The 52710-nt window shown below is 41.8% G+C and carries 52 protein-coding genes and 1 pseudogene (1 of these 53 running past the window's edge); 25 read left to right on the forward strand and 28 right to left on the reverse strand.

Annotated elements, in window-relative coordinates; translation table 11 throughout:
* A protein-coding gene (locus tag L2737_RS10160; protein WP_248955642.1) for a copper chaperone PCu(A)C crosses the window boundary here: on the reverse strand, positions 1-92 show its start. The gene continues 394 nt to the left of window position 1, outside the view; the window shows 92 of its 486 coding nt (coding positions 1-92); the start codon lies at positions 90-92; the stop codon falls past the left edge of the window.
* Positions 93-127: 35 nt separating this feature from the next.
* Between L2737_RS10160 and L2737_RS10165 the strand changes: the two genes are divergently transcribed.
* Positions 128-865 carry an enoyl-CoA hydratase gene (locus L2737_RS10165; protein ID WP_229371107.1) on the forward strand — a complete coding sequence of 246 codons (738 nt, stop codon included), beginning with the start codon at positions 128-130 and terminating at the stop codon, positions 863-865.
* A gap of 6 nt (positions 866-871) precedes the next feature.
* Positions 872-1045 (forward strand): hypothetical protein, encoded by a 174-nt coding sequence (locus L2737_RS10170; RefSeq protein WP_248955643.1) that lies wholly within the window; start codon positions 872-874, stop codon positions 1043-1045.
* Between the two features lie 35 nt (positions 1046-1080).
* On the opposite strand, the gene L2737_RS10175 is transcribed toward L2737_RS10170, so the two are convergent.
* The 5 genes from L2737_RS10175 to L2737_RS10195 form a co-directional block, all read right to left on the reverse strand.
* The gene (locus L2737_RS10175) at positions 1081-1287 is read right to left on the reverse strand and encodes a PspC domain-containing protein (RefSeq protein ID WP_102527993.1); all 207 of its coding nucleotides are present in this window, start codon (positions 1285-1287) and stop codon (positions 1081-1083) included.
* A complete protein-coding gene (locus tag L2737_RS10180; protein ID WP_229371105.1) occupies positions 1284-1463 on the reverse strand; it encodes a hypothetical protein in 180 nt (59 codons plus the stop codon). The genes L2737_RS10175 and L2737_RS10180 overlap by 4 nt, the downstream gene beginning before the upstream one ends.
* Positions 1464-1466: 3 nt before the next feature.
* Positions 1467-1826 (reverse strand): hypothetical protein, encoded by a 360-nt coding sequence (locus tag L2737_RS10185; RefSeq protein WP_102527995.1) that lies wholly within the window; start codon positions 1824-1826, stop codon positions 1467-1469.
* A gap of 285 nt (positions 1827-2111) precedes the next feature.
* Positions 2112-3119 (reverse strand): tRNA dihydrouridine(20/20a) synthase DusA, encoded by a 1008-nt coding sequence (gene dusA / locus L2737_RS10190; RefSeq protein ID WP_248955644.1) that lies wholly within the window; start codon positions 3117-3119, stop codon positions 2112-2114.
* 468 nt (positions 3120-3587) lie between these two features.
* Positions 3588-4502, reverse strand: coding sequence for a LysR family transcriptional regulator (locus L2737_RS10195; protein ID WP_248955645.1), 915 nt, complete (start codon positions 4500-4502; stop codon positions 3588-3590).
* A gap of 117 nt (positions 4503-4619) precedes the next feature.
* Here L2737_RS10195 and L2737_RS10200 point away from each other — a divergent pair, with 117 nt between their 5' ends.
* The 6 genes from L2737_RS10200 (at position 4620) to L2737_RS10225 (ending at position 16033) form a co-directional block, all read left to right on the forward strand.
* Positions 4620-5777 carry a hypothetical protein gene (locus L2737_RS10200; protein WP_248955646.1) on the forward strand — a complete coding sequence of 386 codons (1158 nt, stop codon included), beginning with the start codon at positions 4620-4622 and terminating at the stop codon, positions 5775-5777.
* Between the two features lie 478 nt (positions 5778-6255).
* Positions 6256-9072, forward strand: coding sequence for a cadherin-like domain-containing protein (locus tag L2737_RS10205; protein WP_248955647.1), 2817 nt, complete (start codon positions 6256-6258; stop codon positions 9070-9072).
* Positions 9073-9083: 11 nt separating this feature from the next.
* A complete protein-coding gene (locus L2737_RS10210; RefSeq protein WP_248955648.1) occupies positions 9084-11846 on the forward strand; it encodes a TonB-dependent receptor plug domain-containing protein in 2763 nt (920 codons plus the stop codon).
* Between the two features lie 243 nt (positions 11847-12089).
* Positions 12090-14912, forward strand: coding sequence for a M16 family metallopeptidase (locus L2737_RS10215; protein ID WP_248955649.1), 2823 nt, complete (start codon positions 12090-12092; stop codon positions 14910-14912).
* Between the two features lie 82 nt (positions 14913-14994).
* Complete coding sequence (locus tag L2737_RS10220) at positions 14995-15462, forward strand: DUF4920 domain-containing protein (protein WP_248955650.1); 468 nt, start codon at positions 14995-14997, stop codon at positions 15460-15462.
* Positions 15455-16033, forward strand: coding sequence for a PepSY-associated TM helix domain-containing protein (locus tag L2737_RS10225; RefSeq protein WP_248955651.1), 579 nt, complete (start codon positions 15455-15457; stop codon positions 16031-16033). The genes L2737_RS10220 and L2737_RS10225 overlap by 8 nt, the downstream gene beginning before the upstream one ends.
* 145 nt (positions 16034-16178) lie before the next feature.
* Here L2737_RS10225 and L2737_RS10230 read toward each other — a convergent pair whose 3' ends face one another.
* The 3 genes from L2737_RS10230 to dnaB form a co-directional block, all read right to left on the reverse strand.
* Positions 16179-17501 (reverse strand): BamA/TamA family outer membrane protein, encoded by a 1323-nt coding sequence (locus L2737_RS10230; RefSeq protein ID WP_248955652.1) that lies wholly within the window; start codon positions 17499-17501, stop codon positions 16179-16181.
* A 72-nt stretch (positions 17502-17573) separates the two neighbouring features.
* Entirely contained in the window at positions 17574-18653 is a 1080-nt protein-coding gene (gene alr / locus L2737_RS10235; protein WP_102528001.1) for an alanine racemase, read from the reverse strand.
* Between the two features lie 134 nt (positions 18654-18787).
* Positions 18788-20197, reverse strand: a complete 1410-nt coding sequence (gene dnaB, locus L2737_RS10240; RefSeq protein ID WP_102528049.1) for a replicative DNA helicase — start codon at positions 20195-20197, stop codon at positions 18788-18790.
* Between the two features lie 130 nt (positions 20198-20327).
* Here dnaB and L2737_RS10245 point away from each other — a divergent pair, with 130 nt between their 5' ends.
* On the forward strand, positions 20328-22526 hold the full coding sequence (locus L2737_RS10245; protein ID WP_248955653.1) for a S46 family peptidase: 2199 nt from the start codon (positions 20328-20330) through the stop codon (positions 22524-22526).
* Positions 22527-22760: 234 nt separating this feature from the next.
* Here the strand turns inward: L2737_RS10245 and rplI are convergent, their stop codons facing one another.
* Genes rplI through rpsF form a run of 4 tightly spaced genes read right to left on the reverse strand, consistent with a single transcriptional unit; the run spans position 22761 to position 24196 of the window.
* Positions 22761-23213: a 50S ribosomal protein L9 gene (gene rplI, locus L2737_RS10250; protein WP_102528003.1), complete on the reverse strand. Its 453-nt coding sequence runs from the start codon at positions 23211-23213 to the stop codon at positions 22761-22763.
* Positions 23214-23241: 28 nt separating this feature from the next.
* Positions 23242-23469 (reverse strand): 30S ribosomal protein S18, encoded by a 228-nt coding sequence (gene rpsR, locus L2737_RS10255; protein WP_055023454.1) that lies wholly within the window; start codon positions 23467-23469, stop codon positions 23242-23244.
* 12 nt (positions 23470-23481) lie between these two features.
* On the reverse strand, positions 23482-23784 hold the full coding sequence (priB, locus tag L2737_RS10260; RefSeq protein ID WP_102528004.1) for a primosomal replication protein N: 303 nt from the start codon (positions 23782-23784) through the stop codon (positions 23482-23484).
* 7 nt (positions 23785-23791) lie between these two features.
* Complete coding sequence (rpsF, locus tag L2737_RS10265) at positions 23792-24196, reverse strand: 30S ribosomal protein S6 (protein WP_055023456.1); 405 nt, start codon at positions 24194-24196, stop codon at positions 23792-23794.
* A 339-nt stretch (positions 24197-24535) separates the two neighbouring features.
* Here rpsF and L2737_RS10270 point away from each other — a divergent pair, with 339 nt between their 5' ends.
* Positions 24536-25279 (forward strand): DUF481 domain-containing protein, encoded by a 744-nt coding sequence (locus tag L2737_RS10270; RefSeq protein ID WP_102528005.1) that lies wholly within the window; start codon positions 24536-24538, stop codon positions 25277-25279.
* Between the two features lie 71 nt (positions 25280-25350).
* On the opposite strand, the gene rlmB is transcribed toward L2737_RS10270, so the two are convergent.
* From rlmB to zapE, 8 genes are all read right to left on the reverse strand, one after another.
* A complete protein-coding gene (gene rlmB, locus L2737_RS10275) occupies positions 25351-26091 on the reverse strand; it encodes a 23S rRNA (guanosine(2251)-2'-O)-methyltransferase RlmB (RefSeq protein ID WP_229371098.1) in 741 nt (246 codons plus the stop codon).
* Between the two features lie 4 nt (positions 26092-26095).
* A complete protein-coding gene (gene rnr / locus L2737_RS10280; protein WP_248955654.1) occupies positions 26096-28576 on the reverse strand; it encodes a ribonuclease R in 2481 nt (826 codons plus the stop codon).
* A gap of 42 nt (positions 28577-28618) precedes the next feature.
* Positions 28619-29230: a tetratricopeptide repeat protein gene (locus L2737_RS10285; protein ID WP_102528008.1), complete on the reverse strand. Its 612-nt coding sequence runs from the start codon at positions 29228-29230 to the stop codon at positions 28619-28621.
* A gap of 239 nt (positions 29231-29469) precedes the next feature.
* Positions 29470-30765: an adenylosuccinate synthase gene (locus L2737_RS10290; RefSeq protein WP_102528009.1), complete on the reverse strand. Its 1296-nt coding sequence runs from the start codon at positions 30763-30765 to the stop codon at positions 29470-29472.
* 67 nt (positions 30766-30832) lie between these two features.
* Entirely contained in the window at positions 30833-31021 is a 189-nt protein-coding gene (locus L2737_RS10295) for a DUF2065 domain-containing protein (RefSeq protein ID WP_102528010.1), read from the reverse strand.
* A gap of 157 nt (positions 31022-31178) precedes the next feature.
* Complete coding sequence (rpsI, locus tag L2737_RS10300; RefSeq protein ID WP_102528011.1) at positions 31179-31571, reverse strand: 30S ribosomal protein S9; 393 nt, start codon at positions 31569-31571, stop codon at positions 31179-31181.
* A 15-nt stretch (positions 31572-31586) separates the two neighbouring features.
* Positions 31587-32018 carry a 50S ribosomal protein L13 gene (rplM, locus tag L2737_RS10305; RefSeq protein WP_102528012.1) on the reverse strand — a complete coding sequence of 144 codons (432 nt, stop codon included), beginning with the start codon at positions 32016-32018 and terminating at the stop codon, positions 31587-31589.
* 356 nt (positions 32019-32374) lie between these two features.
* The gene (gene zapE / locus L2737_RS10310) at positions 32375-33487 is read right to left on the reverse strand and encodes a cell division protein ZapE (RefSeq protein ID WP_102528013.1); all 1113 of its coding nucleotides are present in this window, start codon (positions 33485-33487) and stop codon (positions 32375-32377) included.
* Between the two features lie 237 nt (positions 33488-33724).
* Here zapE and L2737_RS10315 point away from each other — a divergent pair, with 237 nt between their 5' ends.
* Both L2737_RS10315 and degS read left to right on the forward strand, forming a co-directional pair.
* Positions 33725-35077: a DegQ family serine endoprotease gene (locus L2737_RS10315; RefSeq protein ID WP_248955655.1), complete on the forward strand. Its 1353-nt coding sequence runs from the start codon at positions 33725-33727 to the stop codon at positions 35075-35077.
* Between the two features lie 117 nt (positions 35078-35194).
* Entirely contained in the window at positions 35195-36277 is a 1083-nt protein-coding gene (degS, locus tag L2737_RS10320; RefSeq protein ID WP_102528015.1) for an outer membrane-stress sensor serine endopeptidase DegS, read from the forward strand.
* 133 nt (positions 36278-36410) lie between these two features.
* On the opposite strand, the gene murA is transcribed toward degS, so the two are convergent.
* From murA to mlaF, 7 genes are all read right to left on the reverse strand, one after another.
* On the reverse strand, positions 36411-37670 hold the full coding sequence (gene murA, locus L2737_RS10325; protein WP_248955656.1) for a UDP-N-acetylglucosamine 1-carboxyvinyltransferase: 1260 nt from the start codon (positions 37668-37670) through the stop codon (positions 36411-36413).
* 15 nt (positions 37671-37685) lie between these two features.
* The gene (locus tag L2737_RS10330; RefSeq protein ID WP_102528017.1) at positions 37686-37937 is read right to left on the reverse strand and encodes a BolA family protein; all 252 of its coding nucleotides are present in this window, start codon (positions 37935-37937) and stop codon (positions 37686-37688) included.
* Between the two features lie 25 nt (positions 37938-37962).
* Complete coding sequence (locus tag L2737_RS10335) at positions 37963-38259, reverse strand: STAS domain-containing protein (protein ID WP_248955657.1); 297 nt, start codon at positions 38257-38259, stop codon at positions 37963-37965.
* Positions 38256-38864 (reverse strand): MlaC/ttg2D family ABC transporter substrate-binding protein, encoded by a 609-nt coding sequence (locus tag L2737_RS10340; protein WP_371996515.1) that lies wholly within the window; start codon positions 38862-38864, stop codon positions 38256-38258. Before L2737_RS10340 ends, L2737_RS10335 begins: the two co-directional genes overlap by 4 nt.
* Before the next feature lie 78 nt (positions 38865-38942).
* The gene (gene mlaD, locus L2737_RS10345; protein WP_102528020.1) at positions 38943-39416 is read right to left on the reverse strand and encodes an outer membrane lipid asymmetry maintenance protein MlaD; all 474 of its coding nucleotides are present in this window, start codon (positions 39414-39416) and stop codon (positions 38943-38945) included.
* A 36-nt stretch (positions 39417-39452) separates the two neighbouring features.
* Positions 39453-40238: a lipid asymmetry maintenance ABC transporter permease subunit MlaE gene (gene mlaE, locus L2737_RS10350; protein WP_102528021.1), complete on the reverse strand. Its 786-nt coding sequence runs from the start codon at positions 40236-40238 to the stop codon at positions 39453-39455.
* Positions 40225-41052, reverse strand: coding sequence for a phospholipid ABC transporter ATP-binding protein MlaF (gene mlaF, locus L2737_RS10355; RefSeq protein WP_229371080.1), 828 nt, complete (start codon positions 41050-41052; stop codon positions 40225-40227). Before mlaF ends, mlaE begins: the two co-directional genes overlap by 14 nt.
* A gap of 177 nt (positions 41053-41229) precedes the next feature.
* On the opposite strand from mlaF, the gene L2737_RS10360 reads away from it, so the two are divergent.
* From L2737_RS10360 to L2737_RS10420, 13 genes and pseudogenes are all read left to right on the forward strand, one after another.
* Complete coding sequence (locus tag L2737_RS10360) at positions 41230-42192, forward strand: calcium/sodium antiporter (protein ID WP_102528023.1); 963 nt, start codon at positions 41230-41232, stop codon at positions 42190-42192.
* A gap of 68 nt (positions 42193-42260) precedes the next feature.
* Entirely contained in the window at positions 42261-43238 is a 978-nt protein-coding gene (locus L2737_RS10365; protein WP_102528024.1) for a KpsF/GutQ family sugar-phosphate isomerase, read from the forward strand.
* 1 nt (position 43239) lies between these two features.
* Positions 43240-43803, forward strand: coding sequence for a 3-deoxy-manno-octulosonate-8-phosphatase KdsC (kdsC, locus tag L2737_RS10370; protein ID WP_102528025.1), 564 nt, complete (start codon positions 43240-43242; stop codon positions 43801-43803).
* Positions 43800-44360, forward strand: coding sequence for an LPS export ABC transporter periplasmic protein LptC (gene lptC, locus L2737_RS10375; RefSeq protein WP_102528026.1), 561 nt, complete (start codon positions 43800-43802; stop codon positions 44358-44360). The genes kdsC and lptC overlap by 4 nt, the downstream gene beginning before the upstream one ends.
* A gap of 64 nt (positions 44361-44424) precedes the next feature.
* Positions 44425-44877: pseudogene (lptA, locus tag L2737_RS10380) on the forward strand (lipopolysaccharide transport periplasmic protein LptA); the annotation flags it as partial.
* 272 nt (positions 44878-45149) lie between these two features.
* The gene (gene lptB / locus L2737_RS10385) at positions 45150-45881 is read left to right on the forward strand and encodes an LPS export ABC transporter ATP-binding protein (RefSeq protein ID WP_102528028.1); all 732 of its coding nucleotides are present in this window, start codon (positions 45150-45152) and stop codon (positions 45879-45881) included.
* Positions 45882-46062: 181 nt separating this feature from the next.
* A complete protein-coding gene (locus L2737_RS10390) occupies positions 46063-47547 on the forward strand; it encodes an RNA polymerase factor sigma-54 (protein WP_248955658.1) in 1485 nt (494 codons plus the stop codon).
* A 24-nt stretch (positions 47548-47571) separates the two neighbouring features.
* Positions 47572-47859, forward strand: a complete 288-nt coding sequence (gene hpf, locus L2737_RS10395; RefSeq protein WP_102528030.1) for a ribosome hibernation promoting factor — start codon at positions 47572-47574, stop codon at positions 47857-47859.
* Positions 47860-47861: 2 nt separating this feature from the next.
* A complete protein-coding gene (gene ptsN / locus L2737_RS10400; protein ID WP_153915576.1) occupies positions 47862-48305 on the forward strand; it encodes a PTS IIA-like nitrogen regulatory protein PtsN in 444 nt (147 codons plus the stop codon).
* Positions 48302-49147, forward strand: coding sequence for an RNase adapter RapZ (rapZ, locus tag L2737_RS10405; protein WP_248955659.1), 846 nt, complete (start codon positions 48302-48304; stop codon positions 49145-49147). The genes ptsN and rapZ overlap by 4 nt, the downstream gene beginning before the upstream one ends.
* Before the next feature lie 8 nt (positions 49148-49155).
* Positions 49156-49428, forward strand: coding sequence for an HPr family phosphocarrier protein (locus tag L2737_RS10410; protein WP_102528050.1), 273 nt, complete (start codon positions 49156-49158; stop codon positions 49426-49428).
* A gap of 277 nt (positions 49429-49705) precedes the next feature.
* On the forward strand, positions 49706-51067 hold the full coding sequence (gene mgtE / locus L2737_RS10415; RefSeq protein WP_102528033.1) for a magnesium transporter: 1362 nt from the start codon (positions 49706-49708) through the stop codon (positions 51065-51067).
* Between the two features lie 827 nt (positions 51068-51894).
* Positions 51895-52170 carry a transposase gene (locus tag L2737_RS10420; RefSeq protein WP_102528034.1) on the forward strand — a complete coding sequence of 92 codons (276 nt, stop codon included), beginning with the start codon at positions 51895-51897 and terminating at the stop codon, positions 52168-52170.
* Positions 52171-52710: the final 540 nt, after the last annotated feature.

The raw sequence follows: 52710 nt of genomic DNA on the forward strand, positions 1-52710 counted from the left end.
ATTATCCCTGCTGATGCTGAAAAAGAAAATACGGTTAACGCTAAAAAACTAAACAGTTGTTTGAATATTGCTTTCAATGTCATAAACTCCATTTACACCCTACTCGTGTCCATAAGGAAAACAACGAATGAGTCAGATTCAGGTTAAGGATGATCAAGGCGTACGTATTATCAGTTTCAATCGCCCTGAGAAACGTAATGCATTTAATCTTAAAATGTACCAACAGCTTACAGAATACCTGATCCAAGGTGAGAGCGACAACGACATTCGTACCTTTATGTTACGCGGTGAAGGGAACTGCTTCACCTCAGGTAATGATATTGCTGATTTCCTCGCCAGTGGCGAACTTAACGAGTCTCATCCGACAGTACAATTCTTACATTGTCTGCTTAATCTTAAAAAGCCCATCGTAGCAGCAGTATCTGGTGCAGCTGTAGGCATCGGCACAACAATGCTACTCCATTGCGACCTAGTTTATGCTGACAACAGCGCCAAGTTTCAATTACCTTTCGTAAATCTAGCCCTGGTGCCTGAAGCAGCTTCAAGTTTATTGTTACCACTTATTGTTGGCCAACAAAAAGCAGCTGAATTAATTCTATTAGGCGAAAGCTTTACGGCAGAAACGGCTTGCGAACTAAATATTATCAATCGGGTGATTGAGTCATCAGAATTAAACGATTTTGTTTTTGAACAAGCCAAAAAACTCGCGAATCAACCGCCATTATCACTGCAAGCATCTAAAAAGCTTCTGCGCTATAACCAAGCTGACGTTAAGCAGCAAATGCTAGCTGAGTTAGAAGTATTTAGCGAAAGACTAAAAAGTGATGAAGCAAAAGCACGCTTCCAAGCTTTCTTAAAAAGATAGAGTTAAGTGTCACTCGCTAATGAGCCAAACAGCTATTTGCTAACGTTAGTTGAATACTTTTATAAGACTCGTAAGCGCTGTTTGAAAATGGTGACTGCGGCACTTGGAAGGAATAAAGAACACTTTTATCGTGATGGTACGATAGTGATAAAACGACCTCTTCCTGTGCTGCGTGACTAGCGAAAATTGATGTTAGGGTAAATTCATCCCTAACATTAATATTTTGTTTTTTGCTGGCTTACGACAATAGCGGTAACAAAGTAAGCAATCAGTCCCATCGTCGGGCTTAAAAATATAGCAATCAATGTTAACACACGAGACCACATTACAGACCAACCAAACTGCTTTGAAAGCGAGTTTACTGCACCGCATATAATGCTTTTATCTGACTTTAAAAACGTTTCTACATCGGACATGTTCATTTTGTTTCTCCAGCAAATTCTAAATTGATTATTTCTTCAGAAATTGCATCGACACTTTTAAATTGATACCACTGCAACCCACATATCAGTAACGAACAAATAATAAAACTAATCACGGGAAGCAGAAGTAATGAAATTAATGGATCTGCTAAATGAAAAATCATCATTAAATCCATGAATTAATCCTCATTGCTCGCTAATACAGAATCTGTAGTTGTTTCTGATACTGTATCCGATGCTGTTTCAGCTAATTCTAGTGAACTGTTTAACTCAAATGCTTGCTCTGCAATTTGACTATGAAGCGAAAGTACGATTTCTTGTTTTGCTGATTGCAACATTTCAGAAGCCGTTTCACTTAAACGCGTTTCTAACACATCAATCATATCTTGACTGTTTAAATCGTTAGCCTGAGCGCTCATACTTGCAGTTGCAATTAACGCGACTAAAGCGACTTTTTTCAATACACTTTTTGCTGATGAGTTTGCGTTAGTATTAGTTGTAGAGATTAAACCATTTGTATTAGTAGTTGAGTTAAACATGATGTCTTCCTTTTCAATTGTTGGGTACACCATGGTTATTACAAGCTACGTGCCAAGTTTTAAATTATTTTTTAACAACTGAATTTAAAGTGTTTTTTATCAATTCAAGATTTTCAACAACAAAACCTCATTGAGCATTTTTTAAACTATTAGTATTTTTAACCACTAAAATAGTGAAATTAGCTAAAACTTAATTAGCCAAATAACGCCCACAAAAAAAGCGCCAATGATTGGCGCTTTAAATCTCGTTTAAGGTTCCTCTTAAACAATTATCTTGCGATGCTTTTACACATTATTAGGGTAAAAAGTCACATCCGCTGGCGGGCGACTCTGCTCCATTCTTGCTACGGCATCCCATATAACTGAAACACCCGCGCCTGCTTTATGGGCGTTCTCACTTAAATGTCTGCGCCAGCCTCTTGAACCAGGTAACCCCTGGAATAAGCCAATCATGTGACGAGTAATATGGTTTAACCTGCCACCGTCTTTTAAATGCTGCTCAATGTAAGGCATCATTTGCTCAATCACTTGTTCACGGGTGATAACCGGCTTTTCTTCGCCGTATATCAACTGATCCACTTTAGCCAATAAATACGGGTTCTGATAAGCCTCACGACCGATCATCACACCATCAAGTTGTTGTAAATGGCTCAGTGAGTCCTCTAAGGATTTAACACCGCCATTAATACTAATGTTCAAATCAGCATAATCACGCTTTAACTGATAAACGCGCTCATAGTTAAGTTCAGGTATTTCGCGGTTTTCTTTCGGGCTTAAGCCCTGTAGCCATGCCTTACGGGCATGCACAATGAACGTATCGCAACCAACAGCCTTAACGGTATCAACAAAATCAGTCAAAAACTCGTAGCTGTCTTGCTCATCAATACCGATTCGCGTTTTAACTGTCACGGGAATATCGGCCACTTGTTTCATCGCATCAACACATTCAGCTACTAACGCAGGCTCACCCATTAAACAGGCACCAAAACGCCCATTCTGTACTCGATCAGACGGACAACCGACATTAAGGTTAATCTCATCATAGCCACGCTCAAATGCCAATTTGGCACACGTCGCTAAATCTTTTGGATTCGAGCCACCTAACTGCAATGCAACAGGATGTTCTTCTTGGTTATAGGCTAAGTAATCACCTTGACCATGAATAATCGCACCAGTCGTCACCATCTCGGTATACAGCACAGTATGTGCCGACATCAGTCTAGCAAAATATCGATAATGCCTATCAGTCCAATCAAGCATTGGGGCGACTGAAAAACGGGATGATGTGTGCATATCAAGAACCTCTTTTAAATTCATAAACATAGCGCACATTCTGCCGCTTTGCGTTGTTCTACATTCAGTCCAAATTCAGCCGCGTTGGCATTTAGGAACAAGTTGGGGGATCAATTGGGGGACGAGTCACCACTCAAATTGACAAGGCGACGGATTATACAGAGCAACCTCGTTTGCTTCAATGAGGGAAAACAAGCCAAATCATCAACCCACTTCAAATCCACTTCAAATCCACTTATTAATCAGTCATTGCGAAGGCTATGCCATTGATAAAGTAATCGACAAGATATAAAGCACTGTTGCCCCTTTATAATCAACATGTGACAATCGATAAGATTAGGAAGAACAGCACTAACGCTGACCTGATTTCGATAATCTATTAACCTATAACACGATGTGCCTTTTAAGGGGCGCTAGTTGTCATATGTGAACAAATGGTTTTTATTAAAAAGATAGGTAGTCTTGCAACTAAAACGAACCAATAGATGCTTCTTTGACCTTATCGATTAGCCAAACTATCGAAGGGTCAATGCTTCTCGATTTCGACCAGAATATCGAAGCTTCGACTTTTTGTTCGAGAAAATCATTTTCCAATATTTTTAAGTTAAAAACATCAATATTCGCAACCGCCATTTTACGCGTAAAAATAGCTAAACTATCACTATCTTTGACCGAAGATAATAACCCCCAATAACTTGCGACTTGCCGTTTCACTTTTCGTTTCTTTAGCATGTCTAAACAGGTGATAGAAAAGCGCTCGAAAAAGCTATTGTTCTCAGAAAGGCTTGAGAGAGTGATATGTTGATTATTTAAAAACTCCTCCTCTAAAATAGTCCCTTTCGAAAACAATGGATGCTTCTTACCGCAAACCACTACCAATTCATCATCGTAAAATGTTTGAGACTTAATAAAAGACTGAGTTTTAACGCTCCCTTCAATAGCAATATCAATACTGCCTTGTCTTAACATGTCTTTAGTCACTTTAGTGCTGTGATTCTCGACCAGAAGTGTTACATCTGGCGCTTCTTTCTCAACTATCCTAAAAATAGTGGGAATTAAAGTGTGCTCAAAAAGACTTATTGTAGAAATTCTAAATACACGCTTGCTCGAGTTAGGGTCAAATTTAATCCTTTTAGCAGATAGTGCGTCTAACCTTGAAATCGCATCTGCAATATCAGGATATATCTCTAACGCAAATGCTGTAGGCCTAACACCTAGTTTTTCCCTAATGAAGAGTGGGTCGTTATAGATATTTCTTAGCTTCGACACACTTTGACTGACTGACGGCTGAGTAATACCTAATCTTTTAGCTACCTTCGTATACTTTCCTTCCTCTACTACTGCTGCAAAAACAGCCAACAAATGATATTCACTTGACTTCATGCCTATATCTTACCGTTTAGATATAAAAAAAATTATATCTAATAGTATCAGTTTTTTATCTAGAAAAATTAGACTTATCCAACACGAATAGAGCAATACACGAAGGACGTACGAATAATGAAAAGAATGAACTGCTTAGCAGCTGCGATTACTGTAGCTTTGGTCGGTTGTGGCGGGAGCGATGACTCTTCATCACACACCATTGATGACGCATTTATTCAAGAAAGTGTAACCGCAACTCAAGGAATGACTCGCGCACTTTTGTCTAAGTATTTTAGCAACATGTTTGAGTATGGCACGGACGGAACAATTTACCCGATTAGCACGGATGGTTCGTATTGCGGTGGTGGCGCTTGCCTCGATGGTCAGAACATGAGCAATGAAGAATACGATGCGGCATGGGCAGCGCTTTCTGCACTAAACATTCAAGAAGGTAAAACCCTAAGATACCGTACTGAATCTGAGGTGAATGGCGTTTCATTAAGGGAGCCCGTTAGTGATGACGGTTATAGCCGCTTGGTCACTGTTTTTATCAATGATAATGAGCATTTGACACCTGCGCGTCGCGCCCTAATTTTGGACGCGGTTGAGACAATCGAGACGCAAGTTGGCGTAAAAATATTCAACGATGAAATCTTGGACGTAAACTTGGCACAGTTTGATGCTGATTTTTATCTAAATGAAGAGCGCAAACTTAAAGACTCGATTGAATCAGGTGGCGAGCGATACGAGACTGCAAAACAGTATCGCAACCTGTGGAAAGGTCACACGTACAACAGTGACGCAAGCCGTAACTACGATGCAGACACCGCGACTCACACAGATCTAGATCACCCTCAGTATGGAAACGTCATTGAAACCGACAGCTATGAAGATATTTCAGAGCACTATGGTGTTCGTGGTGCGATCACAATCTCCTACGGCACTACTCACGCATTGCTTGATTCATCACAGTGCAGTAATTACAAAGCAAACCACAGTACATTCCCGTTTTATGGTGGTGACACTGGCTTCAAGGTTGATGACAAAGCCTACTTCACGAACAGCAACTGGCACATGGTTAACCTAGGTAGCCATAACAGTATTTGTAAGAACATGGATACCATCACTAAAGACATTATCATTCATGAGTTAGGTCATGCGTTAGGTCTTGGAGCTCACTTTAATGGTTTCGGTATGGACGGCATTTGGGATGAGCGAGCAATCGCAGTTTTGAAAGCCATCTACCACAACCCAATTGCAACACCGATCAGCGAGCTAACCGTAGTTGAGTAATAACCTCACATAAGTCAAAACAAAACGATGCCACTTGGCATCGTTTTGTTAGGCAATACTCTTTTGGTCAATTTGCACCCTTGTTTAACATAAAGGAGTAAAGCCAACACTCTATCAGTAGCATAGTAAATTTTATCTCTAAACCAAAGTAAGCAACCAACTCACAACATTTACACAAGGCTTAAACTCGATTGTTCGCTCTGCAAGTTAATTAAACGAACTCAAAATTTAAACTTAATACTCTAATAATAAATAATCCTTAAAAATCAGATAAATAATATTTACCCTTTTAAAGAAAAAGTTTATTTTTGAGCGCTACAATTAATTTACATTGTCAAACGCAAAATTTACAAACAGTTGCGATCTTGGTCATAAAACCACAAACATGTATCAAATGGTTATGAGAATGATTTGCATTTGTAATAACGCGGTATCAGAATGCCACCGGAAATAAGTTAATAATAAATAGGACTTTCTGATGGCGAAGCATACATTCCCGATCGCACCTTTAGCTCTTGCTGTAGTTTCAGTATTACTTACAGCATGTGGTGGAGGCTCTTCTGACTCAAACTCTGCACCCGTTTTTGATACAAGCTCACTGGCCGTTACACTAGAAGAAGACACTAGTTTTGATGGTAATTTAGCCGCTACAGATACAGATGGCGATCAAGTCAGCTTTTCCATTACCCAAACACCTGAAAACGGCTCACTTTCATTAAGTGCTGATGGTAGTTATAGCTACACACCAGAGGTTGATTTTTTTGGTACAGACACTGCGACAGTAGAAGCCAGTGATGGTACGGCTGCTACCTCTGCCAATCTGGTATTCACTGTTACCAATGTCAATGACGCCCCCGTAATCGTGAGTAGCAGTGTCGCTGTGAATGCAAACGGTGTGACCGAAGGTCAAATTGTAGCAACGGATGCAGACGAAGATGCCTTGAGCTACTCGATTGAAGTCGCCCCTGAATCAGGCTCATTAGCACTTGATGCAACAACGGGCTCATTCACTTACACCGCAGATCCATTATCGTTTGCCAAATCCTTCACGGTTGGTGTGAACGATGGAAATTCGGACATGGTCACAGCCGTTATTGAACTTAAACCTAGCTACGAAACCAACCAACAAAAGCAAGACTATTACTACGCATCAGAATTATCACACCTTAAGCAGTCTCAAGCATTAATCAAAAACCTTGAGCAAGACAACTTAGCAGATCCTGCGTACCACGCGTTGGCCCAAGGTTATGCCAATGCAGGCTTAACTGACGAAAGTAGCCGTATTGTCAATGAAGACATTATCAATCAGGACAACAAAGCCAGAGCATTAAGAGATATTGCGGCAGACTACAATGATAATGGTTTATTTGATGAAGGTGATGTACTGCGTGATGAGGCATTAAAAGTCTACAATATTTACGTGGCGGATAAAGGCTTTAGCAGCTTCAATACCACCGATGGTCGGTTTTATTTGTCTTTATTAGGTGATTACCAAGACAGTGGTAATGAGCTTGGTGCTGAAAACGTATTAGCAATGCTTGGCTTGATAAAAGAAGCATTACAATCTGATGAATATACGACGAGTTATGGCTACTTGCTTACCAGTAACCGTAATTATGTCGAGGAATTGCAAACCCAATATTTAACGGATAAAACGGAAGATAATCGACTTAAGTTTGTTGCTGCCGTTGATAATTTTGTCGAGTATATTGAAGATATCGGCTATGAGTATTTACCGTCTTCTAAAGCCAACGCGGGAAGTTCTGACTACTACAAACGCGCGTTTTATTACGGTTGGGCACTTGAATACTATGTTCGTGCTGGCGAAGAGGATAAAAGCAAAGAGCTTATTGCGCGAATAATTTCACTTCACGGTGAGGTCACTTACGATGAAGAGTATAATCGTCCAGCTAATGAATACGCTGAATACACTAAAGAAAACGGTGTCGCTTATGCTTTACAACTCGCAGCAGGCGCACTAGAGCTGCTTTACCCTAATCTATCTCCAAACCCTGCATTAGCTATTGTCACTGGATCAGAGTTTTTAAATCGTTATGAATCAACGGTTCAAGCTGAGATTGATGACTACCATGGATTATCAATTATATTAGAAGGTGGCAGTGTTGAAACGGCAACCGACTATTTAATTGGTCTATCGCCAGATGCTTACCGAACACAGTTCAGAGATGTTGCAGAGCAAACAATTACGAGTCCAGGACTTGCAGCACATCTCATCAATTATGGTATGTATGATGAAGCGAAACAAGCAATTGAAATTGCTAAGGGCATACTTACCAGTGCAGAAATGATTGAAGAAAGGCTGACGTCTCCAGCAAACATTGTTGGCGCCTCTGGTTGTGGTAAGTTGATCGAATTGCTTCAACGAATGGACGCTCAAGATGAGGCCGTAGCATTATTCCCAACTTGTCAGCAACTTTTAACGGATAACTATCCACTTGACGCTGAAGACCTAACAACTGCTAACCTGTTAACTGCACGACAAGAGTTGATGAGCGTTGCAGGAGAGTTCGGAGAGTCAGAAGTCGCAGCAGCTATCACCATTGAAGCACTAACCTTAATTGATAAAGTCAGTGATTTTGAAGACCGTATTGAATGGCGTTATGAATTTTCCCAAAGTGCAGCACTTAACGGTTTATTAATCAGTCCAGCTGAGCAAGCAACAACAATTGTTGATGAGTATCTAACGGGTTATGAAACATACGTTGCCGATCAAGATGGTGATGAAGAAGCAGGGTTAGAGATAGGTATTGAGATCCTTGAGCAGCTTGCTAGTCCTGATGATTACAATACATCAACTGATGCATATTCTGTGGTGACACAAATGCGCTACCACGCTGCAGCAGATGACTATGCGACTAGCTTAGCCAGTGTACAAGCTGATATTGCAAGGCTAATTAGTTTCATTGATACCAAAGTGCAAACACAAACTGCGACGATTCAAGCCAACATCTATGAGGATTGGGTTGCACTGCTAGCAGGCGCACGTAACTACGATTTTGCAAAAGCAATCATAGCTCGTGATTCAAATGCTGAAGCAGCCCAATTAGAATTGACTGCTGTATTAGCTGAAGAAATCGCCTTACAAGAAGATTTCCCAGCCACTGCTGCTGCTAACGTCGATACAGATCAAGACGGTAAGCCTAATTTCTTCATCAGTGTAGCAACTGAAGAACAAATCACGGCCTCAGGCTTAACTGCTGACGATGATACTGACGGTGACGGTATTCTTGATAGTGAAGATGTTAACCCACTATTGCCTGATAGCGCTCAGTAACGGTTAACACTATGAAGTTAACTCTTAGCCCTGTATACGTCAGCATGATGCTGGCGTTGAACCTAACAGTAACCTTTTCCGCTTTTGCGGAAAAGGTTAGTCCCTTTAAACAACAGCAACAAACAATACTAACCAGTACAGAAAAGACTGCAGAATTATGGCAGAGCTGTGCTCGCAACTTACGTTTTCCCGAAGCAGAGTTATTGAATGAAGAGCAAGCCAAATTAATGAAAGGCTGCCTTAACAATGATGGAACGCCAGTTGAAGTGATAGAAGTGACGGGTCGCTACTTTGGTCCTGAAGTACTTGAAGCTCAAGGTAGAATTTTCCTATCGCAGGATTTTATTGAAAATGCACCTATTGGCAATGGTGATATAACCGAACTATTAAAAGGTCTTCCGGGCATTCAATCTAGTGAAGCAGACAATAGCTTGTCGAGCCTAACAGATATTCGTTCCCGTGAAGTGTCAATTTCTGGCGGTAAAGCTTACCAAAATGGCTTTTTCATCGATGGAATGAACGTCAATAGTCGTATCGATCCTGGCAGTTCTTCAGTCGCCACAAGTAGCCAAAACTCTGTCGCGGGTCATACGAACGAGTTCTTTTTAAACAAAGACTTAGTAGAAAGTATTACCGTTTATGACTCCAATATTCCGGTAGAATATGGCGAGTTTGTAGGTGGCGTGGTGGAATCTCAAAGTAAAGATGCCTGGGATTTACCTTCTGTCAAACTTGGGTATCGAGGTACCAGTTCTGACTGGGTGGAATTCCATGATATCTATGGTGACAATGCTGAACCATCTGAATCAACCTTTGAGAAGCCGGTATATGACAAACATCAATACAAGCTTCAGCTAGCTAAGAAACTGGAAAATGGTCGAGGCATTGGCCTAAATGTCAATCACACTCAGTCAACACAAAGTATCGAATCCCTTGGCGTATTAGAAGATACCGATAGTACCAACTCAAACTTCATGTTGAAGTACGACTCAGAATTAGATTGGTTTGATCACCTCAGCGTGTCAGCGCTATATGCTCCATTTGAGGATCACGATATTCTCAATGATACCTTGAATAGTGATTACACCACCAAAGGCGGTGGATACGCGCTAAATGCGGTCGGCCATCGTAATCTTGGTTGGGCTGACTGGAAAATTACCGCTAACACTCGTTACAGTGAAAATAGTCGCACAGCCCCTCAAGATCATTTCTCTTGGGCTAACGTCCCCGGTAAAGATTGGGCAGAACCTTGGGCGACCGTATCCAAAGAAGGCGCTTATGGCGATCTCGATACACAACAAATTACCTACTCGCTAAATAACAAACTTGATTTTGACGCCAATTTTTGGGAATTAGATCATCAGTTTAGTATGGGGCTACAATTAGAAAGCCAGCAAATATTGCGTGACCGAAATCAGCAAGCTGTGACCTACTCTAATGCTAGAATTAATAGCCAAGTAGATTGTAATGGCAACAATTATGATTGTATTGAGCAATCCAATAATATCTCTATTGAAGATCTAGAAGCCATATTAGGTGAGCCGTTTAATCCAATTAATCCTGAACACCTTGCGCTTTATGAACAATCAGTAGCTATCACAGGACAGTTTTTTCAGCGACGAGTTATTTACCAAGAAGAACATATAGATGTCACTGTGCGTAAAGCATCAATGTACATCCAAGATGTTGTCGAGTGGGATAACTTAAAGCTAAATTTAGGTTTGCGTTATGACACTGAAGATTTCTTCAGTAACCATAATATCGCACCACGAATTTCCGGTGGCTACGATCTTTTTGGCGACAATCAAACCTTAATAACTTTCGGCGCTAGTCGCTATTACGATGCCAATTTAACAACATATGCTATTCGTGAGCAGCAGTTACCTTATATCACTCAGTATCGTGACTCATTCAATAATGTCGTCGGTGATTGGATTGATGATAGCGATCAAGACTTAACGCGTTATCGATACGATGGCGTAAGAACCCCCTACTCGGATGAATTAACATTGGGCTGGAAACAAGAAATGCTCGGTGGATTCTTGTCGTTACGTGGGGTTTGGCGTCAAAACAAGGATGAAATTGGTCAGGGTGACTCCGTACGTGAAGGTGGCTATACCTACCTCTATCAAGTCAATAAAGGTGAAAGCGAGCAAAAACGTATTTCCCTTTCTTGGAACGGCCAATGGCGCGATCATAGTTTCTGGGCCAATACTTCTTGGTCTGAAACCTCTACCAGCCAAGAAAGCTATGACGACAATATCGACGATACACCAGCTGAAGATATTGTTGCTTATGAAACCACAATCGTTGATGAAAATGGTAAAGAAGAAACAGTTTATACCGCAGTATCTCTAGCCGATCTTGATAGGCTTGCATCAAATTATGCGCGTCCTTGGATAGTCAATATGGGCTGGACTGCAAAGTGGACTGACGATTTACAAACCACTTTAACTGCGACATATACCCAAGGCTACACCTCTGTGTCTTCAACGTCTGAAGTGCATGAGTTTGAAGATATTGTTGAAACAACACCTTCTGGTGAGTTACTCCCCCTAGAAGCGACGATTTATCGAGAGTTTGAATACGATGATGCCATTTTATTTAATGCATCGTTACGTTACCGACTACCTGACTTCAATAAGCATGGCCTAGCGTTGAGCTTTGATGTCAGTAATTTACTAGACAGCCGAACATATTCCGTACTCCCCGGTGAGTCAGGGGTTGAGGTTGGTCGTAGCTTCTGGTTGGGCATTAACTATACCTATGACTAATAACTGATTATAAGTCGCAAAACATCCGAGTAGCGCATTAGCAAACTTTTTAGTTTACCAAAGCGCTGAACTCCTTTTATTAAAACGGCGTTATTAAGCTTAATTAGCCTAATTACTATTTTGTGTTCCAGATTTAATTGATAGCAATCACTGCAAATAAGATGCAAACCCTATCAACAATATTTCTGGTTCTTTTTTAACTCGTTCGTAAACCGAACATAACTTTCTCCTAATGTGCACTCAATGAATGAATACAGAAAAATGCTGACGAGCTGTGCTCGTCTTATCGCTTGTATTGTTGTCTTCGTAAGCGTGACTTGTTCAGCCCAATACCAATGGGATCCTGCTTTAACAACTGGAAAATTAGACAATGGTCTGCAATACGTTATCTACAACAGTGATAAAAATACTGATCCTTTTAATATACGCTTAATTGTTAATGCTGGCTCCGTAGACGAAAACCAACGTGCTGGTGTTGCACATATGCTTGAGCATATGGTGTTTCACAAAACGCAGGCTCATCCAGAAGGCATTCACAACTATCTCGAAAAACTGGGCTGGAAAACCGGTTTGCAAGTTAATGCAATGACTCGTCAAACTGAAACCCAATATATGATCCGTACTCGGCCAAATGATGCCTTAGATATGCAAGGTTCACTCTCATTAATGGCACAACTTGCAGGCCATGCCACCTTAGATGAGGCTGACTGGCAGCGAGAGCGTGGGGTAATTGTGGAAGAATGGCGCCAAGGAAATGGACTCGCTGGCGAAGTCAACCAGCTGAAAAAAGCCGTTGTTCGCAATAACTCTCGTTATGTAGATCGCCCTACCATTGGTACTTATAAATCCATTAAAAAAGCAGATATCAGTGAGTTAAGAGATTTTTACAACACCTTTTATGTCGCTAGTAACATGCAACTAGTGATCTCAGGTTATCTCGATACCGAGAAAACCGAACGTGCGATTGAAAGCGCCTTCGGTACTTTACCTTCTAAACCAAAGCCTAAGCGCGACTATGTTGCTTTGCCTTTATCCCCTAAGCTATATATCGATAAAGTACAGCACCCAAAAGGCAGCACTTCCATGGTAGTTTATGGACTGCGGATACCAATGCCTGATCGCATTACAGAGCAAGGACAGTATGCGTACCTACAAAACTACTTTTTACGTAAAATGATGCGAAATCAGATTAGACGTAATCAAACGCTAGTAGAATCAGATGACATTGAAAGCCTCAGCTTAACTGTCAAAGAGCCAACAAACAATCGCCTGATTGTTGCTATCGCCTCACGTACTCATGACCATGACTTAGGCCTTAACGTTGTCGCGACTGAACTGGCTCGGTTATATCGTGATGGTCTAGATGAGCAAGAGTTTACGCAAATGCGTGACAAAGCATACGAGATTACTAAACGTAATATCGAAGCCGCAAAGCATCGTGATTTTGCCGCTTGGGAAGATAAAATTACTGAAGCGTTTATACAAGGCAGCTTGCTTGAATCTCCGCTAACGCGTAGCGAACGCACTCAACAATGGTTAGATAAAATAACCTTTGAGGAGCTTAATAAACGCATGCGTGAAATACTCGATGCTGATGATAATTTTCTATATTTTCAAGCAGCTGGCGACCAACAAATCACCTTACCAACAGCAGCAGAGGTACGTCAGTTACAAGCCGATATTCAGACAAATATCAACATGCTTGAAAAAAGCGTTTTGCTAGCCGATGTCAAACCAAAAACAGAACAGAGTTTAAATACAGACTCTGAGGTAACAATACCTGAACTGCCAAAGGTGACGACAAAACCAGGTAGCTGGTACCCGCTTGAGTCTGAGCAGTGGCAGTATCAACAGCAGACATTAACCTTAAAAAAATACCAGCTAAGCAATGGTGATCAACTGCTATGGCTTAACAAGTCCACCCCAGATAATAAACTGTACATCAAGGCGTTAACTCAAGTCGGCTTTCAAAATGACGCGATGCCAGTATGGCTTGCACAAACCAGTATACAATTATGGGAGCAAAGCGGTTTACCCCAATGGTCTGAAGCTGAGTGGCAACAATGGCAGCAAGACAAACCTCGTTGGCAATGGGAGTTTAAAGCTAATGAGCTGGATTTAGCTGCCGTGATAGCACCAGAGCAATTTGCAAACTTAATGCAGTTATATCACTTACGCATGAATGCAGGTATTGATAACAATGCCTGGGATTCAGTTAAAGACGCAATTGTTGAACAGGCAAATCGAGTTCAACCAAAATCGCAATTTATAAACCAACAACGTTTTGGTGAATCAATGCTTGATGGGGTAAACCAAACAGAAGTTGATGCCTTAAGCCAAGCAAAGATTGAAGAACAAGCTAAAGCTATCATTAATCAACCTGTTACTTTCTATATTATCGGCGAGCTATCGCAAACGGATTTAGAGCAGCAAATGAGTCAATCATTGGCAAATATCACTCGCAAAGCAAGTATTGATAACCACACCAATAAGCAACTTGCAGCTAAGCGTGTTGAGTATATTCAAGCCCATGATCTGCAAAAAGCTGAGATTAGCCAATACGGATACTTACCGATGCAATGGACGCCTGAAAATGCATTCTTAGTATCTACACTGACACCGATTGCGAAAAAAATGCTCAAGAAAAAACTAAGACAAGAACTTGGCGGTATTTATTCGATTAAGTTTGAAATGCGCTTAGACCCGCAGCACAACAGAGTCGAAACAGAAGTGCACTACACTTGCGCCCCTGAAAGAGCTGATGAGTTACTTAAAGCTACTAATGAAGTACTTAACGACCTTTCATCAGCGATTGCGAAGCAAGATTTACAGCGCATTGTCGATGATATCTACTTCGCTGAAAAAAACCGCAACAACAATGCCAACACATGGTTAAGAAGGCTTATCTTATCTGACAAACGTTATAAGAACGCTAGCTATATCCAACGTTCAGGGCAATTACATAAGCAAGTCACCCTTGAAGGGTTGCAAGTACTGGCAAAGCAGATTTTTCCATTACCGCATCGATTGACCTTTATCGATATGCCCGGAGGAAAGAAATTATAAATGATGTTTCGGCCATCCAATGTTGAGGTGGTCGAACGATTGATTTGAACTACTGACTCAAACATAATTTTAAGGACAATACATGAAAACGAAACAATTTATCGCCGCGGCAATTTTACTTGGTTCTTTAGTAGGCACTAGCCAGGCAGCAACAGACTTTGGTGAAGGCGTGAACCGAGACTATCTAGTTCCAGTATCAATTTTGATGGCTTCGCCAGAAGATTACCTTGAAAATGCCGTCACTATTGAAGGCACCATTGTCGGAGTCTGTGAGCACCGAGGTTGCTGGATGACCATTGCCTCAGACAAGCGATTTCAAACATTGCGAATAAAAGTCAAAGACGGCGAAATGGTATTTCCACTGACCGCTCGTGGTAAAAAAGCCTTAGCAACGGGTCAACTTCAAGCACTAAGGTACGACCTTGAGCAAACACGTGAAATTAAGGCCCACTATGCCAAAGAAGCTGGAGAAGCATTCGATGCTGCATCAGTAACCGAACCGATGACCATGTACCAACTGGTACCGACAGGAGTCAGTATCCTTGATTAAATGGTTTAAAAGCATTAACTGGTATCGCCTTAATCGCAACTTACACCGTGATATTGGATACTTTTGCATTGGATTTTCAATCATTTTCGCGGTATCTGGGATTGCGGTTAATCATATTGCAGACTGGAACCCTAATTACGCTGTAGAAAGGCAGACTAAGCAGGTTGACGACAGTGACTGGTTAACACTGGATGATCAGCAGATTATCCAGCGTATGCAAAGTAGCTTTGACTTAACGCAGGCAGTAAAGTCGAGCTTTTGGCAAAACAAGAACCAGTTTGAAGTTTTTCTAGATGACGGTGACACGTTATTTTGGGATAGACGACAACATCAGGTGAGCTATCAAGATATTGAGCCGAGAGTGATTCTTCAAGCTTTGAACAAGTTGCATTTGAATGAAACACGCAATGCTTGGGTGTATTTTTCTGACTTGTTTGCTGGGATGCTGATATTTCTGGCGTTGTCAGCCTTGTTTATGGTCAAAGGAAAACATGGACCAGCCAAGCCGAAATCAATTGTGCTGATGAGTTTAGGCGTATTCATCCCCGCCTTTTTCTTATTTTTATCCTGACACATGCTTTATAAAAAATGTTTATTGGGCTCTTACTTAAAGAGCTCAATAGGTATTAACATTAAGAAAAAATTGAATTAACCAGATAAACACAGCTATAAAAATATATGTAAGGTCGGCTAAGTAAAAAACGTATTATATTGAATTAAAAAGGCTGATTAACCATTACCCAAAACTGGCTTTCATCACCACCAGTGACAAAATCACTTCTGATAACAATATCTTCAACTTCAAAACGGACACTCACACCATAAGAGGTTTTCATGTCTTTGTGTAAGTCATCAAGGCTAAACTCGTCGGTCACATTTCCTGCTTCAATCAATAATGCCCACTGCCACCAAGGCACATCATATAAATTAAACACTGGTAAATTTTGTAGTGGCTGCCAACGAGGAGTCATACGATATTCAAGCGCATAATTGACCGCGCTTCTTCCAGTAAACTGCTTCGAGTCATAACCTCTTAACCTATCAAACCCACCGAGTGAAACGCCTGCAAAGGTTGGGGGGCGCTGGTAACTTTGGCTATCGCCATCAAAGCTATTCCAACTTGGTGTATCGGCAATATAGACGTTGGCGGCGAGTACTTGTTCTTCAAACCAGCCATTACTTCCCAGTGACATAAAAGCACTTTGTTCAAATTCCCACATAAACCAACTTGGGTTATCGCTTACTTCACTGCCAAGCGTTAATGTAAGATTGGTTTGTCCGCCCTCTGAACTGTTATTCATTGAGTCACGATTATCCCAATCTAAAGCCAGCTCTATGCCATTTGCTTCATCAGGTAAATAATCCAGCGTTTCAAGTTCGCGATACTTATTAAAGGGCGTCAAACTTATCGATGTGACACCTGACTCTAGTGGATTCCAGCTTATTGCATTTTTCTTTCTGGCTAGAGACGCTGCAGCGCCGTTTGCCCCGCCAGCCATCGGCAAAACATATTTAATATGTAATTTTGAAAAGCCTTCATCGCCTACACTGATTATGCGTTCAGTTTCAGTCTCGGTGTTTGCTTGCGGGAGATAGTATATGCCTTGCTCATAATGGCCACGAAATAACTCCGCGCTGAATAACCATTGATCGAGTTTGGGAATTTGATAATTGTAGAATCCAGCATAACTTAGCCAGCTGTCATTGGCTGAATATAAACCTATACCCAGTGCAACGGCTTGAGCTTGCCCAGCATGCTTTATGACACCTGCACCACCAATTGTTGTACTCAACGTTTCAGTTGAAAATATAATAGGCACAGCAACAAATTCAGCATCATAACTGTCGGCTGAATTCTTGGCTTGTTTATTCTTTTCTAACTCAACTGACGTTGATGTTGTTTGCTTATCGTCGCCCGCAATGTCAACAGATACAATAGTATCTTCTGACATAAGGCTTTGAATAGGCTGTGTTTGAGCAAAGGCCCAACCACTATAAATAACGCAGTAAGTCACTAGCGCGGCTTTATACAACTGCACTCAATCTTCCTTCTAATACAAGACACTGTTAAACGTGTGTAGCCTTGCAACATCTAGATGCCCCTAAGGGCTTTATTCTTGTAAATCGACAACCACTCGTGGGGTGAGTTTGGTCACGAGTTCGTAAGCGATGGTACCAATATGTTCAGCGACCTCTTCAACGGCTAGTGCTTGTCCCCATAACTGTACAAGATCACCAACTTGATCTGTCGCTTCTGCGCCTAAATCAACCGTTAGCATGTCCATCGATACGCGGCCAACAATCGGCACTCTTCGACCATTTAACCAAACAGGCGTTCCTTCAGGTGCATTACGGGGATAACCATCACCATAACCAATCGCGACCACACCTAATTTAGTGTCTTTATCGGCAGTCCAATGCGCACCATAACCCACACTTTGACCCGCTTTATGCTCACGAACAGCAATCAAATTAGATACTAACTCCATCGCAGGTTGTAAACCGTGATGGGTCCCCTTATCCCCAAATACAGGAGAAACCCCATATAAAGCAATACCAGGTCTTATCCAATCACATTGGCTTTGAGGCCAAAATAAGGTACCCGCTGAATTTGCTAAAGTGCGGTCCCCAGGAAGATCAGATATGAGTTGAGTAAAAGCATCCATTTGTTGCTGAGTGAGATTATTGTCAGGCTCATCAGCACAGGCAAAGTGTGTCATTAAATGAACCGGCTTTTTCACGTTGGGGCAATCAATTAAACGCTGGTATACATCATCGAACTGTTCTAAGCCAAAACCCAGTCGATGCATACCTGAATCCACTTTGAGCCACACGGTGATAGGAGCTGATAATGTCGAGTTCTCAAGCATCTCAAGCTGAGATTCATGATGAACTACGGTGTCGATTTGATGCTGTACTAATAACGGGAGATCTGTCTGACGAAAGCAACCTTCAAGTAATAGCAGTTTCGCTTTCACCCCACCTTCACGCAATTGCAGCGCCTCCTCAAGCCTTGCTAAACCAAATCCATCGGCATTATCTACACACTGTGCAACATTCAGTAAGCCATGACCGTAACCATTAGCTTTAACCACTGCCATGACTTTACTGTTAGGAGCAATCTCTCTCAGCCTGACAAGGTTATCCTGTAAAGCCTGACGACTAATTTCAGCACGGGGAAACGGTTTCAAATAATTAACCTTAAATGACGAATATATTCAGGTGTTCTTCACCATGAAAACAAAAAATTGAGCCTCTGTTTCATTAACAGAGGCTTGTTTGATAATAGCAATTTATAGACACAATACTGATTTATGAAACAGGATTAATCTTCATCAAATATTTGCGTTCCTGAGTAATTATCAAAGCGCGAGAACTGGCCTTGGAAGGTCAAAGGCACTCGACCAATCGGGCCGTTACGCTGTTTACCAATAATAATTTCTGCGACACCTTTTTGTTCAGAATCATCGTTATACACTTCATCACGATAAATAAACATGATCAAATCCGCATCTTGCTCAATCGAACCAGATTCACGTAAATCCGAGTTAACAGGTCGCTTATCAGCACGTTGCTCTAGCGAGCGGTTAAGCTGTGAAAGTGCAATAACTGGAATCTCGAGTTCTTTGGCCAGAGACTTCAGTGAGCGAGAAATTTCTGCAATTTCTAAGGTACGGTTATCTTTTAATGAAGGCACTTGCATTAACTGCAGGTAATCGATCATGATCATCGATAAACCGCCATACTCACGGGCAATCCGTCGAGCACGACTGCGTACTTCTGTTGGGGTTAAACCAGAGCCATCATCAATGTACATCTTGCCTTGCTCAAGCATGATACCCATGGTCGATGACACACGAGCCCAATCTTCATCATCGAGCTGACCGGTACGAATTTTAGTTTGATCCACTCTGCCTAAAGACGCCAACATACGCATCATAATTTGTTCTGACGGCATCTCTAAACTGAAAATAAGTACCGGCTTATCCTCATTCATCGCAGCTTGTTCACACAGGTTCATCGCAAAGGTAGTTTTACCCATCGATGGACGCGCTGCCACAATGACCAAATCGCCAGACTGAAAACCAGCGGTCATTTTATCTAGGTCACTAAAGCCACTCGAAACCCCAGTTACACCGTTATGTGGGTTATTGTATAGCTGCTCAATTTTATCGACAGTCTTTTCAAGAATCGATTTAATCCCTTCAGGGCCCTCATTGGCATTCGCTCGCGACTCTGCAATTTTAAAGACTTTAGTTTCAGCTAAATCGAGTAAGTCACCTGAATTACGTCCTTCTGGGTTATAACCTGCATCGGCAATCTCATGGGCGACACCAATCATGTCACGCACAACCGCGCGCTCACGTACGATATCGGCATACGATAAAATATTACCTGCACTCGGGGTGTTTTTAGCAATCTCACCTAAATAGGCAAAACCACCGGCATCTTCAAGTTGATCTTCAACTTCAAGTCGCTCAGATACCGTAATCAAATCGATAGGTTGGCCGGTTTCAACAAGACGGCTCATCGCCGCATAAATCATTCGGTGAGAGCGAGAGTAGAAATCATCTGCCACGATAGCCTCTGAGACTCTGTCCCAAGCTTCAGCATCGAGCATCAAGCCACCTAAAACAGACTGTTCAGCTTCAATAGAGTGAGGCGGTAATTTGAGCGCATCAACTTGTGCATCTCTTAACCTTTCTTTAGCCTTAAAAGGACCTTTTTGTGACATTAAAACTCCCAATTCCCAACCTGTTTGTAAAATATGGTATAACACCGAGGTCATGCAAACATGTTGCACCTTAAAATGTGCAACATTACCGCTCATGCGGACTAACAATAATAATATTTAAGGAAAGAACATGCGTATTGCACTCGTTGCAGCCCTTGTGCTGTCTTCCGGGCTAGCCCATGCCGATGAAGGCCAATGGCAACCCTATCAAATGCCTTCTATCGCAGATAAATTAGCACAACGTGGCATCGAAATTCCTGCAAAACAACTTGCAGATCTAACCCAATACCCAATGAATGCGGTTGTCGGCCTCGGCTATTGTACCGCCAGTTTCGTTTCGCCCCAAGGTCTAGTTGTTACCAATCATCATTGTGCCTACCGAGCAATACAATATAACAGTAAAACAGAACATAATTACTTGGCCGATGGCTTTCTTGCCAATACTAAAGCAGAAGAACCTTCAGCTGGTCCAAACGAGCGATTATACATTACTGAAGCCGTAACGGATGTCACTAAACAAGTAAATGCCGATTTAAGTAATGAGCCGCTTGCGCGATACGAAGATATTCAATCAAACCGCAAAGCACTCATTAAAGAATGTGAAACCGATGAAAACTACCGCTGTTCGGTTAGTAGTTTCCATAACGGTTTAGAATATTACTTGATTAAGCAGTTAATCATTCGTGATGTACGCCTTGTTTACGCACCACCTGAAAGTGTTGGCGCATTTGGCGGCGACATCGATAACTACGAATACCCTCGCCACTCTGGTGACTTTACCTTCTTACGTGCTTACGTAGGTAAAGATGGCAAACCTGCCGGTTATGCTGAAGATAACGTACCGTTTGAGCCTAAGAGCTTTTTAAAAATTAATGCTGACGGCGTTAAAGCAGGTGACGGAGTCTTTGCTGCTGGTTACCCAGGTTCTACCAGTCGTTATCGCCTAACCAGTGAACTAGAGTTTGCCAGTGATTGGATGTATCCAACTTACGCCAAGCGCTATCAGCTACAAATCGACACCATTAATCAAATGGCGGCAGATAATAATACTATCGCGATAAAATATGCTGGCAGCCTTGCGTCAATGGCTAACCGTATGAAGAAACTTAACGGCTTGTTAGATGGCTTTAAAGCCACTGATATTGTCGGCATCAAGCAAGATCGTGAGAATGATTTCTTAGCTTGGTTGAAAAAAGACACTCAAGCAAACCAGAACTTAATCACTGAATTAGAAGCGCTGCTTGCCAAGCAGCAAACTCAAGTTCAAACGGATTACTTTTTCAATAATGCGCAATCAAGTTCGTTATTGTCAGCAGCGAAAAAACTGTATCGTTTAGCGAAAGAAAAACAGCTCCCTGACGCAAAACGTGAACAAGGCTTTCAAGAGCGAGACATGAAAATGTTCGCCGCTAACTTAACACGCTTAGAACGCAGTTTTGATGTATCTGTTGATAAAACGCTATGGCTTCAAGATTTAAATGCATACATGGCACAAAGCCAGCGCGTGGCAATTTTAGATGATGCACTGAATAAAATCTCTGATGCAGAGGCACTATCAGCGAAGTTAGATGGCTACTACGCTTTAACAGGTCTTACTGATAAAGAGCAACGACTTGCTTGGATGGAACAAGATGCACAAGCATTTGAAACCAGCTCTGATCCATTTATCCGTTTAGCTGTTGCACTGCACGACACCAATATGGCGCAAGAGAAAGCAGAAAACACATTAAAAGGTGAGTTGTCTACTGCACGCCCAGAATATATGGAAGCCATTATTGCTTACTACAAAGCCAATGATTGGCCTGTGTATCCAGATGCAAACCGAACCTTACGTATCACATACGGCATGGTTGATGGTTACCAATCAAGAGATGCCCTTTACAAGCAGCCGTTTACACGCTTAGAAGGCATTGTAGGTAAGCACACTGGTGAAGCGCCTTATAACGCGCCGAAGAAGTTATTAGATGCAATCGCAACTAATGACTATGGCAGCCATACTGTTGCGTCTGTCTATCAAGATCCTCGCTCATGGATTTGCAGCTTGTTCTCGTGTCTTGATAAACCAGAAGAGTTTAACTCAGTACCGGTTAACTTCTTATCAAGTGTTGATACTACTGGCGGCAACTCAGGTTCGCCGGTATTCAACGGTAAAGGTGAGTTAGTTGGTTTGAACTTTGATTCAACTTACGAAGCAATTACTAAAGATTGGTTCTTCAATCCAACCATTACCCGCGCAGTCCATGTCGACTTCCGCTATATCCTTTGGATGATGGATAAGGTTGATAACGCACACAACTTAATGGATGAGTTAGAGTTAGTCAGAGACTAATTCTCTTGTTCATGAAACAAAAGGCACTTTTATCAAAGTGCCTTTTTTATGCGTCTTTTTCATGAACTTTTTGCCTGAACTTTTTGCCAGAGTAAGTCTAGATTACTTTCGTCAAAATTACTTTCATTGCATTATTTCAAGTCAAAGTATGCAGCCCATCTCATTGCAATTTACATATTCCAGGCATAAAAAAACACCGCCAATTGGCGGTGTTTTCTTTAAAGCAAATTGCTATTAGTCTTCTGCAACAACAGAAACTTTAACAACAGCTTTAACTTCAGTGTGAAGCTGAACTTCAACTTCGAAGTCACCTAAAGTGCGTAAAGCACCTAAAGGTAGACGTACTTCAGCTTTAGCAAGCTCAACGCCAGCAGCAGTAACTGCATCAGCGATGTCGCGAGTACCAACTGAACCGAATAGTTTACCTTCGTCACCAGCTTTAGAAGCGATAACAACTGCTTCTAATGCAGCAAGCTTTTCAGCTCGTGCAGCACAAACACCTAATTCAGCAGCTAATTTAGCTTCTAATTCAGCGCGACGTGCTTCGAAAACTTTAACGTTTTCGTCATTAGCAACAACAGCTTTGCCTTGTGGCAAAAGGAAGTTACGTGCGTAACCGGCTTTAACTGAAACTTGGTCACCTAGGTTTCCAAGGTTAGCGATTTTATCAAGCAGAATAACGTTCATTATCTAATTCCTCTGATTAATACTGCGATTACTGATGTAAATCAGTGTAAGGCAGTAGAGAAAGATAACGAGCACGCTTAATCGCGCGAGCTAGTTGGCGTTGATATTTAGCACTAGTACCAGTGATACGGCTAGGAACAATCTTACCGCTTTCTGTTACGTAGTTTTTTAAAGTAACGATATCTTTGTAATCAATTTCTGCAACACCTTCAGAGGTGAAACGACAGAACTTGCGACGACGGAAATAACGTGCCATGTTGACAGTCTCCTAAGTTTTCAATTCGACATTTTCGGCGTGCATAACCAATTTATTTTGGCCATTTCGTCCTTGCTGCATAGAGATAAACCCTTCAACTTGGACCTGCACGCCTGCTTTTAATTCTTCTGTAACGCTATTAAAACGTTGTCCACTTAATATGACTTGGATGAGGCAATAAACGTTTCTCAACATCTGGCCTTCATACCGCTGCGCTTTGTGCTCTAACGTGATTACCTTATGTGGAATCCCGCTTGGGCTATCAAACCGCTTAGAACGAGTTATCGTTCCTGACAATACTAAGTGATTAACCACAGATTAATTATTCAGCAGATTCTTCAGCGCTTGCTTCAACTTCTTTTTCAGCAGCTGGTGCAGCAGTAGGAGCACGACGTGAATCACGCTCATCTTTTGCTTTAGCCATTGGAGAAGCTTCAGTAACAGCAGTTTTAGTGCGCATTACCATGTTACGCAGAACAGCGTCATTGAAACGGAAAGCTGTTTCTAACTCTTCGATAGACTCTGCAGTTGCTTCTACGTTCATAAGAACATAGTGAGCTTTATGTAGGTCTTGAATTGGGTAAGCCAATTGACGACGACCCCAATCTTCTAGACGGCTGATAGTACCGTTAGCATCAGTAATTACACTGCTGTAACGCTCGATCATACCTGGGACTTGTTCACTTTGATCTGGGTGAACCATAAATACGATTTCATAATGACGCATTTATTGCTCCTTACGGTTAATTAGCCTCACGTGTGGCTCAGTCAGACCAAGTTGGAGGCAAGGAACGAAATTAAATGACTGATTTGAGCGCGACATAGTACATAAACACAACAGCAAACTCAAGTAATACTTTGCCATCAAGTCTATTCGTTTAGTCTCTACTAAAAGTGAGACTGTCATTTAACTTAACAACACATAAATACGATATAAAAATGAATAACTTAACCCTTCAAGACAGTGTTTAAGTAACGGATTGCTTTGCAGCCTACACGAATACAGGTATTATGACGCTTCATCCGTATTCCAGGCGTTCCTCATAACAACCCATAGATAAGCGTAATGAATAAAGTCATCATTTTTACTTCTACTTTGCTCGCCTCATCTTCTGCATGGGCATTAGTACCACCAGATTACAAAGAGCCACCAAGTGACTTTAACGCTGAAATTGAAGCGGGAATGCAACTAAACACCGGTAACAACCAGTCGCAAAACTTCAATGGCCGTACTTACTTAAATTACGACACTGAAAAAGCCCGACAAGAATTAACCTTAAAAGCCTATTATGCAGCTGATGATGAATCGACGACAGCTGAAAAATATGATCTTTACGCGCAATCTAGTTATAAACTGGATAGCGGTTATGTATTCGGACGCGGGGAATTCACTTGGGATGATTTTGGTAGTTATACCAAACTGTCAACGATATCTGCTGGTTACGGTTTCGATATTATTTCCAATTACCAAACCAAACTCAGTTTAGAAGTGGGTCCTGGTTATCGTTATGATTTGCCTAAAGCCACCGATTCCGATTTAAATCCAGAAGCCAACCAAGACATCATTTTACGTACTGCAGCAAAGTATTCGGTCAAGCTACAGGAATATACCAGTTTAAATGCCGATCTCACCTCAGAAGTCGGTGAAGACAACAATACCCTGACTTTAGATTTAAGTTATAAAAATACCTTTTTACAGGATTGGGCATTTAAAATTGGCGTTAATGTTAAGTACACCGCCGTTGTTCCTGAAGACAGTTTTAAAACCGATACCATTACCACGTTTAACCTGCTTTATACTTTCCAGTAGCATTCAAATTCAAAGCAAATAAAAACGGGCATAAGCCCGTTTTTTAATGCTGATAATTTATCTTAGCAAGATTAGCCTTTACGCTGGCGCACCGCTTCAAATAAACAAATACCCGTTGCAACAGATACATTTAAACTTGAAACACTACCCGCCATTGGGATAGATACGATTGAATCACAGCTTTCACGTGTTAGGCGACGCAAACCTTTATCTTCAGCGCCCATTGCGATAGCAAGTGGACCTTTTAAGTCGGCTTGGTACAATTCACAATCTGCTTCACCTGCAGCACCAATAATCCACACACCTTTTTGCTGAATATGGCGCATAGTGCGGGCAAGGTTAGTCACTTGAAACAAAGGAACAGTTTCAGCTGCGCCACATGCCACTTTACTCACGGTTGCAGTCAAACCAACTGAATTATCCTTTGGTACAATAATACCTTGAACCCCTGCAGCATCCGCATTTCGCAAACATGCACCAAGGTTATGAGGGTCGGTAACACCATCAAGAATAAGTAGAAATGGCTGCTCTGTTTTTTCAAGCAAGGCATCTAAATCATTTTCAGTGAGTATTTTGGCTGGTTTCACTCGTGCGACAATACCTTGATGTTGGCTACTTGCTGATTTGTCGTCAAGTACCTTACGTCCAGAGCGCTGCACAGAAACACCATATTGGTTTGCAGTGTTAATTAATGGCAGTACACGTTCATCTTCGCGTCCCTGTACTACCCATAATTCAATCACACGCTCTGGTGCATTTCGTAGCAAAGCTTCAACAGCATGTATGCCAAAAATGATATCTTGTTTTTTCATTTACTTATTTTCTCTTACGCTTTGCTTTAGATGGTTTTTTTGCAGCTGTTGTAGCTGAACTGTTTACTGGTTTTTTAGATGATTTTCCTGCACTTTTTTTCTTAGCGCTAGATTTAGAACGTGGCTTTTTAGTACTTGGACTACGTTTTGCCCCACTTTTCTCATCTTTAGCATCAGAACTATCTTTACCCGCTCCTGACTTGCTTGAACCAGATTTTCCAGCCCCCGCTTTAGCGCCTTCAAGGTTAGCGCGTTCACGTGCTGTTAACGGTTTACGATTAGCTTTTTTACGGCTTTTCCCATGATCGCCAAGCATGATAAGGTCTATTTGACGATCATCCAAGTTAACTGCGGCCACTTTTACATTCACTTCATCGCCCACTTGATATACGTTCTTGGTGTTTTCACCAATCAAACGTTGACGCATTGGATCAAATTGGTAGTAATCACTGACTAAACTTGAAATATGCACCAAGCCATCGATGTAGAGATCTTTCAGCCTCACAAATAAACCAAAGCTTGTTACCGATGCGATAACGGCTTCAAAATCATCACCAACATGATCTTGCATGTATTCGCATTTAAGCCAATCAGCTACATCACGCGTCGCTTCATCTGCACGGCGTTCAGTCGTTGAACATTCTTCGCCTAACTTATCCAACTCTTCAAGGTCATAATGATAACCCCCTTCAGGAGTCCATTTATCCTTAACATTGCCATCTTGTGCAGCTAATAAATAGCGGATCACACGGTGCAACACCAGATCTGGATAGCGTCGAATTGGCGAAGTGAAATGCGAGTATTCGGTTAATGCTAACCCAAAGTGACCATCATCATCAGGGCTATATACCGCTTGGCGCATTGAACGCAGTAACATGATCTGAATCAGTTCCGCATCCGGTCTACCAGCAATTTTCAGCATCACATCTTGATAATCAGATGGTGTAGGTTCATCACCACCATTCATTGATAATCCGCGTTCAGCTAAAAACTCTTTAAAGTTTGCTAGCTTAGTTTCAGATGGCGCTTCATGCACACGATATAGCACTTCACCTTTATGTTTCTTCACAAACTTAGCAGAAGCGACGTTTGCGAGGATCATGCACTCTTCAATAATCTTATGAGCTTGATTACGTCCACGGGGCACAATCGCTTCAATCTTACGTTGTTCATTAAAGATGAACTGGGTTTCAACGGTTTCAAATGCAATTGCACCGCGTTCAGCTCTACGCTCGTTCAAAGTTAAATACAGAGACTGTAAACATTGAAGATGCGGGAATAGTGCTTCATGCTCAGGCGCGATTTCGCCGCCTTCGAGCATTGCTGCGACTTGGGTATAAGTAAATCTTGCATGTGAATGCATCACTGCAGGATAAAACTTATAGCCAGATAACTTACCCGCCGCTGAAATTGTCATTTCTGCGACCATACATAAACGGTCAACATGCGGATTAAGCGAACATAAGCCGTTGGAAATTTTCTCTGGCAGCATTGGAATAACTTGCGATGGGAAGTACACCGAGTTACCACGGGCACGCGCCTCTTCATCTAATGCAGAATCAGTACGCACATAATGACTCACATCAGCAATCGCTACCCATAAACGCCAGCCACCGCTAGGTTTTGTCTCAGCATAAACTGCATCATCAAAATCACGGGCATCTTCACCATCAATCGTCACTAAAGGTAAGTGACGTAAATCGACTCGACCTTGCTTATCAGACTCTGGCACTTCATCAGGAATGCGCTTGAGCTTTTTCTCAATCACTGATGACCATTTATGGGGTAAATCATAATTGCGCAGTGCAATTTCAATTTCCATACCGGGGGCCATCGTTTTACCAAGTACTTCTGTGACTTTCGCAGCGGCTTTAACAAAGCGGCCAGGTCTGCGAGTTAACTCAACTACAACCACGTCGCCTGCGCGAGCGCCATTGCTGTCTTCTTTAGCAATTAAGATTTCTTGGGTAATACGTCTATCATCAGCAATAACAAATGCCATGCCAGCATCAACGTGATAGCGACCTACTAATGGTGCTGCCCGTTGCTGAACTAGACGTACAATACGTGCTTCACGACGTCCACGACGATCTGAGCCCGCTTTTTGTGCTAGGACTTTATCGCCATGAAAATACATCTGCATATCGCGGTTATTAATAAATAAGTCATCTCCGCCTTCATCAGATTTAAAAAATCCAAATCCATCTCGGTGACCAATCACGCTGCCTGAAAGTAAATCCATCTTTTCAGGTAAACCATAGCTATGTCCGCGGGTGTAAACCAGTTGTCCATCACGCTCCATTGCACGCAAACGTCTTCTTAACGCTTCAAGATGATCTTCATCGACCATGTTTAATGCTGCGGCAATGTGCTCTCTAGTCACAGGTGATTTCTGGGCGCGTAAATACTCTAAGATGTATTCACGGCTAGGGATTGGGTTTTCGTACTTGTCTTGCTCTCTCTCAAAATGAGGATCGTTGATCATTCAATTTCCAAATAATTTACTCCAATGTTGGAGTATTAGCGTTTAGTGCAGCTGCGGCTGCTGTGCTCGCGCGACTATACTCGCGGGCATCTTAGCGGCTAATGTCTGCAATAATGAAGACGCTTTTTTCTGTGTCGCTTCATCATTAAATACGCTGTTATATAACCAATGGTAACCTAACTTGTAATCTACAGGGCTACCATAACCTTCGCCAAAAAGGCGAACTAACATTAATCGTGCTGGCACATCGCCATTCGCAGCAGCAGGCATCACATACTGCACTGCACGATTTTTATCTTTGACTACCATTTTACCGTGATAGTAATACTCGGCCAGTTTTAGCATCGCCTCTGCGCTACCTTGCTCTGCAGCAATTTGTAATTGTTTCATGCCTCTGGATGCATGCTGCGGCACACAAACACCATGATTAAGCATCTCACCCCATAAGAATTGATACATGGGCTGCTTTAGCACTTCGGCTCTCGCTTCGATGTCTTGTACTAGCTGGCAATCATCGGCTTTAACTTGCTGTAAATATTGATTCGTTCGGATCAATTTAAGTAATTGCTCATCATTATAAATATCCACTGAAGCCATTTCGGCAACGGTAATATATGGAATAAAACACAACAACAATAAACTTAAACGCAGCATAACGATTCTCAATGACACTTTAGTTACTCAATGCATCGGCATTATAGCTCAATTCTTGAGTATTAACTGCACAAACCGCAATTATTCAACACAATAGAAAACTGAATCGCTTGTATTAGATAGGAGAAAATGACGAAGGTAACTGGAGGATAACAGTGAATGTTCGATGTAAATTTTCAATCAATAAAACTAGGTCAACTACACAATAAAAAGGCCGCTAATTAGCGGCCTTCAATGTGTTAGTTAAATGGATTAACTAATACGATTGTTTCGTTTCTGTCAGGACCCGTTGATACGATATCAACTGGCGCTTCAAGTAACTCTTCGATACGCGCAATATAATTAAGTGCTGCTTGTGGCAGTTGCTCAATTGATGTCGCACCGAAAGTGGTTTCGCTCCAGCCAGGCATAGTTTCGAAAACAGGTGTTACCTGCTCGTAACCTTCAGCAGCTAAAGGAGTCACTGTTTCAACAGTTCCATCTGGATACTGGTAACCAACACAAATCTTAACTTCTTCTAGGCCATCTAGAACGTCAAGTTTGGTTAGACAGAAGCCGCTTACACTGTTGATTTGAACTGCACGGCGCATTGCCACAGCATCTAACCAACCTGGACGACGTTTACGACCAGTTGTAGCACCGAACTCTTGACCTTTATGGCCTAAGTAGTCACCAATCTCATTCTCAAGCTCTGTTGGGAATGGACCAGCACCTACACGAGTGGTGTAAGCTTTCATGATACCTAATACATAATCTAAGTGACGAGGACCAAAACCAGAACCAGTAGCTACGCCACCTGCTGTAGTGTTTGATGAAGTCACATATGGGTATGTACCATGGTCGATATCAAGTAATGTACCTTGTGCGCCTTCAAACAAGATTGGCTCACCCGCTTTACGGGCAGTATCTAGTAATTCAGTCACATCAGTACACATGCTTTTCAGATAATCAGCGATAGCTAATGCATCATCTAGCGTTGTTTGATAGTCAACAGCTTCACAATCATAGTATTCGGTTAGCATGAAGTTGTGATATTTCATCACTTCTTTTAGCTTAACAGCGAAAAGTTCAGCATTGAACAAATCACCTACGCGAAGACCACGACGAGAAATTTTATCTTCATAAGCTGGACCAATACCACGACCCGTTGTACCGATAGCTTGATTGCCGCGCGCTTTTTCGCGAGCCACATCAAGAGCACAATGGAAAGGTAGAATTAGTGGACATGCTTCTGAAATAAGAAGACGCTCTTCGACAGGAACACCACGCTCTTTAAGCATGTTGATCTCTTTCATCAAAGCATCGGGAGCGAGCACTACACCATTACCGATAATGCATTTCACATTGTCGCGTAAGATCCCTGACGGAATCAAATGAAGTACTGTTTTATCGCCGTCGATAACAAGAGTATGACCAGCATTGTGGCCGCCTTGGTAACGAACTACATATTTTGCCTGTTCTGTTAGAAGGTCGACAATCTTACCTTTTCCTTCGTCACCCCATTGAGTGCCGAGTACTACTACGTTTTTGCCCATCGTCTGCTGCAAGGTTGCGGTATAAAGGCGAATTTTAACAGATTTTTGGGGGTGTATTGCAAGTATTTTATGCGAAAATTATTAATAGTACTATGCCAGCAGACACCAATGATCCACCTAACCTCCTGAGAACATTCTTATTTTGGCTCGAAATCTCAGCTAAATATTTTTTCCATTGCTGCGGAAATAGTAACGGTCCAATCCCTTCTAAAACCAAAACTAAACCAATCGCAAACATCCACACTTGAAAATCCATCATTCATCCCACAATTTATTATTAACTCAACAACAGAACAGTGGCAACATCAAACAAATGAAACACCATTATCATTTTGTATCATAGCTGTATTTGATAAAAAAAAGGCAATAAAAAACCCAGCATATAGCTGGGCTTTTTGAATTCCAAAAACGAATTAACGTTTTGAGAATTGTGGCTTACGACGTGCTTTACGTAGACCAACTTTCTTACGCTCAACTTTACGAGCATCACGGGTAACGAAACCAGCGCCGCGTAAAGAAGGACGTAGAGCTTCGTCTAACTGAAGCAATGCACGAGTAATACCGTGACGAATTGCACCTGCTTGGCCAGTGGTTCCACCGCCTTTAACAGTTACATAGATGTCAAGTTTATCTGTCATTTCAACTAGCTCAAGTGGTTGACGAACAACCATACGAGCAGTTTCACGACCAAAATATACATCTAGTGGACGTTGGTTAACAACGATTTGGCCACTACCTGCTTTAGCGAATACGCGAGCAGTTGATGTTTTACGACGGCCAGTGCCGTAGTACTGAGTTGCAGACATTAGCTTACTCCCGGATTAGATATCAAGAACTTGTGGTTGTTGTGCAGCGTGGTTATGTTCAGCGCCAGAGTAAACTTTAAGTTTACGGAACATAGCGCGGCCCAAAGGACCTTTTGGTAACATACCCTTAACTGCTTTCTCGATAATCATCTCAGGCTTATGATCTTGCAGCTTTTCAAAAGTAATCTGCTTGATACCACCGATGAAACCTGAATGTGAGTAGTAAACTTTGCCTTTAGCTTTGTTACCAGTCACTGTAACTTTCTCAGCGTTAATAACGATGATGTAGTCACCAGTGTCAACATGAGGAGTATACTCTGGCTTATGCTTACCGCGTAAACGAGTAGCAATTTCAGTAGCGATACGACCTAAAGTTTTACCTTCAGCATCAACGACGAACCAGTCACGTGTGACTGTTTCTGGTGTAGCAGTAAATGTAGTCTTCATTTTACAAAAACCCAATGATTAAAATTCTGTCTCAATGCTGACTGCACATGCAATCAACACAATGACCATTTCAAAGCCCCTTCGAGCTGAAATTGGTTTAAATCTTCCACCCAAATTCGGTGGAGTAACGAGGGCAGGTGGCGGATTATAGACAAACTTGAGTTAAAAATCATCTAATTTTTTCATAATTATAAAAAAATCACCTATGAAGGTGATTTCTGGATTTTATGCTGAATATTCACTATCCCATCGACATGAGTTGTTCAATAAACACTCAACCCTATCAACTCAAATATAGCTAGCGAATAAGTTACCTATATAAGTAAACCTAAACAGCAATTTGATATATGCCCTATTTAAGGAAGATGCTCTAAAGTTAAATAGTCATGAGACTGCATTTCAATCAGTCTTGAACGGCAGCGCCTAAACTCAAAGCTTAATAAGCCATCGGTATAGATATCTTCTAATGAGACTTCTGCAGAAATAATCAGTTTTACATTACGTTCGTAAAATTCATCGACCATGGCCAAAAAGCGCCTCGCGATATCGTCACCTGTGGTTGAAGACCCCATTTGCTCGAGGCCACTCACTAAAACAGTGTGATACAGCCTCGCCACTTCCATATAGTCACGTTGCGAACGAGGACCATCACATAAGTCTCTAAAGTTAGCTAATAAGACACCTTGAGATTGTTGGCGAATAGCAATCTCACGGCCTTCAATTTCAATAGAACCTGTAAGCACTTCTGATTCTGGGGCGAGTTGACCAAAGTAAGTGATTAAATTGGTATCTGCTTGCTGATCTAATGGGAAATGATAAATCTCTGCTTGTTCAAGAGTACGTAAACGGTAATCAATTCCCGAATCGACATTTAATATTTCACAATGTTCATTAATCAGTTTAATTGCAGGTAAGAACCGTGCGCGTTGTAAACCGTTCTTATATAAGTCGTCAGGAATGATATTAGAGGTCGCCACTAAGGCAACACCTTCTTTGAAGAGATATTGGAATAAGGTGCCCAGTAACATCGCGTCGGTAATGTCTGAGACAAAAAATTCATCAAAGCAGATTATCTTATATTGCTGCGCCATTTTCTTAGCAATGCTAATGAGCGGATCTTGTACCCCTTCCATTTCACCGAGGTCATGATGCAACTGGTGCATAAAACGATGGAAATGTGCACGCAATTTTTTATCTGTAGGCAGTGCATCATAAAAGGTATCCATCAAGTAGGTTTTACCGCGCCCTACTCCACCCCATAAATACAGCCCTTGAATCGATGAGTCGGATTTTTTCAATCCTATCGCACTAAACAACTTGCCAATACCTGAAGGTTGGACATCGGCAGCAATGACTTCTTCATAAACCCGTTGTAGCGATTTTACCGCTTGCTCCTGTGCTATATCGTGAGAAAAACCATCACGGGTTAAATCTTGCTGGTAATGCTGCCAAGGGCTTAACTGCGACACAAGTACGACTCTCTTATACTGCTGAAAATTCGAAACAATCATAGCATGCAGCTACAATTGAGGTAACGTTTATAACTACAAAAAATTAACCTTTGTTAATATAGGCTGAACTTATTGAAACAGCGTAGACTCCGAGGTTATATATACCATGTACGATTATCAGATTAAATTTGATCAAAGGCGATAACTGTAAACTTTTACCGAGCCATGATTTAATTTTTCAAGGAGCAATAATTAATGAAGCCAAAATTAACTTTACTCTCAGCAGCAATTTTATCAGCCTCGCTATCTTTAATGCCGGCCTTATCACAAGCGGCAATTCCCCAAGCTGTTGATGGTCAAGCATTACCAAGCCTAGCGCCCATGCTTGAAAGAACAACACCTGCTGTTGTATCGGTTGCGGTAAGTGGTACCCAAACATCGAAACAACAAATCCCAGATGTATTTAAGTATTTCTTTGGCCCTAATGCGCCGCAAGAACAAGTCCAAGAGCGACCATTCAGAGGCTTAGGTTCAGGGGTTATTATTGATGCCAAAGAAGGCTATATCGTCACCAATAATCACGTCATTAACGGCGCAGATGAAATCAAAATTGGCCTACATGATGGACGAGAAATTGATGCTAAATTAATAGGCGCTGATCCTGAATCTGATATTGCGCTACTGCAAATTGAAGCAAAAAACCTAACGGCAATTAAACAGACTAACTCAGATGATATTCGAGTGGGTGACTTTGCTGTGGCTATTGGTAACCCATTTGGCCTTGGACAAACCGTAACTTCAGGGATTGTTAGTGCTCTAGGGCGTAGTGGCCTTGGCATTGAAATGCTTGAGAACTTTATTCAAACCGACGCCGCGATTAACAGCGGTAATTCTGGCGGCGCACTCGTTAATTTAAATGGTGAGCTTATCGGTATCAATACAGCAATCGTTGCACCAAGTGGCGGTAACGTCGGGATTGGTTTTGCAATTCCCGCCAATATGGTGAACAACCTCATTAATCAAATTATTGAGCACGGTGAAGTGAAGCGTGGCGTACTTGGTGTCACGGGGCGCGATTTAGATAACGAGCTAGCAAAAGCGTTTGGCCTTGAAACCCAACATGGCGGGTTTATCAGTGAAGTCATGCCTGATAGCGCCGCTGATAAAGCAGGCATAGAAGCTGGCGACATTATTGTTAGCGTTAATGGTAAAAAGATTAAAAATTTCCAAGAGCTTAGAGCCAAAGTAGCCACAATGGGCGCTGGTGCAAAAGTTGAAATTGGCATTATTCGTGATGGCGATGAAGAAACCGCGAACGTAGTTCTAGGTGAATCAACCTCGAGTTCAGGTTCTGCCGATGATGCCCTCCACCCAATGTTAGAAGGGGCAGAACTGAGTAATAGCCGTAAAGGTATCGAAATTACGAGTATTGCACAGGGCTCTCCAGCAGCACGAAATGGCCTTCAAGAAGGTGACTTAATTGTCGGCTTAAATCGCAGTAAGGTCAAAAACCTGAACGCGTTAAAAGAAGAGCTAAAGAATCCACAAGGTGCTGTTGCGTTAAAGGTGCTCCGCGATAACAAATTAATGTACTTAGTACTGAGATAAAGCCTTAAATTAAATCTTATTATCAAACATAAATTAAGCATTGTAGTTTGTCGCTACGATGCTTAATTTTTTTAGTCATGATAATATTTGCTCATCTTTCCTATATGTAGTCGACCAATGAACTTCAAAGACACTATTCTTTACTTAAGCAAGGCTGTGGTATTTGGTTTGGTCATGGCTGCTGTATTCTTATTTGTTAATTCCATTACTAACAACAATAGCTTCAATAACGGCTTAACGACGACTCAACATCATAATGAATTGTCATTTGCTAGCGCTGTACGTAGAGCCGCTCCAGCAGTTGTAAACATATACAGCTTAAGTTTAGATCAAAATAGTCCACTGAACTCAAGCTCACTCCAAGGCCTTGGCTCCGGAGTGATCATGAGCAAAGAAGGCTACATTTTAACTAACTACCACGTGATCAAAAAAGCCGATGAGATTGTTATCGCCCTGCAAGATGGTCGTAAGTTTACGTCTGAAGTTGTGGGTTCAGATCAAATCACTGATTTAGCGGTCCTTAAAATTGAAATTGATGGCGACAATGTGCCTATTGTGCCTATTAATCTTAATAACCCCGCACAAGTGGGTGATGTGGTTTTAGCCATTGGTAATCCATATAATTTAGGTCAAACCATCACACAAGGCATCATCAGTGCCACAGGTCGCAATGGCTTAAGCTCTGGTTACCTCGACTTTTTACAAACTGATGCAGCAATTAATGCCGGTAACTCTGGCGGCGCGTTAATTGATACTGGTGGTGAGCTTATTGGTATTAATACTGCTGCTTTCCAAATTGGCGCTGAAGGTGGTGGTCACGGGATTAACTTTGCTATTCCTATAAAGCTTGCCCATAGCATTATGGGGAAATTGATTACTAACGGCCGCGTGATCCGTGGTGCACTAGGTATTTCAGGCGAACCTTTGAGTCCTGTAATGGCGCAAATTCTCAACTTACCCGACCTTAAAGGCGTATTAGTCACAGGTGTTGATCCAAATGGCCCAGCATCAAAAGCAACGCTGCGTCCTCGTGATGTGATTATTCAATACGAAGAAGAAAGCGTACCAGGCGTTGAAATGTTAATGGATAGAATTGCTGAAACCACACCAGGTAATCAAGTGAATATCACTATTATTCGTGAAGGAAAACCACTAGAACTACCCGTTGTTATTGGAGAGAAGCTCCCTACTGATAGTTAATTTAAACTGGTTTATCCTCAAATAAAGCCTGCTCATGCAGGCTTTTTAATCACTCCAAATTCATGATGACTAAATATTAAGACATAAAAAAGCCGCTCAAAAAGCGGCTTTAGTTATCAATACAGATATTAGCTTAGCTAACGCGAACCACTTTGCCGCCTAAGCCTGCAAACTTATCTTCGATATGTTCATAGCCGCGATCTAAATGATAAATCCGATCGACAGTTGTGACACCATCAGCCATTAAGCCCGCAATCACTAAACTTGCTGATGCACGTAAATCCGTCGCCATCACTTGAGCACCATTCATGCGCTCTATACCTTTAATGATGCAAGTATTACCTTCAAGTTCCATCTCGGCGCCCATACGACTTAGCTCAGGTACATGCATAAAACGATTTTCAAAAATCGTTTCAGTCACATGACTGGTGCCTTCAGCTAATGCATTAAGTACACAAAACTGAGCTTGCATATCGGTTGGAAATGCAGGATATGGCGCTGTTTTAATATTAACAGCGACAGGACGTTTACCCTGCATATCAAGCTCGATCCAATCATCACCTGTGGTAATTTTCGCACCTGCATCTTCAAGTTTGGCAAGTACAGCTTCAAGTGATGAAGGGTCAGCATCAACACAACGAATACTTCCGCGCGTTACTGCTGCTGCAACCAAAAACGAACCGGTTTCGATTCGATCTGGCATCACTCGATGGTCACAGCCAGACAAGCGTTCAACACCTTCAATTTTTAGTGTTGCAGTGCCTACACCAGATATTTTGGCCCCCATGCTAATTAAGCAATGGGCTAAATCATTAATTTCAGGTTCACGCGCAGCGTTTTCGATGATTGTTTCACCATCTGCAAGTGTGGCGGCCATAAGTAAGTTTTCAGTCGCGCCTACACTGACCATATCCATAAAGATATGCGCGCCCTTAAGACGGCCATCAACACGCGCTTTGATGTAACCTTCTTTCACTTCAATCTTAGCGCCCATTTGCTCTAAGCCTTGCAAGTGAAGGTTTACAGGGCGGGCACCAATGGCACAACCACCAGGTAATGATACATCTGCAGTACCAAACCTTGCGAGTAATGGGCCTAAGATTAAAATAGACGCTCGCATGGTTTTAACGAGATCGTAAGGAGCACAAAACTCATTTAAGTTTTGAGTTGAAATACAGTACTTGCTGTCGCCTAACTCTTTCACTTCTGCGCCTAAACAACGCAATAACTTACACGTTGTATTGACGTCTCGAAGACTCGGTACGTTAGAAACGATAAAGTCAGTCTCTGCTAGCACACTTGCGAACAAAATCGGCAAAGCGGCATTTTTCGCCCCAGAAATGGTCACATTTCCAGAAAGCGGCTGACTGGCTTGAATTGTTAGTTTATCCACACTGACTCTCTGAAATTACATATTAAATAGTTTTTCACGCTTCCACTGTGTCGGCGTAAAAGTTTTGATGGTCAGCGCATGCAACTCACCACTGGCTATGAATTCATTCAATGGTGCGTAAATCGTCTGTTGTTGCTTTACTTTACTCATGCCATCAAAGCATTCGCCTACGGCAACGACCTTAAAATGACTACCGTCAGACGTGACATGAACTTCATCTACAGTGAGTGCGTCTGATAAAATTTGTTCGATTACTTTGCAATCCATGGAATTTGCTACCTTAAATTCAATGCTAGTTTTCTAGAAAAAAGGATTCTAAATCATATAACTCAATGAGTTTTTTTAGATGTGTACTCGGATTTGCCAATGTTCTTGGCTGAGTAGTGCTTTTACTGCAATTACCTAAGCATATCAGCTCAAGTAAAAATGCGACGCCTGCGCTGTCGGCATACTCTAAAGCAGACAAGTCTAACACTTGCGTGCTATCAGTAAACAACTGTTGTCGTTTTGGCCATAAATCAATGACCTCTGTTTGCCTTAATTGCCCTTTAATTTCACAAGTGTCACCTTGTTGTAAAAACTCAATCACGCAGCATTTTCCTTATCCTGTTTGTAATTGATTTCTTGTTGGGTGCGATCTTTTAGCATTTCAATCACCGAATCCACGCCTTTCTGGCGAATTAAGTTTGAAATTTCAGACTGTTTTGACGCAAGTAGACTCACCCCTTCAGCGACTAAATCAAATGCCTTCCAACTATCATCTTTTAGGCGTCTTGCTTTAAACATCACTTTAATCGGTGGGCGGCCATCTTCAATAATTTGCACATTTACATCGACGAATTTCTCATCGGCAAAATCACTCGCAGGGGAAAACTGTACTTTTTGACCTGTATACTCGGTAAAGGCTTGAGCGTAAGTCGCCACCAAGTAACCTTCAAACGCTTCGACAAAACGCTCACGTTGTTCTGGTGTCGTGTCGCGTAAATACTGCCCCATGACTTTATAAGCAGCATATTTGTAATCGACATATGGCATTAATTCTTCACGCACAATCACCTTTAAATGACTTAAATCTGCATCAATTAACGCTTTATCAGTATTAAAGCGATCAAAGGTTTTATTCGATACTTGCTGGACTAACTTAAAAGGATCATGAGTATCTATTACTTCACTTGTCACTTCACTCGCTGACATTGTGAGACTCACAGCACTGCCAACTAACAACACCATAGTTTGCAAAATACGTTTAAAGACTTGGCTCATACTTCTCTCCTAATTGTCCTTTGAAGAAACGCTATATAATAACTGCCCAATTAAATCCTCTAAAATCAATGCAGAGCGAGTGTCATGCACTCTATCCCCATCTGCTAACATCTCTATGTCATCGTCCATAAAGCCTGGGGTCAGCCCTAAAAATTGCTCACCTAATAACCCTGACGTTAAAATTGATAAGCTACTCGTTTCAGGGAACTGATTAAACTCTTTATCCATGGTTAAGGTAACTACGGGCACCAGCTTCTTATTATCCAGTGTAATTTTCGAGACTCGGCCAACGACAACACCGCCAACCTTCACAGGTGAACGCACCTTTAAACCGCCGATATTGTTAAACTCAGCTCTTAAAGTATAGGTCTCTTTACTCGACTTTAGTTCCACATTGGCAACGTTAAACACCAATACACAAAATGCCAACAACCCTGTTAGTAAAAAGAGCCCAACGAATAATTCTACTTTCCTTGTCAACATATGCTTCAACCACTTAATTAATGAATGCGAAATTTGTTACTGACCAAACATGATTGCTGTAAGCAAAAAGTCGAGTGCGAGTACCGCTAAACTTGCTTGCACCACTGTCGAAGTGGTTGCCTTACTTATCCCTTCTGGGTTTGGCGTGACCTCATACCCGCGGTACAAAGCAATCCAAGTTACTACCACGCCAAATAGAGCACTTTTAATCAAACAATTCACAATATCTTGGCGCCATTCAATAGATGCTTGCAGTATTGACCAAAAAGACCCGCTATCGATGCCTTTCCATTCAACCCCAACAAGATGACCACCTAAAATACCAACGAGGCAGAACATCATTGTTAATAAAGGTACACTTATCACCCCTGCCCAAAAACGCGGCGCAATCACTTGCCTTAATGGATCGATAGCCATCATCTCTAAGCTAGATAATTGCTCAGTGGATTTCATTAAGCCTATTTCTGCGGTTAATGCTGAACCTGCACGTCCTGCAAATAACAATGCCGTCACGACAGGGCCAAGTTCACGCAGCAAACTCAGCGCAACCATCGGGCCTAAACTTTCAACAGTGCCAAAATCAGCTAAAACGGTGTAACCTTGAAGCGCCAAAACCATACCAATAAATAAGCCTGATACGATGATTATCACCATTGAGCGCACACCAAGCACATAAATTTGCTTAACCACTAATGGCAAACCTTTACTGATATTAGGCACATTGATAATCGCGCCCCAAAGCATTAAGCCTGCACGGCCTAGCCCTGCTAAAACATCCAATGCAACTCGGCCTAAGTCCGCCACACGACTAACTACGCCCATTTAGCATCTCCTGTTGGTAATCTTCAGCGGGGAAATGAAAAGGCACAGGCCCGTCTGGTCGGCCATTAATAAACTGTTCAATTTGAGGGTTATTTGATGCTCTAAGCTCGTCGGGAGTCCCTGAGGCAATCACTTTCTTTTCAGCAATCACGTACACGTAATCAGCAATGCTCAGAACAGCGTCAACATCGTGGGAAACAACGACAGAAGTGAGTTTTAAGGTACTGGATAGCTCACCGATTAATTTCACCAGCATCCCCATTGAAATAGGATCTTGCCCAGCAAATGGCTCATCATAAAGGATCATTTCAGGCTCTAAGGCAATCGCTCTCGCTAACGCTGCTCGCCTTTGCATACCGCCCGATAACTCATTAGGGTTCATCTGAGCTGCGCCTCGTAAACCCACCGCTTGCAACTTCATCATCACCACTTTACGAATAATGCTTTCAGGTAAACCAGAATGCTCACGTAATGCAAAAGCCACATTATCAAATACATTCATGTCGGTGAATAAGGCACCACTTTGAAATAGCATGCTCATGCGTTTACGCAGCTCAAATAATTGCTGACGTTTGAGTTGGTGAATATTTTCACCACTGAATAATACTTCACCGCTGTCTGGGGTTAATTGACCACCAATTAATTTAAGGAGCGTCGTTTTACCGATGCCGCTGGGGCCCATAATTGCGGTAACTTTTCCCTTAGGAATGTTCAAACAAATATCATCAAAGATGACACGTGAACCACGATTGAATTTCATATGACGAATTTCAACCAAAGGGGATGTATTTTGTAATGAACTTGAATCTGACATAGAGGAAATAATAGCCTTCCTGGCCCGCAAGATGTAGATCTGAATTGTACGAAATTGTGTAAGAACCTACAACAAATCAATCACCATGAGTTACAATCCACAACAATTATCGCATCTGCTCATATTTTTGTTAAAATTCTGCACAAATATAGCTATCAACACTTTTTTTGGACAAACATGCTTTTTAATATCTTGATGCTAATCGCTGGCCTAGGCGTATTAGTTTGGAGCGCAGATCGCTTCGTATATGGCGCAGCCGCTTTCGCTCGTAACCTTGGACTGCCGCCAATGCTGATTGGTTTAACCATTGTTGCAATGGGAAGTTCAGCACCCGAAATGTTTGTCGCAGCCACTGCATCAATGGAAGGCATGAGCAATACAGCCGTAGGTAATGTGCTGGGCTCAAACGTTGCTAACATCACCTTAATTCTTGGTATTACCGCCCTACTTGGTGCTATTTCAGTGAGTTCTCAAACACTCAAAAGAGAAATACCGCTAATGCTAGCAGCGACTGTTTTAGCCGGTTACCTCATCCATGACGGCATGCTAACTCGTTTTGAAGGCGGTGTTTTATTAGTCGCATTTTTTGGATTAATGGGCTATTTCATTTGGCAAGCCATGAGAAATAAGCAAATAGATCCGTTATCTGACGAATCTGATGCAGAGATCCCTAAAAATGTACCCACATTACATGCTATTATCTGGATCATTGTGGGCATGATCCTACTGCCGCTTTCTGCCGATTGGATGGTGACTGGTGCTGTAGGCATTGCCAAGACATTTGGGCTTTCCGACTTAGTCATCGGATTGACCATTATTGCAGTGGGTACCAGCTTACCTGAGCTTGCTGCATGTATTGCTGGGGTGTTGAAGAAAGAAGACGATCTCGCCATTGGTAACATTGTCGGATCGAACTTATTTAATATTTTAGCAGTATTGGCTATTCCTGGGCTCATCGCTCCAGGTGAGATTGATGCGCAAGCAAGTAGCCGAGATTTTTATATGGTGCTGGGTACCAGTACCGCATTAGCAGTACTCGTTTTATCCAGTGGCGCCAAAAAGCAGCTAACTCGCTGGCATGGCGTCATTTTATTAGTCGTCTTTATTGCGTACCAGATTGTCTTATTTCAATCTCAATAACGGGGCATAAAGACTTTTATCTCACTAATGCTAATGTTTAATTAGTGTTAGAACAGAGCGAGAGACCTATGATAGATCAGAAACAATTGCGCCAATGGGGCCGTCAGGTCATTGATATCGAGAAAACGGCATTAGATAACCTCTATCAATATGTTGATTCCGATGAGTTTGGCCAAGCTTGTGAACTTATTTTGCAATGTAAAGGCAAAGTCATTGTTATGGGTATGGGAAAATCGGGCCATATTGGTAACAAGATTTCAGCCACTCTCGCCAGTACAGGCACACCAGCGTTTTTTGTTCACCCAGGTGAAGCAAGCCATGGCGATTTAGGGGCTTTGGCTAAAAATGATATCGTCTTAGCAATTTCAAATTCTGGTGAATCAAGCGAAATTCTCACTTTGCTACCAGTAATTCAAAGAATGGGCGTACCGGTTATCGCGGTTACAGGGAAACCTGACTCGAATATGGCGCGCTTATCGAAATTGCATCTTTGTATTGAAGTACCTGAAGAGGCTTGTCCGTTAGGACTCGCACCCACTTCAAGCACAACAGCAACATTGGTCATGGGCGATGCACTAGCTGTCGCTTTGCTTCAAGCAAGAGGCTTTACCCGTGATGATTTCGCTTTATCTCACCCAGGTGGCTCTTTAGGCCGCAAATTACTGTTAAAAGTGTCAGATGTTATGCATCAAGGTGCTGATGTACCTATAGTTAACAGCAGTGTCTGCATCACTGAGTCCTTATATGAAATTTCAAATAAAGGTTTAGGCATGACTGCTGTGACTGATGATGGCGGTCAACTTGTGGGTATATTTACTGACGGGGATTTACGCCGCGTGATTGATGCAGAAAAGAATTTACGTACCACAGCCATTGCCGATGTCATGACACCAAACTGTATTACCATCAGTGCCGATATTTTAGCTGCACAAGCTTTGCAAATTATGGATGAAAAAAGCATTAACGGCTTAATCGTGGTTGATAACAATCAACAACCTGTTGGCGCACTAAACATGCTCGATATGGTTAAAGCAGGAGTCATTTAATATGTCTGAAACACAAGTTCATCAAGGCTTATATGGCCCTGTCAGTGATGACATTTGGCAGCGCGCTAAAAAAATCAAACTGCTTATCTGCGATGTTGACGGCGTTTTTTCCGATGGCCGCATCTACTTAAGTAATGCAGGTGAAGAACTCAAAGCATTTCATACTCGAGATGGTTATGGCGTCCGCTCAATTTTAACCAGCGGTATTCAAGTCGCTGTGATCACAGGCCGTAAATCTGCCATTGTAGAAAATAGAATGACAGCTCTAGGCGTCAGCCATATCTATCAAGGCGTGGATGATAAACTTACCCCGTTTAAAGACTTGCTGAGCATTTATAATGTCAAACCTGATGAAGTCGCCTATATCGGTGATGACATGGTCGACTTACCCGTCATGAAAGAAGTGGGTCTTGCGGTTTGTGTTGCAGACGGTCACCCTTTTGTAAAACGTCACTGCCAAATGATTACTAGTATAAATGGCGGCAATGGAGCACTACGCGAATTAACTGATCTGCTATTGGTTAGCCAAGACAAATTTGAATCGGCCCATGGAATGAGTATATGAGCCGCACCACATTGGCCATTTTAGCCTTCTTTGGCGCTGCACTGATTTTATATTGGCAAGTCCAAGTCAAGCGCAGCCAGATGGAAGCATCAAAGCTGCCTGATCCTGCTCGTCCTGAGTTTATAGCTAATGACTTACGTAGTACTGAATTTAACGAGCAAGGCTTAGTCCAAAGTCGTGTATCAGCAAAACACATGGAACATTTTCAGCAAACAAATGAAACCTTGTTCACTGAACCTGTTTATCTTGTCTATCCAGAAAATGGTGAAGCTGAGTGGCAATTAACTGCTGATTTAGGCAAGCTTAATAAAGAAACTGGCAAAGTAGTGCTACAAAATAATGTTATTATTGATGCAATAAACATCAATGAACCAGTACAATCTTTGACAACCACTATGTTGGCTCTCGATTTGAACACTATGATCATGACGTCTGATCGACAAATATATGTCACAGGTCAAGATTTTAATATACAAGGCTTAGGCCTTTACGCTGATTTAAATGCCGAAGAATTAGAGCTTTTAAGTCAAGTAGAAGGAACGTATGAAGCAAAGTAATAACCTTACTGTCTCACTACAACATTTTGTAAAGTTGAGCCTAGTTGGAATAAGCCTAATTGGAATGACTGGCGTTAACGCTAAAGAAGGCGATCTACAACAAGAGCTAAAAGTCGCAGCTGTGAGCCAAAAAGCAGACATTAAAAATAACCAAGTTATTTTCTTTGGCCCTGTTAACGTCACCCAAGGCACGATTAACATAAATGCAGATGAATTACGCGCATTTAGTGAAGAGTCTGGCGGTCAAAAAACCATGGTTGCCACTGGTAATCCGGCTACATTCTCGCAAGAGTTAGATGATGGTCGTATTGGTACAGCCAGTGCCAATGAAATCAGATATGAGCTAGCCAGCAGTATTTTAACCTTAAAAGGTAACGCTAAACTTGATCAAGCAGGTAGCCAAGTTACCGGTAACCTCATCAGTTATAATATTGAAAAACAGCAATTGATCGCTGAAAGTACTGGCGACGGAAAAGACCGAGTCATCACAATTTTCCAGCCTGAAAACTACCCTGATTTAAATGAATCGAAAGACACTTCAGAGCAACCAGATAGCGCCTCATCTGAGCCTGTTTCAACAGAAGAAGTCACAGAGCAAGCACCTGAAGAAACAGTTGAGAAGTTAATTGAAAATCAATCTGATGCCGTTATCGAAAACACTGAAAATGGTTTAGATTCGGCAGCAGCAACTGAATCTGAAACACCTGCAATAGCTAAACCTGCATCAATTGATGAGCAACCAGCTTCAGATGCATTACCTGAAACACCAGCGCTAGAGCAAACTCAATAATGACCCAAATTACCTTAACAGCTGAAAACTTGGCTAAAAGCTACAAAAGTCGCCAAGTGGTCAAAAATGTCAGTCTTACCGTTAAAACAGGTCAAATTGTTGGGCTATTAGGGCCAAATGGTGCAGGCAAAACCACCACCTTTTATATGGTCGTTGGCTTAGTTAAAAGTGATAAAGGCCGCATATTAATTGATTCAGACGACCTCACGGCAGATCCAATGCACCTGCGAGCACGCAAAGGTATTGGCTATTTACCACAAGAAGCCAGTATTTTTCGCAAGTTAACCGTACACGATAATATTATGGCGGTGTTACAAACCCGCAAGAGTTTAACGACTGAGCAGCGCATCGAAGAGTTAGAGCACTTATTAGAAGAGTTTAATATTACTCACATTCGCGATAGCCAAGGTATGGCATTATCGGGTGGTGAACGTCGACGTGTTGAAATCGCACGCGCATTAGCGGCAAATCCTAAGTTCATTCTGCTAGATGAGCCTTTTGCTGGTGTCGACCCTATCTCTGTGATAGATATCAAGAAAATTATTCAACAATTAAAAAATCGTGGACTTGGAGTACTCATTACCGACCATAATGTTCGTGAAACGCTTGATGTATGTGAGCGCGCGTATATTGTTAGCCACGGTGATTTAATTGCAGAAGGCACGCCTGCTGAAATCTTAGACAATCAGCAAGTCAGGTCAGTATACTTAGGTGAGCAATTCAAGCTATAGTTAGCATTCTTTAGTGCACAATATGGCATGTCGCGACCAGTATCAGTCCCACTTTTTAGTGCAATGTTCTAGACTGAACTTAAGCCAAGGTTCAGCTTAAGCCTAGAAGCAGTTTAAAAAGGTGCTAGACCCACACAATTGTTAGTCGCGATGATGAAACTCAATTAGGGATAAGCGGTAAATGAAAGCCTCACTCCAACTTAAAATGGGTCAACACCTGACTATGACCCCACAGTTGCAACAAGCCATTCGCTTATTGCAACTTTCCTCATTGGAGCTACAGCAAGAAATTCAACAAGCACTTGACTCAAATCCACTCCTTGAGCTCGAAGATGAGTTTGCTAAAGCAAAAGAACCAGTAAAAGAAAACGCCCAGCAAACCGATACTGATTTTAGTGATAACAGCCAAGTGACTGTTGAAAAAGACACCTCAACCGTAGACACCACTGAATCGTTGACCAAAGAATCCATGCCTGACGAATTACCAATGGATACCACATGGGATGAAGTTTACACAGCATCCCCAAGTTCAGGTTCTGGCGCAGTGGCTCGTGATGACGATATGCCTTTTCAAGGTGAAACCACAGAAGGCTTATATGAGCATTTAGAGTGGCAAAAAAATCTCACCCCTTTTTCTGAAAACGATCTGGTAATTGCTACGGCGATTATCGATGCCGTTGATGAACGTGGTTACTTAACCCAAACAACTGAAGACATATTGCAAGCTTTAGGCTTAGAAGATATTGAACTCGATGAAGTTGAAGCCGTACTCAAACGAGTTCAGCATTTTGATCCTGTAGGCGTTGCAGCAAGAGATTTAAGCGAATGCCTGATGATTCAGCTGGGCCAATACCCTAGTGAAATACCTTGTATCGATAACGTTAAGCTACTGATTGCAGAACACCTAGACTTAATTGCAGGCCGCGACTTTAGATTATTAATGCGTAAAACCAAGCTTAAAGAAGATGATTTACGCGAAGCGATTCAATTTATTCAAACGCTTAACCCACGTCCAGGGTTACAGATCACTCCTATTAAAGATGAATATGTCATTCCAGATGTGACAGTGTTTAAAAAGAGTGGCCGTTGGGTCGTTGAGTTAAATCCAGATAACATGCCAAAAATTGGTGTGAATCAGCAATATGCAGCAATGGCAAAAGGCTCAGCAAACCAATCAGACAGCCAATTTATCCGTGGTCATTTGCAAGAAGCGAAATGGTTTATCAAAAGTATTGAAAGCCGCAATGAAACCTTATTAAAAGTGGCTAATTGCATTGTGCAATTTCAACAAGGCTTTTTTGAGTTTGGCGAAGAAGCAATGAAGCCAATGGTACTTAATGATATTGCTGAAGCCGTTGAAATGCATGAATCAACCATTTCTCGTGTTACCACACAAAAATACATGCACACCCCTAGGGGACTTTTTGAACTAAAATATTTCTTTTCAAGCCATGTGAGTACTGATGATGGCGGAGAGTGTTCTTCTACTGCAATTCGCGCATTTATTAAAAAGCTTGTTGCCGCAGAAAACCAGCAAAAGCCACTTAGCGATAGTAAAATGGCGACGCTATTGGCGGAACAAGGGATCAATGTTGCTCGGCGTACGATCGCCAAATATCGTGAAGCAATGCTCATCCCTCCCTCAAACCAACGCAAAAGCCTATAAGCCTTTGTTATTGGAGGATGATATATGCAAATTAACCTGACTGGGCACCATGTGGAAATTACTCAATCTTTACGTGAGTATGTACAAACTAAGTTTTCAAAGCTTGAACGACACTTCGAACAGATCAATAATGTTCACGTTGTGCTCAATGTTCAAAAGCTGCAACAAATTGCAGAGGCAAAATTACACCTCAAAGGAGGTGAAGTTTTTGCGGTATCACAGAACGCTGATATGTATGTTGCAATTGACGCCCTGATCGACAAATTAGATCGTCAGGTAATTAAACACAAAGAGAAGTTAATTAAACACTAACGATGGAACTTCGCACCATTCTGCAGCCGGCGTGCACTACCTGCGCCACGCCGGGCAGTAAGAAAAAAGTACTGGAACTTATCAGCAATTTAATGGCTGCCCAGTACCCAACCCTATCTTCACAGGCTATTTTTGAAAGTTTAATAGCACGTGAAAAAATGGGTAGTACAGGTATAGGAAATGGCATTGCGATTCCGCATGGTCGATTAACTGATATCGAAGAACCGATAGCAATTTTGATCAAGTGTGAAGAAGGCATTGAGTTTGATGCTATCGACAAGAAACCCGTGGATATATTATTTGCGCTGTTAGTTCCTTCTGACCAATGCCAACAGCATTTAAGTACGCTGTCGAGTATGGCTGAAAAACTGAGCGATAAATTAATCCTTAAGCGACTTCGAAAGAGTCATGACGCTACAGAACTTTATCAGGTTATAACTGCATGAAACTTGTCATCGTATCAGGACGATCAGGCTCAGGTAAATCAGTAGCACTAAGGGTATTAGAAGATTTAGGTTATTACTGTGTTGATAACCTACCTTTACCACTTATTGGTAGTTTACTTGAACAGCTCAAAGGCAATAACGACCTTGTCGCGATTAGCGTCGACGTTCGTAATATTGAAGAGCAAGGCAAAGTGCTAGAAGAGCAGATAGCCTTGCTTTCTGACGATACGACCATCATTAGTCTATTTTTAAATTCTAATGATCAAGTGCTGTTAAAGCGCTACAGTGAAACCCGCCGTTTACACCCTCTGTCAAAAAACCAAATTTCACTGCAAGAAGCGATTCAATTAGAAGGCCGTTTACTCGAGCCTATCGCTAAAATGGTCGATCACTACATTGATACTTCGCAGCTAACGATTTATGACTTAAGCGATCAAGTCAGACAAATCTTAATGGGCAGCATTGATAAAGAATTAGTGATCCACTTTGAATCTTTTGGTTTCAAACATGGTATGCCTACTGAAGCTGACTTTATGTTTGATGTACGCTTTTTACCAAATCCTCATTGGGAAACTGAGTTACGACCTCTAACAGGTCTCGATTTACCCGTGCAGGAATTCTTAGGTAGACAGCCTTTGGTGAATAAATTCATTTGGCAAATTGAAAACTTGTTCGAAACTTGGATGCCACACCTTGAGCGTAACAACCGTAGCTACCTAACGATCGCGATTGGTTGTACTGGTGGTCAGCACCGCTCAGTTTATATTGCCGATCAACTAACAAAACGCTTTTCTAATACTAAGCATCAAGTCAGTGCCCGCCATAGAGAACTCAAACTGTGACAACTGAATTGAGTATCTCGAAAGATATCACCATCAGTAACAAACTTGGACTCCATGCAAGAGCTGCCACTAAACTGGCCATACTAGCCACTGAGTTTGAAGCAAGCATAACCCTCATTCAAGGTGAAAAGCAGGCTAGCGCTGCCAGTGTATTAGGCTTATTAATGCTAGAAAGTGGCATAGGTAAAGTCATCACCGTCAAAGCACAAGGCGCTGATGCTCAACTCGCTTTAGATGCGGTATGTAAATTGATCAATGACAAGTTTGATGAAGAAAGCTAATCTCGACATTAATCACCAGTGTTGATATCAAACCCGTTGTAATCTCAATTGCCTCAGTCAACCCCAACGGTATACAAACTCTCTATTTATAATTATTCCCACCCTTTCTCCAGTTAATTCCCTTCAAGTTTGTTTTGTTCACTATACTGTTTAAAGTCCAACAAAAATCAATAAAGCGCTTAATTTTTATGCAGTAACTTGACGACGCTTAGAAACTGCTTCTCCCTTTCCACCCTGTTAAGTTAATATTGGCAATCGAATTTTTGAGGAGTGGCGAATGAGTATCGAAGTAATCGACAGCGAGCTTACCGAACAGCGCCTAAATCAGCTGACTCAAGCTTTGGGCAGCGGTATGTTTGTCCATGTTAGAAACATGCTCCATGATATGGCAGCATCAGATGTCGCCCTCATTCTTGAATCTTCTCCACCTAAAACTCGTCAAGTTCTATGGCAACTCATTGACCAGGAGCAAGCGGGTGATATTTTAGAAGATCTTGGTGAAGAACTTAAAGATTCGCTCATCAGCGGTATGACACCCGAAAAAGTTGCGCAAGCTACCTCTGGCATGGATACCGATGACTTAGCCTATATCTTAAGAAGCCTTCCTGACGCAGTATATAAAAAAGTACTGCAATCAATGAGCAGCCAAGATCGTCACCGTGTAGAGCAAGCATTGTTATACCCTGACGACACCGCTGGCAGTATCATGAACACCGATACCGTCACCCTCAGACCAGACGTTAATATTGATGTAGTATTACGCTACCTTCGCCAGCGCGGGAATTTACCCGATACGACAGATACCTTGTATGTCGTTGATCGAAACGATCATGTATTGGGCGGAGTTCGCTTAGCCGACTTGCTCACTTGTAATCCGAGCGAAACGATCCGAACCATTATGGATCCTGAGCTTGAAAGTATCCCTGTGGCAATGCCTGATAATGAAGTCGCGCAATTATTCGAACGCCATGACTGGATTTCAGCCCCTGTCGTAGATGAAGAGCAAAAGCTGTTAGGTCGTATCACCATTGATGACGTGGTCGATGTTATTCGTGAAGACGCCGAACACTCCATGATGGGGATGGCTGGTATGGATGATGACGAAGACACCTTCGGCCCCGTCATGAAAAGTACCTTCAGACGCTCTCTATGGCTCACAATTAACTTATTTGCTGCGTTACTTGCTGCATCAGTAAGTAACATGTTTGAAGGCACCTTAGAGCAGTTTGCCACCATTGCTATTTTAATGACCATTGTGCCAAGTATGGGCGGTGTTGCGGGTAACCAAACATTAGCGTTGGTTATACGTGGTATTGCACTAGGGCATATTGGTCAAAGTAACTCCCGTTGGCTTATCGGTAAAGAGTTAGCCATTGGTTTCCTTAACGGGATCATGTGGTCTGTACTGGTATTTTTTGCGGTATGGCTCTGGAAAGATGACATGGCATTAGGCGGCTTAATTGGCGGGGCCATGCTAATCAATATGACTGTCGCAGGCTTAGCTGGTGCAAGTATCCCGTTGATACTTAAAAAACTCAACATCGATCCAGCACTTGCTGGTGGCATGGTACTGACAACCGTCACTGATGTGATTGGCTTATTTGCATTCTTAGGGCTTGCAACAATATTCCTCATGTAATCAGTTACTTAATATAAACGGTAAGTAAAACATCCCGCCATCGCTAGCCTCATCATACGAGGCTAGAATATCTATCTTAAGCTAATGGATAACATAAACAGCCAAACCCCTGCAGTTTTCGAGCCTTGTACTCTATACATATTGGCTATCTTAAAGTTCAAACTCTCAAACGCAGATTCCACATAACAACTTCAGACATTAATCCATACAAACCTACTTAGCTATACCCATGATGTATAAGCACTTAAAGCAGTCATCTTTGTAACTTTTATATAATTTATCACTGAAAGCTAAAACCACTGTTCCCGCCTATATTGCTAATTTACCTTCTTAGCTAGACGATCAAATTTCTGACACAAACTTAAGGTAAAATCCTTGCTGACAACACTGGTTATTATTCTTTACCAATTACACGCAACTTTGCACCAGATCAGACATTTTGCACCAATGAGGGGCGACCTTAGATTTTAGAGTTATCACTTTAAAAAGTTAAGCCACTGTTTTTAAATAAAAAAATATTTATCACAAAATTGGCACAAGTATTCCATATAGATATATACCACCTTAGGGGTAGTTTGATATTTGACCAATTCCCCCCCAAAAGACCCATTTGGAGCAACAGTGAAGACACAAAATATGATAAAGGAGAAAAACATGGAGCATCTAAAAGTCATCTTTGAGCAATGCCAATACCAATGGAACTTTTTTCATCATCTTGGTTTTAGCTGTTGGGATGTGGATAACAATATCAAGTCATAGAGTTATCGGCTTAAGTAATAAATTGAATACGAATAGTAACAGCATCAAGTTAAGTAGTAGGTAGTGTTATGACAGCAATAAACAGAACTTATACAACCGAGCTTAAACAGCAAGTGATCATGGAAGTTCAACAGCAAAACCGGTTAATTTCGGATGTTGCAAAACAGTACAGCGTGTCTGCTAAAACCATTTATCAATGGGTGAGAAAGAAAGACCAGAGACTTAGCGCTACTATGAACAAAAGCGCCACTATGAACAAAAGTGCCATCACTGCTGAAATAGCGAACTTACAACGTAAGCTGTCTCAACTAAACCAGCAACTGGTTGCAATCAATAGTAATTAGTTCGAAGCCAGTAATGAATATAAATAAGTGAACACAATAAAAATATTGGTTCATTAGCAGTTCCGGCAAGAATAGAGGCTTTAGCTTTCGCCCCCATCGAAGGTTAAGCCGTTAGATAATAACAGTCACTCTTCTTGTCAATTTTAAAGTGAGAATTTGAGTAAATGAGTAAGTGGTTTGCCTCAAAAGATCATTAGCGGTTCAGGCAAGAAAAGTGGCTTTAGCTTTCGTCCCCCATCGAAGGTTAAGCAGTTAGATAATAACAGTCACTCTTCTTGTCAATTTTACAGTGAGAATTTGAGCAAATGAGTAAGTGGTTTGTCTTAAAATTTCAATAGCGGTTCAGGCAAGAAAAGTGGCTTTAGCTTTCGTCCCCCAGCGAAGGTTAAGCAGTTAGATAATAACAGTCACTTCTCTTGTCAATTTTACAGTGAGAATTTGAGTAAATGAGTAAGTGGTTTGCCTCAAAAGATCATTAGCGGTTCAGGCAAGAAAAGTGGCTTTAGCTTTCGTCCCCCATCGAAGGTTAAGCAGTTAGAT

It is taken from the genome of Shewanella electrodiphila (genome assembly GCF_023283985.1).
Taxonomy (GTDB): Bacteria; Pseudomonadota; Gammaproteobacteria; order Enterobacterales; family Shewanellaceae; genus Shewanella; species Shewanella electrodiphila.

What these genes read in the sequence shown, in the direction of transcription:
- L2737_RS10165 (WP_229371107.1), top strand. Translation starts at nt 128, where the DNA reads ATGAGTCAGATTCAGGTTAAGGATGATCAAGGCGTACGTATTATCAGT.
- L2737_RS10205 (WP_248955647.1), top strand. Translation starts at nt 6,256, where the DNA reads ATGGCGAAGCATACATTCCCGATCGCACCTTTAGCTCTTGCTGTAGTT.
- ptsN (WP_153915576.1), top strand. Translation starts at nt 47,862, where the DNA reads ATGGAACTTCGCACCATTCTGCAGCCGGCGTGCACTACCTGCGCCACG.
- mlaE (WP_102528021.1), bottom strand. Translation starts at nt 40,238, where the DNA reads ATGGGCGTAGTTAGTCGTGTGGCGGACTTAGGCCGAGTTGCATTGGAT.
- rapZ (WP_248955659.1), top strand. Translation starts at nt 48,302, where the DNA reads ATGAAACTTGTCATCGTATCAGGACGATCAGGCTCAGGTAAATCAGTA.
- mgtE (WP_102528033.1), top strand. Translation starts at nt 49,706, where the DNA reads ATGAGTATCGAAGTAATCGACAGCGAGCTTACCGAACAGCGCCTAAAT.
- lptB (WP_102528028.1), top strand. Translation starts at nt 45,150, where the DNA reads ATGACCCAAATTACCTTAACAGCTGAAAACTTGGCTAAAAGCTACAAA.
- rlmB (WP_229371098.1), bottom strand. Translation starts at nt 26,091, where the DNA reads ATGAAAAAACAAGATATCATTTTTGGCATACATGCTGTTGAAGCTTTG.
- L2737_RS10215 (WP_248955649.1), top strand. Translation starts at nt 12,090, where the DNA reads ATGAATGAATACAGAAAAATGCTGACGAGCTGTGCTCGTCTTATCGCT.
- L2737_RS10270 (WP_102528005.1), top strand. Translation starts at nt 24,536, where the DNA reads ATGAATAAAGTCATCATTTTTACTTCTACTTTGCTCGCCTCATCTTCT.
- dnaB (WP_102528049.1), bottom strand. Translation starts at nt 20,197, where the DNA reads ATGTCACAAAAAGGTCCTTTTAAGGCTAAAGAAAGGTTAAGAGATGCA.
- kdsC (WP_102528025.1), top strand. Translation starts at nt 43,240, where the DNA reads ATGTCTGAAACACAAGTTCATCAAGGCTTATATGGCCCTGTCAGTGAT.
- L2737_RS10175 (WP_102527993.1), bottom strand. Translation starts at nt 1,287, where the DNA reads ATGAACATGTCCGATGTAGAAACGTTTTTAAAGTCAGATAAAAGCATT.
- rplI (WP_102528003.1), bottom strand. Translation starts at nt 23,213, where the DNA reads ATGAACGTTATTCTGCTTGATAAAATCGCTAACCTTGGAAACCTAGGT.
- L2737_RS10365 (WP_102528024.1), top strand. Translation starts at nt 42,261, where the DNA reads ATGATAGATCAGAAACAATTGCGCCAATGGGGCCGTCAGGTCATTGAT.
- L2737_RS10315 (WP_248955655.1), top strand. Translation starts at nt 33,725, where the DNA reads ATGAAGCCAAAATTAACTTTACTCTCAGCAGCAATTTTATCAGCCTCG.
- L2737_RS10420 (WP_102528034.1), top strand. Translation starts at nt 51,895, where the DNA reads ATGACAGCAATAAACAGAACTTATACAACCGAGCTTAAACAGCAAGTG.
- L2737_RS10220 (WP_248955650.1), top strand. Translation starts at nt 14,995, where the DNA reads ATGAAAACGAAACAATTTATCGCCGCGGCAATTTTACTTGGTTCTTTA.
- rplM (WP_102528012.1), bottom strand. Translation starts at nt 32,018, where the DNA reads ATGAAGACTACATTTACTGCTACACCAGAAACAGTCACACGTGACTGG.
- L2737_RS10210 (WP_248955648.1), top strand. Translation starts at nt 9,084, where the DNA reads ATGAAGTTAACTCTTAGCCCTGTATACGTCAGCATGATGCTGGCGTTG.
- L2737_RS10185 (WP_102527995.1), bottom strand. Translation starts at nt 1,826, where the DNA reads ATGTTTAACTCAACTACTAATACAAATGGTTTAATCTCTACAACTAAT.
- L2737_RS10195 (WP_248955645.1), bottom strand. Translation starts at nt 4,502, where the DNA reads ATGAAGTCAAGTGAATATCATTTGTTGGCTGTTTTTGCAGCAGTAGTA.
- degS (WP_102528015.1), top strand. Translation starts at nt 35,195, where the DNA reads ATGAACTTCAAAGACACTATTCTTTACTTAAGCAAGGCTGTGGTATTT.
- rpsF (WP_055023456.1), bottom strand. Translation starts at nt 24,196, where the DNA reads ATGCGTCATTATGAAATCGTATTTATGGTTCACCCAGATCAAAGTGAA.
- L2737_RS10360 (WP_102528023.1), top strand. Translation starts at nt 41,230, where the DNA reads ATGCTTTTTAATATCTTGATGCTAATCGCTGGCCTAGGCGTATTAGTT.
- lptC (WP_102528026.1), top strand. Translation starts at nt 43,800, where the DNA reads ATGAGCCGCACCACATTGGCCATTTTAGCCTTCTTTGGCGCTGCACTG.
- L2737_RS10285 (WP_102528008.1), bottom strand. Translation starts at nt 29,230, where the DNA reads ATGCTGCGTTTAAGTTTATTGTTGTTGTGTTTTATTCCATATATTACC.
- L2737_RS10295 (WP_102528010.1), bottom strand. Translation starts at nt 31,021, where the DNA reads ATGGATTTTCAAGTGTGGATGTTTGCGATTGGTTTAGTTTTGGTTTTA.
- mlaD (WP_102528020.1), bottom strand. Translation starts at nt 39,416, where the DNA reads ATGTTGACAAGGAAAGTAGAATTATTCGTTGGGCTCTTTTTACTAACA.
- L2737_RS10200 (WP_248955646.1), top strand. Translation starts at nt 4,620, where the DNA reads ATGAAAAGAATGAACTGCTTAGCAGCTGCGATTACTGTAGCTTTGGTC.
- L2737_RS10330 (WP_102528017.1), bottom strand. Translation starts at nt 37,937, where the DNA reads ATGGATTGCAAAGTAATCGAACAAATTTTATCAGACGCACTCACTGTA.
- L2737_RS10245 (WP_248955653.1), top strand. Translation starts at nt 20,328, where the DNA reads ATGCGTATTGCACTCGTTGCAGCCCTTGTGCTGTCTTCCGGGCTAGCC.
- hpf (WP_102528030.1), top strand. Translation starts at nt 47,572, where the DNA reads ATGCAAATTAACCTGACTGGGCACCATGTGGAAATTACTCAATCTTTA.
- L2737_RS10340 (WP_371996515.1), bottom strand. Translation starts at nt 38,864, where the DNA reads ATGTCAGCGAGTGAAGTGACAAGTGAAGTAATAGATACTCATGATCCT.
- mlaF (WP_229371080.1), bottom strand. Translation starts at nt 41,052, where the DNA reads ATGTCAGATTCAAGTTCATTACAAAATACATCCCCTTTGGTTGAAATT.
- L2737_RS10180 (WP_229371105.1), bottom strand. Translation starts at nt 1,463, where the DNA reads ATGGATTTAATGATGATTTTTCATTTAGCAGATCCATTAATTTCATTA.
- L2737_RS10290 (WP_102528009.1), bottom strand. Translation starts at nt 30,765, where the DNA reads ATGGGCAAAAACGTAGTAGTACTCGGCACTCAATGGGGTGACGAAGGA.
- L2737_RS10390 (WP_248955658.1), top strand. Translation starts at nt 46,063, where the DNA reads ATGAAAGCCTCACTCCAACTTAAAATGGGTCAACACCTGACTATGACC.
- rnr (WP_248955654.1), bottom strand. Translation starts at nt 28,576, where the DNA reads ATGATCAACGATCCTCATTTTGAGAGAGAGCAAGACAAGTACGAAAAC.
- dusA (WP_248955644.1), bottom strand. Translation starts at nt 3,119, where the DNA reads ATGCACACATCATCCCGTTTTTCAGTCGCCCCAATGCTTGATTGGACT.
- rpsI (WP_102528011.1), bottom strand. Translation starts at nt 31,571, where the DNA reads ATGTCTGCAACTCAGTACTACGGCACTGGCCGTCGTAAAACATCAACT.
- rpsR (WP_055023454.1), bottom strand. Translation starts at nt 23,469, where the DNA reads ATGGCACGTTATTTCCGTCGTCGCAAGTTCTGTCGTTTCACCTCTGAA.